The sequence below is a fragment of the Halorubrum sp. Ib24 genome (genome assembly GCF_002252745.1).
Classification (GTDB): Archaea; Halobacteriota; Halobacteria; order Halobacteriales; family Haloferacaceae; genus Halorubrum.
Genome location: NZ_NHOX01000016.1, coordinates 1 through 55,209, shown reverse-complemented (window position 1 = coordinate 55,209; position 55,209 = coordinate 1). Strand labels below are relative to the sequence as shown.

Here is a 55,209-nt window from a genome sequence, read left to right as displayed (position 1 = left end):
GAGGTCGAGCCCGAAGTCGCCGCGGATCGTGCCCGGGGCGGACTCGGCGGGATCGGTCTCGCCGACCATCGCGCGGACCTGTCGGGTCGCGTCGGCTCCCTCCCACACCATCGCGAAGACGGGGCCGGAGGTGATGAACTCGACGAGACCGTCGAAGAACGGCTTGTCCTCGTGCTCGCCGTAGTGCTCGCGGGCGAGCGCCTCGTCGATGCGCATGAACTTGCCGCCGACGAGCTTCAGGCCGCGCTCCTCGAAGCGGGAGACGATCTCGCCGATGAGACCGCGCTGGACGCCGTCGGGCTTCACCATCACGAAGGTGCGCTCGTCGTGGTGGCTCATCTACTCGCCACCGTGGTCGCGCCCTTCCTCGGTCCACTCGAGGTCGCGCGCCTCGCGGCCGAGGAAGTAGTTCTTCTCCGCCTTCGAGTCGACGAAGTGGAGGATCTGTCCGTCCTTCTTGACGTACATCGTGCCCGTGCCGGGCTCGATCTCCTCGCCGGTGTAGTCGCAGGTGCGTGTCTCGACCATTGGTTATCGGCCTCCGATGGAGTCGGCGTCGCGCTGGGTCTCCCGGAGCTGGAGCACGTCGCCCATGCGGACGGGGCCCAGGACGTTCCGGGTGATGATCCGGCCCTGGTTCGATCCCTCCTGGATGCGGCATTTGACCTGCATGGCCTCGCCGTGCATCCCGGTCTTGCCGACGACCTCGATCACCTCGGCGGTGGTCGAGTCGTCGATACCCTCTTCTGCGCTCATGGGTGGTTATCGGAGCTCCGCGACCTTCTCGGCGATGTCCTCGACGTCGTCGTCGGCGTCGCCGGCGTCCACGACGGCGGCGGCGGCCGATCCGACCTCGAGGCCCGCGGCGTGACCGACGTCGTCCTGGGTGTCGACGAAGACGACCGGGATCCCCTTCTCGTCGGCGAGCTCGGGGAGGTGCATGACGATCTCCTCGGGGGAGACGTCCTCCGCGACGATGACGAGGTCGGCGTTGCCGCGCTCGACGGCCTTGGTGGTCTCGTTGGTTCCTTTCTTCACGGTGCCTGTGTCTCGAGCGACCTCGAGCGCCTCGAGCGATCGCTCGGCGAGGTCGGCTGGGGTTTCGTAGTCTACGTAAACGGGCATATGTTGTTCACCTATCCTCCGTGCGGGCTCGCGTGTCCGTCCCGTGGTCGGTCCCTAACGGAACGGCACATCATCAACCCCACAGAGGCTGTGACCCGACGTAGTCCGGACGTCCATAAAAGCGCTTTCAATGTCCCTCGCGTGTGCGAGCGGGAGTCACGGGGCGGGAATCGGCTCCCCGGAGTCAGGAGTCGGCCGTGCCGAACCCGAGGCGCCGCCCGCGCCGGACTCCGCGTTTTTTAAGCGTCGCTCGCCCCTCCCGTCTGACATCGCATGGTCCGTCTCGTTCACTACTCCGACATCGAGAACGTCTTCGACGCCCCCGAGCGGGCGGCTCGCCTCGCCGGCCGGATCCGGGCGCTCTCGGGCCCCGACGCCGCGGTCGTCGCCACCGGCGACACGACCGCGCCGGGCGTCCTGTCGCTGGTCGCGAGCGGGCGGCAAGTCCTCGACTTCTACCGGGCCACGGGCACTCAGCTCGACACGTTCGGCAACCACGAGTTCGACTACGGCCCGGACGCGCTCCGCGGGCTCGTCGCCGACGCGCCGGCGACGTTCGTCTCCGCGAACGTCCGCGACGAGGCGGGCGAGCCGTTCGGCCGCGACGAGGGCGTCGTCCCGTGGGCGGTCCGCGAGGTCGACGGAGCCGCGGTCGGGTTCGTCGGCGTCACCGACCCCGCCACCGACTCGCTGAACCCGATGGCCGCCGAGCTCTCATTCGACGACCCGGTCGCCGCCGCGCGCGACGCCCTCGCCGAGATGCGGGCCGCGGTCGCCGAGGGGGCGAGCGGGACCGACGCCGACGCGCTCGATCACGCCGTGGTCCTCTCCCATCTCGGCGCGGGCGACGACGACCTCGCGCGGGCGCTGGACGTGGACGCGATCCTCGGCGGCCACGTCCACAGCCGCCGGAACGACGTCGTCGCCGGTACCCGGATCGTCCGCCCCGGCGTCAACGGCGAGACGGTGGCCGAGGTGGAGTTCGGCGGACGCGCTCCGAGCGACGCGATGGCCGACGGGTCGGGCGACGCCGCGGCGAACGACGCCGGAACTCCCGTCCCGACCGCGACGGTCCACGAGCCCGACGGCGCCGATCCGGCGCCGGGCCTCGAAGACGCCCTCGCGGAGCGGATGGCCGCGGCCGACCTCTCGGAGGCCTTCGACGTCGTCGACCGGCCGATTGAGCGCACGGGCGAGGTGGTCCACGGCGGCGAGTGCCGCGTCGGCAACATCGTCGCCGACGCGTTCCGCTGGGCCCACGACGCCGACGTGGGGCTCTCGAACGCCGGCGGGCTCCGGCAGGGCGACCCGTGGGCGGGCGAGGTGACGAAGGCCGACCTCATCAGCCTGATCCCGTTCGAGGAGCCCGTGGCGCTCGCCTCGGTCACCGGCGCGGAGCTGCACGACGTGTTCCGCGAGATGGCCGCGCCCGACGTCGATTTCGGCGAGGACGACTGGTGGCACGGACACGTCTCGAACGCCGAGGTCGTCTGGGACGACGACGCCGAGCTCGTCCTGGAGGCGACCGTCGGCGGCGAGCCGATCGACCCGGAGCGTCGCTACACCGTCGCCGTCTCGGAGTACCTGCTCCACTCCGAACACGAGTTCCCGACGCTCGGGCAGCGACACCGGATCGACGAGGCCGACATCCAGTACGAGGTGCTCGCCGCCTACGCCCGCGAGCACGGGATCGACCCCGAGATCGAGGGCCGCATCGAGATTCGGAACCGCGCGGCCGCCGGGGACGAGGACTGAGCGGCCGACGGCGACTGGGCGGTCGGCGGCGCGAGCGCCGAACCCCTGAGAGGGTTTAACATGGTTTGAGACGTGTGTACACACACCACATGAACGCGCTTGACGAGGTGCTCGAGAAGTACGCGACGAGCCAGAGCCTGATGGATCACATCAGGTACACCGCCGAGTCGCTGAGTTTGGAGTTCGAGAAGTGGGGCGAACAGTACGTGAGCGGTCCCAGTCTCTACATCCTCATCGTCGCGGAGGTGAACTTCGCCGACTACACGGACCCCCTCGGCGACAACGAGTGGCCGGTCGACCGCTGCCGCGTCGTCACCGAGTCGCGCGACGTGTTCACGAAGGTCGCCCGGGACGTGGCGTTCAGCCGAGACGGCGCCGTCATCGTGACCGGCGACGGCACCATTCAGCAACAGATGGTGCGCGTCCGGAACCCCTACCGGGGCGAGGTCGAGGACGTCGAGGACCTCGAGTTCCCCGACTGGATGGGGACCAAACACATGAGCGCCCTGGAGACGTCGCTCCGCGACGACGTCCTCTGGGGAGTCACGCTCAGCGAGGAGGACGGGCGCGTCACCACGTTTCTGAACGGCACGTACCAGGACTATCCCCGCGACGAGATCGGGGGGCGATGGCGACCCGAGACGTAGGCGGACGCCCCGACGAGCGACGACCGCGTCGTGCGACGACCGGGACGTTTCGGCGGGACTGAGCGCGTCCGTCGCCGTTCCGCCTAATCGAGGTCGATCGCGACGTCGGACTGGATCCCCGCTGCCTTCACCGTGTTGTGAAGGAGCATCGCCCGCGTCATCGGCCCGACGCCGCCGGGGACCGGCGTGATCGCGCCCGCGACCTCCGTCGCCGACTCGTAGTCCACGTCGCCGACGAGCTCGTACCCCTTCTCCGTCTCCGCCTCGACCCGATTTATCCCGACGTCGATCACGGTCGCACCGGGCTTGAGCATCGAGCCGTCGACGAACTCGGGCATCCCGGCGGCCGCGATCACGATGTCGGCGGCCGCGAGCTTCCCCTCCAGGCCCTCGGTCCGGGAGTGACAGACCGTCGTGGTCGCGTTCCCGACCGGGCTCTTCTGGATCAGGAGGTTCGCCATCGGCTTCCCGACGATGTCCGACCGGCCGACGACGACCGCGTCCGCGCCCTCGGTCTCCACGTCGTACGCCGCGAGGAGCTTCTGGACGCCGTGTGGCGTACAGGGTTTAAACCGGGCGTCGCCGGCGACGAGCCGCCCGACGTTCTCCGGGTGGAAGCCGTCCACGTCCTTCTCGGGGGCGATCCGCCGGAGGACGCTCCGCTTGTCGACGTGGTCCGGGACGGGTAGCTGGACCAGGATGCCGTGGACGTCGTCGCGGTCGTTGAGGTCGTCGATGGTCTCGTACAGCTCGTCGGCGGGCGCGTCGGCGTCGATCTCGACGTGGACGCTCTCGATGCCCACCTCCTCGCAGTCGCGCTGTTTCATCGAGACGTACGTCTCGCTCGCGGGGTCGTCGCTCATCAGAACGGTGGCGAGCCCGGGCGTCACGCCGGCGTCCGCCAGCGTCTCGACGTGCGCGGCCACGTCGGCGCGCACGTCGGCCGCGACGGACTCCCCGTCGATGATCGTCGTCGCGTCCGGGTCGTCGTCGCCGGGTGCGTCGCCGCCCGCGCCGTTCGCGCTCTCGGTCATGTTCAGATCGAGAGCGAGGCGGTACAAAAGTGACGCGGGATCGTGCCGATCTCGGTGTTCTCTCGGGGCATATTATACACAAAGATGGATCGATTGGGCTGACGCTACTCCGGGAACAGCTCTTCCTCGCGCTCGACCGCGTCGATCGCGGCGACCTCATCGGGAGCGAGGTCGAGGTCGGCGGCCGCGAGGTTCGCGCGCAGGTGGGCCTCGCTCGACGCCTTCGGGATCGCGGCGACCGGCTCCTTCGCGGTCGCCCACGCGATCGCGACCGCCTCGGGCGCGGCGTCGTGCGCCGCCGCGACCGAACGGACGGCGTCGACCTCGCGCACCCGACCGCCGGTCAGCGGCGAGTAGGCGACCACGTCGTAGCCGCGTTCGCGGGCGTGCGAGAGGAGTTCCGGCCGGTAGAACAGCGGGTGGAGCTCGGTCTGGTGGGCCGCCAGCGGCGCGTCGAGGACGTCGAGAGCGCGGTCCAACTGGGCCGGCTCGAAGTTCGAGACGCCGACGTTCCGCACGAGCCCCTCGTCGACCAGCCGATCGAGCGCGGGCAGCGTCGCCTCGGGATCGTAGGCTCCTCGGGGTCGGTGGACGTACAGCAGGTCGATCGCCTCGACGCCGAGCCGGTCGGCGCTCTCGCGGGCGGCCGGGCCGACCTCGTCGGGGGCGAGATCGTCGATCCACAGCTTCGTGGCGACGGTCACCTCGTCTCGGGCGACCTCGCTCGCGGCGAGTCCCTCGCCGACGGCCGCCTCGTTGTCGTAGATCCGCGCGGTGTCGAGGTGGCGGTAGCCGACCGAGAGCGCCGTCGCAACCGCGTCCGGGTCGTCGATCCCCATCGTACCGAGACCGACGGGCGGGAGGTCCATGACGCTGCGAGGGCCGACCGAGTCAAAAAGCGTCCGGCTTCTCGCGCTCGACGACCGGAGCCAGTTCGGGCCAGGAGCGACCGGCACCGGTTCGGGTCGGGAGCGATCGGCGCCGATTCGGGTCGGGAGCGACCGACGCCGACCCGGCGCGGCTCCGTGTTATAAGTGCCTCGCCGGCGCAGTGAACGGTATCCCTCCATGCGAACGGTCCCACTGCGTCCCCGCCCAGCGGCGGTGCCTCCGACCTCTCGCCGCGAACGGAGCTCCCGAACCGACGGCGCTCGCCCTCTCGACCGACGGTCGACGCGGTGCGGTCGATGAGCCGCTCGCGCACGTGGTCGTTCGCCACGGCCCGCGGGTCCGTCCGCGTCGCTCCCGGCGAGCTCCGGATCCGCCGCGGCGTGGCTCGAAGCGTCGCTGCGGCCGGAAGCGCCCTCGTCTCCGGGCGCCTCCCGTCGGCCCTCCGCGACGGCGGTTGGAGCGGGATCGCGGCTCTCGCGGCGATCGTTCCCGCGGCGGCCGAGTGGCTCCTCGCGGGCGGCGGGACCGCGCAGACGGCGATCGGCCTGCTCGGTCTGCTCACCGCGGTCGGCGGCGTCGCCGCGTCGGTGGCCCGCGAACGGACGACGACCGTTTCTTACCGAGACGTCGAACACGTCGCCTTCGACGACGGCGAACTCGCTATCGTCCACCGGAGCGAGGACGGCGACGGCGAGCGCGAGACCGAGACGGTCCGACCCCGCGACGACGCGGAGCGGGCCGACGCCGCGGTCGCGCTCCGCCTCCGCGGAGTCGACCTCCGGGGCGTCGAAGACGACGAGGCGGTCTCTCGGACCGTCGTCGACGCGCCGAAGAGCGAGCTCCTCGCGTGACGCCTCCGCCGTCCGGTCGGTCCTACCGAGACACCGCGAACGACACGTCGCGGTCGGCGACCGCGTACCCCTGCGCCGCGACCGCGTCGGCGTAGTACGCGTCCGCGACCAGCGCCTGCGGAACGCTGCGGAGCCCGAACCGCCGCCGGGAGAGCAGCTCGACGTCGACAACCGTCTCGCCCGGGGCCCCGTCGGCCGCGTCCCGGATCGAGACCGCGTACGCGCCCCACGGCGCCCCGTCGAGGGTCCCCTCGATCCGGACGCGCGCGACCGGAGCGACGCCGTCGTCGCTCGCGGGGTCAGCGGGGTCCGCGTCGGTCGCATTCCCGTCCGGGTGCGCCTCCGTCTCCGTCGCTATCTCCAGCGAGTAGGTCCGGAGCCCGACGAGCGACGAGTGCTCTTACGCCCCGCCCGCCCCGTCCGAGGTCGGGCGAACCTCGTCGGCGACGGCCCACTGGAACGCGAGGACCGGCGGCGTCGCCGACGCGAACGCCTCGGTCACCGCTTCCGGGGACGCGTCGGTCAGGAGCCTCGTCGTCCCGCGCCGACGCAGGAACGGAGCCCGAACCGCGACGAGGAGAACCGCGCCCACCGCCAGCGCGGGAAGCAGATCGGCGAGCGCGAACGCGGCGAGGAACGCCCCGGCGACCGACAGGGCGACGAGCCAGCTGACGGCGCGCTCGGCGCGGCGGTACCGCTTCGCGATCGGCCGGACGGCCGAGCGGCGGGCGTCGGCGTCCGGACTCGTGGAGGGCGAGGACACGGGCGGCATCTCGGTCGCGGTCTGAATAGTGGTTGCGGTCCGAGGAACGAACCCCCTCGACCGCGTCACGGGTGGGTACTCTCGACCGCGCCGCGGGCGGCTAAAACCGATCGCTCGCGGCCGCGTCCACCGGCGACCGCCCGCAGATGCTCACCAGGTCGTGGAGGTCGTCGATCTCGTACGTCGGCTGGCAGGAGAGCTCCGCGGAGCGGCGGTGCGGACGCCGGACGAACGCGGAGTCGATGCCGGCGTTGTCGGCGGCGCGCACGTCCGACTCGTTGTCGCCGACGAACAGCGCCGTCTCGGCGCCCAGGTCCTCCAGAGCGCGTTCGAGGTAGTACGGCGAGGGCTTCTTCCGCGAGAGGCTGGCGATCGACGGCTCGCGCCCGTACGCGACCTCGAACCGCCCGGCGAGACCGAAGTGGTCGAGGACGGCGTCGACGGTCGCCTGCCGGTTCGAGGAGACCACGCCGAGCGGGGCGTCGAGGTAGCGGAGCGCGTCGACGTCCTCGTACGGCGTCTTCCGCCCCGCTCGGACCGCGTCGATCTGGGCGTTCGAGGCCGTCTCGTCGCGGACGCGCCAGAACTCCGCCGGCTCCATCCCGTAGCGCTCGCAGATGTCGGTGAGCGTCGCGGGGTCGACGCCGACGGCGACGTCGTCGACGTGGGCCAGGTCGGGATCCTCGACGCCGAGGCTCACGAACGCGTCCCAGGCGGCCTCACGGAGCGTGTTGAACGGGGTCCGTCCGACGAGCACCCCGTCCTTATCGAGGACGACGGCGTCGTACACGGCTCACCCTCGGAGGGTAGCCGTCAAAAAGCTTTCACCGGTTCCGGTCGCCGTGGACCGCCGATATTTTCCCTCGCCGTTCGAGCGGAAATGAATGCGAATTGACACCACCGAGGCGGGAGCGATCTCACCGTCGAACACGCCTCCCGCACTTTCAATACCCGGCGCGACGAATCCCCGACTTGCACATGAATATCGTTGATATCGCGGTGCCGGAATACGTCGAGGTCGACGTCGACACGCGACTCGCCAAGGTCCGGTCCATCTTCGAGCGCGAGAACCCGAAGGGGATCGTCGTCACCGACGACGGCGAGTACGCCGGCGTGGTCGGCGAGAAGCAGCTCATGCGCTCGCGCATGGAGGACGACACGAAGGTGTCGGCCGTCATGAAGCCCGCGCCCTCCGTCGACCGCCACGAGGACGGGCGGGAGACGGCCCGCCTCCTCGTCGAGGGGGACGTGAAGATCGCGCCCGTCTACGAGGGGGAGAAGCTCTACGGGATCGTCACGGTCGACCAGATCCTCGAGGCCGTCCTCGACAGCCTCGACGCGATCACCGTCGCGCAGGTCGCCACCGAGGACGTCATCGGGATCAACGAGAAGGACAGCGTCGGCCGCGCGATCAACCGCCTCCGCGAGAACGGGATCTCCCGGCTCCCCGCCCTCGACGAGGACGGCCAACTGGTCGGCGTCGTCACCACCAACGACATCGTCGAGTTCGTCGTCCGCGACCAGGAGCGACAGGGCAGCGGCGACCGCGCCGGCGACATCGACCGCATGCTCGACATCCCCGTCTACGACATCATGTCGAGCCCCGTCGTCACCGCGACCGCCGACGAGACCGCCCAGGCGGTCGTCGAGCGGATGTTCGACAACAGGGTCTCCGGGCTCGTCGTCACGCCGGACGGCGCCGACACGGTCGCCGGGATGGTGACGAAGACTGACGTGCTCCGGGCGCTCACGTTCACCGAGCAGGACTCGATGGACGTGCAGATCACGAACGTCGACCTGCTGGACACGACCACCCGCGGGCACATCGTCGAGTCGATCGAGCAGGTCGCCGACAAGTACGCCGCGATGCACGTCATCCACGCGCACGTCCGGCTCCACGCCCACAAGGAGAAGCTCCGCGGCACGCCCCTGATCCAGTGTCAGATCCGCCTCCGGACCAACGAGGGCCAGGTCGGCGGCTCCGGCGAGGGGTACGGCGCCGAGCACGCCTTCCACGTGGCGCTCGACAAGCTGGAGCGCAACGTCTTGGAGATCAAAGGGGTCAACGCCGACGAGGAGTACCGCGGCCAGCTGCTTCGCAAGCTCGGCCAGCTGTGAGCCGGTAGGCGGTTCGACGGCGTTCGACTGTTCCGGCCGCTTTCCGCGCCTTTTCGGTATTCCCGGCCGGGAACGGGATTCGCGATGTCGGTCTCAACTTGCGATGGCGGTCTCAGCCGTTCCCGGCCCGCGCCCGCCCGAGGAGCGTCGCCGCGAGGAGCGCGACGATCGCGGCGATCGGCCTGAATCCGGGCGCCTCGTCGTCGGAGGTGTCGTCCGGCGCGCCGGGTTCGTCGGCCCCCGTTCCGTCGTCGCCGTCGGACTCGCCCGGGCCGCCGCCACCGGCTGTCCCGTCTCCCCCGTCGGCGTCGTCCGACGGCTCGTCGTCAACGGGCTCTCCCTCGCCGGTCGATTCGCCCGTCTCGTTCGCGGGAGCGCCGGTCTCGTTGGTCAGATCGTCCGTCTCGTTCGCGGGAGCGCCGGTCTCGTTGGTCAGGTCGCTCGTCTCGTTCGTCGGTTCCGTCGCTTCGTTCCCGGAGTCCGCCGTCTCCCCGTCGTCGTCCGGTGCCGCGGCCCCGCCGCCTCCGCTGCTCTCGCCGCCACCGTCCCCGTCGTCCTCGCCGCTCACCACCTCGAAAGCGGTCGTTCGCGAGTCGTCCGCCGTGGAGGCGGTCACCGTGCACGTTCCCGCCGGCGCGCTCGATCCGATCGAGACGGTGAACGACCCCAAGCCGGTATCGTCGACCCCGATCCCGTCGATCGATATCGAGCTCGGGCTCACGGACCCGCCCGGATCGACGGCGACGCTCACGGCGGCGTCGTCGGTGACGCGCCCCTCGTTCAGCACGGCGACGTCGGGGGCGGCGACGGTCGTGTCCGTCTCCGCGTCGGTGACGGTCACGGTCGCGTTCGCGGGGTCGGTCCGCCGGAGCTCAACGGTGCGGTTCTCGCCGGCGAGTCCGCCAACGTTCGTCACGGTCGCCGTCGCGTCGAGCCTCCCGTTTCGCTGTGAGATCGTTCTGATGTGTGTGGTCTCCAACATCGAGCGGGCCGTGAAACAGTGAAATCAAACGCCTTCTGTCGATTCACCAGATCCATCGGGTGGGGTCGATCACTTCGAGACGCATCTGTAGCTCATTCGGAACCCGATTTTGATACCGTTAATCGGAGAATAAATCCTTGAGGCCGACGCTTTCTCCTGTTTGACGAAGCTACCGATAGACGGACGAAATCATTGAAAGCGACAAGAGAACATTGTATTTCGAACAAATATTGTTTATAATTCACATACTCATTTATAATTTTTGAATATTCACACCATCGTGTTCAGATGAGCTGATTCCATGCGAAGCTGAACGATCTGAGCCAGTCGTCGGTTCAAGCGTTGTATGGAGCAATTCGTTTGTCTCGGGATCGACGGCTGCATACAGCCAATATTGTTCATCGTTCAGCCGGATCACAGTCTCATCAACCGCAACGTGATCCGGACACCGCCCAGCTTCGGGCTGTAGCTCGCCCTTGTGAACCCAATTATGGACGATTGAACGAACACATTCGACACTGAATATCTTAAGGATAGAAACGGTTTCGAAAGTGACAGAACAGCGAGATAGAGCTGAATACCGAGCTATATCAACAATCTCGGTGTCGCTTCTCGTTCCACAAAAGCTAATTCGATCTGGTCGATGCTACCGCTGAGGCGTGTGTTTTCCGGTATCAACCACTCAGAAAACACATCGCCCCACTCTTCATCCTTATCTGAACACGATGGTTCACACAGCAGCGGCTCATATTTTGTTAAAGATTGCTTTGTTGAATCCGATGACGGCGCGGGGATCACTGTTTGAGAGTCTGTTTGAGGTTGTAGACTGCGGCGGTCAACACGAGTTTGCGGAACTCGCGGTACCATACGCGAGGGCGGACAGCGGGGCTGAATCGACACTTGATGGCCGAAAAGGCGTCTCGGCCATCCAGCACTGGCCGTATAATTCTTTTTCCAACCGTGCGTTGTGGACGTGATCGTAGGCAGCGAACAGCTGGTGACGCAGCAAGGGCCGACGCTTTCCGATCGGAGGGCGTCCCGGAGAGACTAGTCGTCATAGCCTTTGTCGCGGGCGAGACTGTCGATTTTCTCGGTGTTGCGAAGGGGGACTCGACGGCCAGTTTGTGTGTTGCGAGGCCAGTGTGCCAACCAGTGGATGTCGAGGATGGCACACGAGGTTGTATCGACCAGCGCCGTCGTTTTTTTAGCGTGCGTACGTGGCGATCCGAGCGGTGTTGGTAATGTCTCGATGCCGTTTCCCGCTCGAAGACTGTGGCATCGATGGCTCCATGCGAGCCCGGAGCGCAGATGTTCGCGGACTCCCGAAGAAGGCCACGCCACACCGACTTGGGCACCCTCTTAAACGACCGGTACAGCGTTGAGGGTGCGGGAAATGCCGTCCGAGCCAACTGTAACAGGCCACGAACGCGATCTGTTGCACTCGCCCAATCGACGATCTCACGCTTCGTCGCATCTATGTGAACCCGCAAAAAGTGGAGCATTACGTGCGACCACCCGGGAAATCCGTTGCCAGTCGGATCGCTTACCGCCGTTGGACTGGCGGCACAGCGCTTTTGAGCCGGCGATACGAGTTGCTTAACGAAGCGGAAGAGTAGTTTGGCCACTTCCGACTCGTCCGATTCGCTTCCATCTTCAGAGCGACGCTATCCCATCGACTTCTGCGGATTCAACAGAGCGTTAAAAATTGCTATAGCGGGTATATGTTATTGTAGTCTAAAATTCTCGACTCAATTAATAACAGAGATTGGTTATAATGTAAGTAATTTCTCAGAATCAAATCAAGCAGGATATAACAATTACCCAATGAATAGTTGTGCCTCCTGCACTTGGTACACAAGTGCGTACGAGTATGATCGAAATACGCACCATACGGATTTTGTTCGTGCTGATGGTGGCCGTCAGCCTCATCGTCGGAGCGAGTGGGGCCGCGGTCGCTCAGCAAGGATGTGCAGTGGACAGCGACCAATCGGACGAGCAGAGTATCGCCTGGATGCAGTCTCAGGATCAGGACGGCGAGAACAGTGACCAAGCGCAGATCATCCAAGGAGCGCAGGTTCAAAGCCAAGACCAATGTGGCGAAGACAACGACCAGTCACAGGAACAGACTGGTTCGCTGTCGCAAGAACAGAGCCAGGACGCTGACGACAGTAGTCAGGCACAGAACCAGAATATAGGACAGGACGCCGGTCAGGATCAGGACGGCGAGGAAAACGCGCAGACGCAGAGTCAGGACGCGGATCTGGAGCAGGATCAAGAACAGGCCGGTGAGGACAACGATCAAGACCAGAGCCAGAACGTTGGCCAGTCCGGTGTCCAGAGCCAAGCGGGTGAGGACAACGAACAGTACCAAGAGCAAACGGCCAGTCTGGTCCAAGAAGGATTCCAGGACGCCGAAGAATCTGTCCAAGAGCTTATCCAAAGTGCCATCCAGACCGCCGAACAGGCCCAAGAGGGGCTGAACAACGTGCAGTCGCAGTCCCTGCCGGGCACCATCGAGCAGTACATCTCCGCGGACCAAGAAGGTGAGAACTCCGACCAGTCCGGCTCCCAGACCGCCGAGCAGGACCGAAACCAGGACCAGGACGGCGAGGACAACCTCCAGCAACAGCAACTGACGTCCGATCAGGACGCTGACCTAGACCAGGACGCGGACGACAGCGAACAGTACAGCGGGCAGGACAGCGACCAGGACGCCACCCAGAGCCAGGACGCCGACGATAGCGGGCAGGAACAGACCCAAAACAACGCCCAGAACGCTGACCTGGAGCAGGACGGCGAGGATAACTACCAGCAGAAAATCCAGCACAGCGATCAGGACGCCGATCAGACCCAGGAAGGGGAAGACAACGATCAGGACCAGACCCAGACCAACGGTCAGGACGCTGACTTAGACCAGGACGGCGAGGACAACGAGCAGGACAACGAGCAGGATAACGAGCAGAACGCCGAGCAGCATCAGGCAGGCGAGGACAACGACCAAGAGCAGACCCAGACCAACGACCAGACGGACGAGCTGGACCAAGACGGCGAGGACAATAACCAGGAAAGCGTTCAGGATAACGGCCAGAACGCCTACCAGAACCAGGACGCCGACGATAGCGAGCAGGATCAGGCCCAGTCCAACGCCCAGAGCGCTGACTTGGATCAGGACGGCGAGGACAACGATCAAGAAAGCGACCAAGCCAACGCCCAGAGCGCCGTCCAGAGCCAAGACGGCGAAGGTAACGACCAGGATCAGGCCCAGTCCAACGAGCAGGACGCCAACCTGAATCAGGACGGCGAGGACAACGAGCAGGACAACGAGCAGGACAGCTCTAACGACGGCGACCAGAGTCAAGAAGGCGAAGATAACACGCAGACGCAGGACCAGAACAGCGACCAAGACGTCGAGCAGTACCAGGACGGCGAAGGCAACGCCCAAGAGGGCGACCAGACGAGCGACCAAGACGGCGAACAGGTTCAGGAGGGTGAAGAGAACGATCAGGAGCAGACGCAATCGAACCAGCAGGGGCAGAGCCAGCAGCAGACCGGCGAGGACAGCTCACAGGACGGCGACCAGGAGAGCAACCAGAACGCTGACCAGACTCAGGACGCCGACGACAGCGAGCAGTCCGAGTCGCAAACCAGCACCCAGAGTCAGGGCCAGCAACAGGACGCCGACGACAGCGAGCAGTCCAGTAGCCAAGACAGCGACCAGACTGCTGAACAGGATCAGACCGCCGACGACAGCGAACAGAGTCAGACCGAGTCCAGTTCGCAGATCCAAACCGAGACGCAGTCCGGCGAGGACAACGAGCAGGACCAGACTCAGGACTCGGAGCAGGACCAAGAGCAGGACCAGGCAGGCGAGGACAACACGCAGACTCAGGACAGTTCGAACGCCCAGGCACAGGATCAGCAGCAGTCCGGCGAGGACAACGACCAAGACCAGGCCCAGACCAACGACCAAGATCAAACCCAAGAGCAGGACGCCGAGGACAGCAGCCAGAGCCAGAGCCAGTCGTCCGCACAGAGTCAGGCTCAGGACCAATCCGGTGAGGACAACGATCAGGACCAGACTCAGGAGGTCGACCAGGACCAAGAGCAGGAGCAGGAGGGCGAAGACAACGACCAGAGCCAGTCTCAAACGATCGTCCAGACCCAGGCCCAGAGCCAGAGCTAACCTCCCCCAAAGAGGTCTACGGAGATATTATTCCACCCTAATTTTATGATCAAAAACATGACCAAGACACAATCATACCTAGTGGTTCTGTCGGTACTCATCGTGACCGCCGGAATAGCGGTCCCAGTCGGTCTGGCCAGTCCGCTGGCGACCCCAAGTGACTCGGGGAGCATCCAGACACCGGTCGCTGACGCAGGCGGTCAGAGTTCGCCTCTCGTCGGAGACACGCCGGACGCGAACGTGCTATCGCCTTCGGACACCGACGACGACCAGTCAAACAACACGTCGAACGTCATTCAAGAGACTAACCGACAGTCGTCCGACGACGAAACCGGCGAACAATCGAACGAGGGCGAGACGGACACTCAACAGTCGTCGGCCGACGAAGGACGGTCGACGAATACCGGTGACGACCAGTCCGAAGAGTCCTCGAACGAGATTCGCGAAACTAACCGACAGTCGTCCGACGACGACGAGAGCGACAGTTCGAACGACGACGGAGGTGAGAGTGATGAATCCGACTCGCGCTTCGAGTACAGCGAGTCAGGAGACTGGACCGGTCAGCAACAGTCTGTCGAGGCGGGTCACCAGCAAAGCCAGTCTCAGACTGGCGAGGACAACGGGCAGGATCAGAGCCAACTGAGCGGCGTTGGCCAGGAGCAGTCTCAAACGGGGACTGACAACTCCCAGTCGCAGTCCAAGTCCGTCTCAAAAGTGCAGACGCAAGATCAGTCCGGACAGGATTCCGATCAGAATCAGGCTCAGACCACCGACCAGACTCAAGATCAGAGCCAGGACGGCGAAAACGACCATCAGGAACAGTTACAGGCGAGCGATCAGAATCAATCGCAGGAGCAACACTCGGAGGACAGCGATCAGGAACAGTCGCAAAACGCCGACCAGAGCGCCACTCAATCCCAATCTGCCACGAGCAGCGACCAGGCGCAACACCAAGACGCTGACCAGGATCAGAGCCAAGGCCAGACGGGTAACGACGCAGACCAGGAGCAAGATCAGGAGGTCAGCCAGACGGAGAGCGGTCGCCAATCCGGCGAGGACAACGAGCAGACGCAAGGGCAGTTGGGAGAGCAAACCCAACAACAGGATCAGGACGCCGAAGATAGCGACCAGAGCCAGTCGCAGAATGCCGACCAGGACGCGACCCAGAGTCAGGAGGGCGAGAGCAACACGCAACACCAGGAAGAAACCAGCGAACAGACCGCATCGAGCGACCAGACCGGAGAAGACAACGAACAGGCCGGTGCCCAGGATGCCGGCCAGAACCAGGGTCAAGTCCAATCCGGTGAAACCAACGCTCAGGAACAGGAACAGTCGAACTCACAGCAAGGCTCACAAGCGCAGTCGGGCGAGAACAACGATCAAGATAGAAGCCAAGACAGCCAGCAAAACCAACACCAGAACCAGAACGGCGAGAATCAAGAACAGGACCAAGCCCAGTCGGTCGACCAAGCGGCCGACCAGAAACAGTCTGGTGAGAACAACGACCAGGATCAGGGACAGTCAGCCGACCAAGATCAGACCCAGTCGCAGGACGGTCAAGACAGCGACCAGTCGCAAAGCCAGAGTTCGGAGCAGAACCAGTCCCAAGTCCAGACCGAATCCGATGCCAGTCAGGACCAACAGCAGAACAGCGACCAAAGCCAGGCCCAGGGTCAGTTCGGCGACGGCAACGAGCAGTCTCAGGAACAGACCAGCCAGCAGACCCAGGAACAGTCGGATAGCGAGGCTGCCGACCAGCAATCCCAGTCGACCGAGCAGAGCCAGGGGCAGACCCAGTCCGGCGGCTCCGGCGGTCAGGGACAGGGCCAGTCACAAGCAAGCAGTAGCAGCAGCGACGGTCAGGTAGACGTCGTCGTGCAGGTACAAGTCGAAGTCGAATCCGGTGATCAGCATCATCAGATTCAGGAACAGACCTCGACCCAGCAGCAGCACGACGTCGACGACGTGAGCGATTCGGATCAGGTGGTCATCCAGAATCAGGTGCAGGTGCAGGTCGGCGACGACAACGAGCAGAGTCAATCCCAGGCGACGGATCAGTCTCAGGAGTCCGCCGCCTCAGATGGAACTCAGTCAGAGACGACCAATCAGAACCAAGTGCAGGTGCAAGTCGGCGACGACAACGAGCAGGACCAGACCCAGACCGGCAACCAGACTCAGGCAGCGGCCTGAGTCACTCTTTTTATAGCCGCTGATCACGCCGCGATAGACGCGACGTTCTTCGACCGTGAAACCGCCGGCAAGCACTACTGCCGCCGGACGAACTATCCCGTTCAAACGCTGAAAACGATCGCGCTCGTCGATACAAAAACGCGAGCTGTGCCTCGGCGTTCACTGTACGACCGGGAAACGCCACGACACGCAGATCGGCTGGCAACTCGTCCGCCGCCACAACACGGGACGTCGACGTCGCGGGCGGAGCGGGCGCCGCCGGCGCTGTCGACGTCGGGGAGCGGGACGTGGCGGTCGCGTCGGCCGCCGGACCCGGGCGGTCGACGGCCGCTTCGCCGAGCCCGCCGGCCGCCGCCGCGGGCGCGAGGGCGGCCGCGAGGACGCAGGCGACGACGAACAGGACGTCGCTCGTCCGGGTCGACTCTCCCCGTTACTAATTACGTATCAGGACGGTAGGAAGGGTTTAATTCCCTCGACTAGGGTCGCGTAAAGTTAGAGGATGAGGCGTTCGACTTCAGAGTGCTTATGACCGAAATCGAACGCCTCAGCGAATGTATCGCATGGATCGACTTGTCGTTTGTGGAGCGAGATCGGACTCCACGCTGGGCGATTGAAGAGGGAATCCGCTGTCATTTGACTGGTATGTCACTTCGAGAGGTGAGTAAATTTCTTGAACAATATGGGATCAAACGGAGTCACGTCGCTATCCATAACTGGGTTCATAAAGCCGATCTACAGCCGATCTCAACCATCTCCGAGGATCAGCTTGCGGTTGACGAAAAGATGCTCCGCCTCCACGGCCAGAAGTTCTGGCTGTACGGTGCGGTTGATCCACAAACGAACGAGATCCTCCATGTGAGCCTCTATCCGACCGCAAATAAACAGACAACGAGATGGTTTCTCACCGAGCTACACCGGCGCTATCAGCTCGATACCGTCGAATTTCTCGTCGATGACGCAGACTATCTCGGCTCAGTCCTCGCTGAAGACGGCTATCGATTTCAAGTCATTCAACATGGAAATCGGAATGCTATCGAACGTGTCTTTTGGGAAATAGAGCGACGAACATCATCGTTTGCAAATAGTTTCAGCAATGTCGCGCTAGAGACAGCTCAAAACTGGCTCGAAGCCTTCGCCGTCTACCACAATTCACGTCAAACTTAACGCGAGGTCGACTAGAGCGCCACTCAGGCGTCCGCGCCCTCGGCAAGCCCGTCGGCGACGATCCGGAAGGTGACGGAGTCGCCGGCGGGCTTCGAGCGGTGTTTCTCCAGCGTGGCCCGGCGGTTCCCGCCGCGGGAACCTGTCGACGCGAAGGATCGCCCCGGTCCAGTGGTTGAGCGTGTTGCCGCCGAGCGCGCGGTCGCGGTCGGAGTCGGGGTCGGTGAACACCTGATTCGTGATCACGACGGAGAGGTCGTGGCGGCGCGCCAGCGAGAGGAGGTGCGTCACCTGCTTGGCGACCTTCCGGAGCGACTGCCCGCCCTCGGTGTCGCCGGCGCGCTCCAGCCGGTAAAACCCCGTCGCGGAGTCCAACACGATCAGCTCGACCTCCTCGGCGAGCTCCTCAGCGTCGCGGACCGCCTCCCGCTGGTCGTCGAAGTCGTACGCCTCGGAGATCACCAGCCGCGACGCGATCTCCTCGACCGCGTCGTCGACGACGGGGTCGTCGGCCCGCCCCGCGGCGAGCTGCTCGAACCGGTCGATCGAGAGCCCCTCGGTGTCGATGTAGAGGGCGCGGTCGCCGCCGGCGGCGACCTCGACCGCCGCGGCCAACGCGAGGTTCGTCTTCCCGGCCGCTGGCGGGCCGTACACCTGCGTGACGACCCCGCGCTCGAAGCCGCCACCCAACAGGTCGTCGACCGGCCGACAGCCGGTCGGGATCGGATCGCTCACTGTGAACCGTCTCGCCCGCACTCGTATTTAAACGGTCGATCCCGGCGTCGTCGAGCGTGGGTAAACGGTCGAGCACCGTCGCTCGTCGGGAAAAATAAGCGTGAAAGAACGGAACGGTCGCCGGTCTCGGTGACCGGCGACGGGCTCCGGTAGTGCGTGCGGACGCGGCGTCCGCGGTAGAATCGTTAGTTGCGCGTCAGGTTCGTCGCGCGGGGTCCCTTGGGGGACGACTCGATGTCGAACTCGACCTCCTGACCCTCCTCGAGGTCCGGGCCGCCGACGTCTTCCATGTGGAAGAACACGTCCTCGTCGTCGTCGAGATCGCCGTCGTCAGTCGAAATGAAACCGTAGCCGCCAGTGTCGTTGAAGAAGTCAACCTTACCGTTTGCCATTGCAACCAAACAGACGGGCGTTTGGGGGATAACGCTTGCGAGGGTCGTGGTACCACGACCGTCTCGGCGCCCGTCGGTCGCGTCGGCGTCGTCTTAGACGCCGAGACCGGGTTCTTCGACGCTTCCGCCGCCGTCGCCGCGCGGTGCGACCAGTCGCGGGGTTCATTTACGCGCGAGGACGTAGGTCGGCGTATACACATGGATCGTCGCACCTATCTGCGGTCGCTCGCGGCCGGGACCGGCGTCGGCGCGACCGTCGGGACCGCCGGCTGTCTCGGCGTCCTCGGCGACTCGGGCGCCGAGGGAACCGTCCTCGGCCCGCCGGAGCGGGACCTGAGCGAGGCCGTCCACCCGAGCTACGGCGACGAGATGCCGAATTTTACCGTTCCTGACCCGCTCACGGGCGACGAGGTGTCAGTCGCCGACTTCGAGGGCGAGCGCGCCGTCCTGTGGACCTCGTTTTACACGAACTGCCCGGACGGCGTCTGCCCGGCGCTCATCCTCCGGCTCCGGCGCGCGCAGGCGGTCGCCGCCGAGGAGGGGTACGGGGACGAGTCCGCCTTCCTCGCGCTCACGTTCGACCCCGAGCGCGACATCGCCGAGGTCCTCCGCGAGTACGCCGGCCAGCAGGGCGTCGACCTCGACGCCGGCAACTGGCACTTCCTGCGACCCGAGAGCTACGAGCGCGCGCAGGAGCTGATGGACGAGAACTTCGGGCTCGTGATCGAGAAGCGGGACGCCGACCAGTACGAGAACCTGGAGTACCAGTTCCCCCACTACGGGCTTATCCTTCTCGCGAACAAGCGGGGGATCGTCGAGCGCGCCTACCCGCGTGGCCCGCAGACGGACATCGAACGGCTCGTGAGCGACTTTGAGCGGGTGGTCACCGCGTGAGGCGCCGCCACCTCCTCGCCGGACTCGCCAGCGCGGGCGCGCTCGGCGGGGCCGGAGTCGTCGCGTCCGGGAGCGCGCCCGCGGTGCTCGGGAGCGGGGACGCGCACGAACCGATCGAGCCGACGACGCTGCCGACGGTCGACGCGCCGGGAAGCCGCGACGGCGCGGCGACGCTTCCGGCGCCCGATCGCCCGACGTTCATCGACTTCTTCGGAACGTGGTGTCCCCCGTGCGCCGAGCAGATGCCGGCCCTCGCCGAGGCCCACGACCGGATCGGCGACGAGGTGCTGTTCGTCTCGGTGACGACGGAGGACGTCGGCGGCGCGGTCAGCGAGGAGACGGTCGCCGACTGGTGGCGCGAGCACGACGGCGACTGGCTGGTCGCGGCCGACACGACCGCTGAGCTCGCGGCTCGGCTCGGCGTCGGCGGCTATCCGAGCGCGCGCGCCGTCGACGCGACGGGGCGCGTGCGCTGGGCGACGTCAGGGACCCACACCACGGAGGAGTTCGTGAACGGGATCGAGCGGGCGCTGGACCGATGAGGGGACGAGCCGACCGATGACCGACGTCTCGCTCGCGACGACCGTCCCCTTCGCCGTGACCGCGGGCGTGGCGACGTTCTTTTCTCCGTGCGCGTACCCGCTGTTGCCGGGGTACGTGGGCTTCTACGTGAACTCCGTCGACGCCGAGGCCGCCTCCGTCTCCGGGGCGGGCTTGCGCGGGGTCGCGGCCGCGCTCGGCGTCCTCGCGACGTTCGCGCTGCTCGCGGGCGCGACGGTGCGGATCGGGTACTCGACGCTGTCGAACATCACCGTCTTCGAGACGCTCGTCGGCGTGCTGCTCGTCATCTTCGGGCTGCTCGTGGTCGCCGGGCGCGCCCCGTCGGTGTCGCTCCCGCTGCCGAAGCGGCGGTCGAGCGTCTTCGGGTTCGGGGTGTTCGGCGCGGGGTACGCGCTGGCCGGCGCGGGCTGCGTCGCGCCCGTGTTCCTCGGCGTGGTCGCGCGGGCCATCGCGCTTCCCGGCGACGCCGCCGTCCTGATCCTCTCCGTGTACGCCGGCACGGTCGCCGTCCTGATGGCCGCGACGACCGTCGCGACGGGGGTGGGACTGATCGGCAACGCCAACCGCGTGATGGCCCACGCGGGCGCCCTGAAGCGGGTCGCCGGGGCCGTGATGGTCGTCGCCGGGATCGGCCAGCTGTACCTCTCGCTGGTCGTCTACTGAGAGGCCGTCGCCGACCGTAGTACCGGCGGCACACGAGCGGGTTGTCAGCGGCGGACGGGCGAGCGGGTTGTCAGCGGCGGACGGGCGACCGATGTCGGGGCGCCGAGACGGTGACCCGGACCCGTCCACGCGTGAGACCACCAACATTCATATTCGATAGCGAGGAAGTGTCATCCAGCCGAACCGGGCGGCGCGCGGCCGTCCACGATGGTTCGGTCCCCGCATCATGAACCTAGATCAGTTCACAGCCGAGAACGCACCGACGGAAAGCGCGGAACCGTTCCAGCGCGAGAACAGCTACACCCTCGACGTCGACGTCGACGGGACCGTGATGGCGAAGGCCGGATCGATGATCGCGTACACCGGCGACGTCTCGTTCACGGGGAAGGCCTCCGCCGAGGGCGGGATCACCGGCTTCCTCAAGGAAGCGGCCACCGGCGAGGGGACGCCGATCATGGCCGTGGAGGGCCGAGGTCACGTCTACTTCGCCGACGCCGGGAAGAAGGTACAAGTCGTCGAGCTCGACGCCGGCGAGGCGATCACGGTCAACGGGGAGGACGTCCTCGCCTTCGAGGAGAGGCTCTCCTACGAGATCAGCACCATCGACAGCCTTGCCGGCTCGCTCGCCGGTGGGTTCAGCAACGTCTACCTCGAGGGACCGGGCTACGTCGCGCTCACCACGCACGGCGATCCGATCGTCTTGGAGACGCCGGTCGCGACGGATCCCAGCGCGACCGTCGCCTGGGGCGGCACCTCCCCGAGCGTCGAGGTCAACCGCAGCCTCTCGGACATGGTCGGCCAGGAGTCCGGCGAGCGGTACCAGATGCGCTTCGACGGCCCCGACGGGTTCGTCGTCGTTCAGCCGTACGAGGAGCACGTCTGACCGGCGGTCCGACGATGAGGGACGCGACCGAAACGAGCGACGACGCGAACGGCGCCCGGCGGGCGGACGACGAGTTCGCCGGCGACCGCGACGGCGACGACGACGCGGAGTCGACCGGCCCGCTCGCGCGGGCTGAGGCGGCCGTCACCGAGGCGGTCGGCCTCGTCGTCGACGCCGTCCTCGACGCGATATGACCGACGCCGCGCGCCCGACGCCGACCCTGATCGCACACCGCGGGTTCGCCGGCGAGAACCCCGAGAACACCGTGGCGGCCGTCGAGCGGGCCGCGGGGGTCGCGAGGTCGGACGGCTCCGCCGAGTCCGGCGTTCCAGCGGGGCGTCAGGCCGACTGGGTCGAAGTCGACGTCATGCCCACCGCCGACGGCGACGTGGTCGTCGTTCACGACGCGGAGCTCTCCGGTCGCGGCGGACGCGGCGATTCCGGTACCGCCGTCGACCGCGGACTCACCGACGCGGCGGGTCTCGTCTGGGAGACGGACACCGCGACCGTCACCGGCGCCGAGGTGCTCGACAGCGGGGAGACCGTCCCGCTGCTCGCCGACGCGCTCGAGGCGCTTCCCCCGGACGTCGGCGTGAACGTCGAACTCAAGAACCCGGGCCGGGGCGACCTCCGGCCCGACGAGAAGCTCGCCGGCGACGCGCTCGCGGACCGGACGGCGGTCTGGCGGCCGTTCGTCGACCGGGTGCTGGGCGTCGCCGAGGAGTCCGGGAACGACCTCCTGTTCTCGTCGTTCTGCGAGGGGGCGCTCGCCGCGGTCCGCGAGCGGTCGTCGCTGCCGGTCGCCCCGCTGGTGGCCGAGTCGATCGCCGACGGACTGGCGATCGCCCGCGAGCACGACGCGGCCGCGGTCCACCCGCCGATCGACGCGATTCGCGGAACGCCGTTCTTCGACGCCGAGCGGTTCGGGGGCGGCGGAGAGTCGGGCGGACCGGACCTCCTCGCGGCCGCGCACGAGGCGGGGCGCGACGTGAACGTCTGGACCGTCGAGACGTGGTATCAGGCCGATCGGCTCGCCGCGGCCGGCGTCGACGGGGTCATCGCCGATTACTCGACGCTGCTGCGCGAGTGACCCCTCTGCCGGGGGCCGATCGACGCGAAAACTCGGTTCCGCGGTGGGGCGTGGAACGCTCAGCGCGCCGCCAGCCAGTCCGCGAAGCCGCCGGTGAGGAACCCGGCGTAGTCGACGATACCGAGGTACAGCGAGACGAGCACGACGATCACGATGGGGACGCGCACGATCCAGAGCCAGGCGGTCCCGAGCCCGCCGATGTCGCCGATGCCCCTCTCCAGCTCGTCGCGGGCGATCTCGGGGATCACCCACCCGACGAACAGCGCGAGCAGCAGCGAGCCGAGCACGAGCAGGATGCCGTCCGCCAGCTTGTCGTACAGGTCGAGGAATATCAGGTCGATCGTCACCGGGACGCCGAGCAGGAAGACGGCGACGCCGATGGCCGCCGCGGCGGGGACGCGAGCGACGCCGAGCTCGTCGATCAGGTACGAGACGAGCACTTCGAGGATGCTGATCGCGGACGAGAGCGCCGCGATCCCGACCATGCCGAAGAAGACGACGCCGATGGCTCGTCCGCCGGGGATCCCGGCGAACGCCGAGGTGAGGCTCACGAAGATCGCCCCGGGACCGCCCGTGCCCGGTTCGATGCCGACGGTGAAGAGAACGGGGAAGACGACGAACCCGACGAGGACGGCGACGAGCGTGTCGAGTGCGGCGATGACGCCGGCGTCCGACGCCAGATTCCGGTCCTCACCGAGGTAGGAGGCGTAGGTGATCATCACGCCCATCCCGAGCGAGAGGGTGAAGAAGGCCTGTCCGGCGGCGGCGGGCAGTATCTCGGTCCAGTTCGCCGCGATCGTTCCGAAGTCCGGCGAGAGGTAGTACCCGTACGCCGCGCTCGCGCCGTCGAGGGTGAACCCGTAGGCGGCCAGCCCCAGCAGCAACACCAGGATGGCGGGCACCATCACCTTCACGCTCAGCTCGATGCCGCGCCTGACGCCGGCGGCGATGATACCGATGACGAGCATCATGAACGCGGCGTGAAACAGGAGCGTGTCGAGGCCGGTCGAGACCGTTCCGAACAGCGCCTCCGCCTCGGCCGGGTCGGTGATCGTAAACCCGTCGGTGAGTCCGATGAGGGTGTACCGGAGGAACCAGCCTGCGACGACGCTGTAGTACGACAGGATGATGAAGCCGGTGGCGACGAACAGCCAGCCGGCGTACGACCACGCGCCGCTGCCGAGTTCCCGCAGCGCGCCGACGGGATTCCGGTCGGTCCGACGGCCGATCACGAACTCGACGAGAATCGCCGGGAACCCGATCAGCGCGACGAACGCCAGATAGGTGATCAGAAACGACGATCCGCCGTACTGGCCGGTGATGAACGGGAACCGCCAGATGTTCCCGAGCCCGACGGCGCTACCCACCGCGGCGAGGATGAACCCCGCCCGCGTCGCCCACGTCTCGCGTGCCATTGGTATCGGAGCAAATCTCGTTGCGGTCTAAAAACGTGTCTTTTCGCCCGCTGACACCCATGTCAACGTCCCTGAACGACCCGCCGCGGCGACCGGTGTCCGCGCAGTCCGGATCGCCGCCGCGGGCGAGGCGTTCGGTTCGCCCCGTCAGGGACCGTGAATTTAATAGCCGGAGGGTGACCTCACGGGATATGGAACGCGTAGACGTCGCTATCGTGGGAGGCGGTCCGGCCGGCGCGGCCGCGGCGCACGCGGCCGCGACCGGCGGCGCTGACGCCCTCGTCCTCGAGAAGGGGGTGCCGCGGGCCGACCGCGACGGGCTCGGCCCCGACTCGACGGACGCCGCGGGGATCTTGGACTACTGGGTCGACATCATGGGGATCCACCCCGACGAGTTCGACGACGGCGTCGTCCAACGGGAGCTGACCCGCGCCGAGTTCCGCGGGCCGGACGAGGCGGCGACGCTCACCTCCACCGGTATCGACTCGTCGTACGACAAGTTCGGCTACACCTTCCAGCGCGCGCGCTTCGACGACTGGCTCCGCGACCGCGCCGAGGACGCCGGGGCCGAGTACCGCGCGGGCGTGTCCGTCCGCGGCGTCGACACCGACCTGTCGGCGGACCCGAGCGACGGGTCGGGCGGGACCGACGGCACCGGCGGGAGCGGCGATCCCCGTCACGTCGTCGAGCTCGCCTCCGGCGAGTCGGTCGGGGCCGACTTCCTCGTGCTCGCCGACGGCCCGCAGCGCACCGTGACGAATCGCGTGCTCGACGAGTACCTCCCCGCGGACGCGGCCGCCTCCGAGCGGCTGGCCTCCCGGACGGCGAACCACATCGCCTACCAGGAGTACCGACGCGTCCCGGAGGCGGTGTACGAGCAGGTCGAAGACGCGCTCGTCTTCTGGTGGGGCGTGATGCCGGGCGAGACGGCGTATCCGTGGATCTTCCCGAACGACGACCGCGTCTGTCGGGTCGGGCTGACGATGCCGATCGGCCTCGACGTCGACGCCTTCGAGCGGGACGCGTACGCCCTGCTGGAGCCCGACGACGAGTCGATCCCGCAGGGCGGCGAGTACGTCCGACGGCTGCTGGAGTGGCAGTACGGCGACGAGTACGATATCGAGGAGGACTTCCCGCTCGTCGAGGAGGCGGGCAAACGGAACGGCACCGAGACGTATCCGATCTCGTCGACCCGTCCGATCGACTCGCCGACGGACGCCGGGGTCGCGGTGGTCGGCGGCGCGATGGGGACGACCTCCGCCTTCCACGAGGGCGGCGACCACGTGGCGGTCCGCACCGGCGCCATCGCCGGCGACCTGGCCGCCGCGGGCGACATGGCGCCGTACAACAGGCGCTGGAAGGAGGCGATCGGCGACGAGGTCGTCCGCAACGTGACGATGGCCGACATGGTCGCCGACTACGACCCGGACGACTGGAACCGGATCATCGGCGCCGCCGACGCCATGTTGGCGGCCGAGGCCGGCGACGGCCTCCTCGCGCAGCCGTACCGCTCGGGCTGGGAGTCGGTGAAGCTCCTGCTCGGCTACAGGTGGAACAAGCGCCGCGTCAAGAAGGACTACGTCGGCATCGACGAGAGCGAGTACGTCTACTAGTCCGCGAGGCCGCCCCGGTTGAGTCCGGCGGTTCCGGCACCGCCCTCACCGGGTCACCGGCGCTAGCCTCACCGGGTCACCGGCGCTAGCCTCACCGAATCACCGGCGCCGACAGCTCTCGCGGCTCGGTCGAGACCCCCTCGACGTCGACCGGCTCGACCTCGTGAGTCGGCCACTGACCCGTCTTCGTCAGCGTCTCGGTGAAGTCGGGCGCGACGAGGTGGGTGTCCTCGCTCTTCGCTCCCTGCACGGTCGGATTCCACGCATAGCCCATCGGCCGTCGGACCGGTTCGTCGCTCCCGGGCGCGGCGAACCACTCGCGGCCCGCGAACCCCGCGGCGCCGCCCTGGTGGTGTTCGCGCCACTCGTCGGCGAAGCCGACGGCGTCGTACGCCTCGCGGATCGCGTCGAAGACGTCCCCGGCGGTGTCGGAGGCGTCCCCGTCCGTGAGACTGCCGTCCGCCGCGGCCTCCGTCGCCGCGAGCGCGGTCGCCTCGACGCGGGCCGCGGCGCGGTGGCGCGCCTCCAGCCAGTCGGGGGCGTCGAAGGCGACTGTCCGGGTCAGCGAGGCGTAGAGCCCCGCACGCTCGGCCGTGACGGAGACGAGCGCGTAGTCGCCGAGCGTCGCGTCGCTCGGCGTGTAGTGGCGGAGGCGCCGCGCGCGCTCCGCGCCGCCGACGAGCACCACGGGGGTGTCGACGTCGCGGGAGGCGAGCGAGATGTCGATCCCGGCGGCGACCTCGTACTCCGGGTCCTCGGGCTCGAGGTTGCGGCAGACGGTCTCGACGGCGGCGGCCGCCTCGCGGCCCAGCTCGCGGTAGCGCTCGACGTCGTCGTCGGTGAGCGGCTGGCGCAGGCGGCTCCCGTCGACGCGCTCGAACCCCGGGACGTCGAAGTCGGCGGCGGCGGGCGCGGGCGAGCGCTCCGCGACGGCCCCGGCCAGCGAGTCGGCGTACCACGGGAACGACTCGACGGCGACCGCGCCGGGGAGCTCCTCGGCGGCGAGCCGCTCCGCCTCGACGTTGTCCGTGATCACGCGAAGCGCGCCGTCGTAGCCGGCGGCCGCGACTCCGACGTCGGCGTCGTCGTCGACGACGTTGTCGCCGCCGGTGAGCCACGCGAACCCGTTCGGCTTGGCGAACCAGACCGCTTCGAGCCCGCGGTCGTCGAGATACGCGTCGAGCCTCTCGGTGCGGGCGTCGAGATCGACCATACCGACCGACTCTCGTCGATCCAGTAAAAGCGGTCGAAAGCCGTCCGCGGCGGCGCCGGCGCGGTCGAGAGAATCCGTTACCGCGGCTCGGATCGCCGCAGGAGAGCGGCGGGCGATCGGGGGACCGCGTCGCGCCGTCGCCGTTCGAAACGAAAGGTTCAATTACGTCCCCCGGATACGACGAAACGCGTCAGTAAGCCCCCTCGGGTTGGTAGTCTAGTCCGGTTATGACACCTCCTTGACATGGAGGAGGCCGGCGGTTCAAATCCGCCCCAACCCATTTCTGTCGACGTCGCAACCGCGAGCGGCAGCGAGCGGTCCGCGTCGACGAAATGGTGCCGCGGATTCGAATCAGGGAGCGAAGTGAGCGACAGCGAGCGGAGCGACCGAGGTTCAAATCCGCCCCAACCCATTTCTGTCGACGCCGCAACCGCGAGCGACGGCGAGGCGTCAGTCGTCCGCGACCCGGCCGGTCGATTTTTCTCGGCGGAGTCCGCTCTCCGAGGTAATGACCGGCACGGCGCTCGCCGTCGACCCCTCGACGTACGCCCTGTTCCTGCTGGCGGCGGCGACGCTCGTCGTGACGCCGGGGCCCGACACGCTGTACGTGCTCTCCCGCGGGATCGAGGATCGAACGGCCGGCCTGCGCGCCGCGCTCGGCGTCACGACGGGGATCCTGTTCCACACCGCGCTCGTCGCGGTCGGCGTCGCGGCGATCTATCGGGCCGTTCCGGGCGCCGAACGGGCCGTCCAACTCGTCGGCGGGCTCTTCCTCCTCTACCTCGGCGTCGACGCCCTGCGGTCGGCCGAGAGCGACCGGCCGTCGCCGGCGGGGGGCGGCGTGCGGGAGGGGTTCCTCGTCAACGCCCTCAACCCGCAGGTCGCGCTGTTCTTCCTCGCGTTCCTTCCCGGGTTCGCGGCGGGCGGCGCCGGGGGGGACGGCGGCACGTCGATCGCGGTCCTCGGCGCCACGTACGCCGCGCTCACGGCTCTCTACCTCGGCGGCGTGGCGGTCGTCGCCGACGGCGCCGCGGACGTGCTCCGGTCCGAGCGGACCGGCCGCTGGCTGGACCGGGTCGCGGGCGGGATCCTGCTCCTGATCGGCGCGTGGGTGCTGACGGGGTGAGCGGTCCCGGGACGGTACGCGACCGTTCCGCGAACCGTAGTTTGATAACGCATACCGTCGGTGTGACAGCCGTCATATGTCTGAAATCGCCGCGGAGACGCTCCGGGAGGAGACGAAGGTGCTCGCGTTCGACCTGTGGGACACGCTGCTCGACCGCGAAGCGACCCTCGTCCCCGCGCTGCAGGCCCTGCTCGACGATCACGGGAGCGACTACGACCCCGAGGTCCTGCTCCGGCGGTATCTCGCCATGCACTTCCGGGACTCGATGATCGACTCGCTGATCCCGGGACCCCACACACCGTTCAAGGAGATCAGCCGACGCGCGCTCGCGTATCGGCTCAGAACAGATCGGCCTCGACGTTCCCGACGAGGCGGTCCGCGCCGTCATCCGGCAGTGGAAGACGCTCGAGCCGTATTCGGACGTCGACGCCGCGTTAGACCGGCTGAGCGAGGAGTACGAACTGGTCGGCCTCTCGAACGGCGACCCCGACATGCTCGAGGCGGTCCGCCCCAACTTCGAGACCGAGCTGGACGGCGTCGTGTCGGTCGCCGAGGCGGGCGCCTACAAGCCCCACCGGGCGTCGTACGACCTGACCTGCGAGGCGCTCGATGTCGCGCCCCACGAGGTCGCCTTCGTGACCGCGCACACGTTCGACCTCGTCGGCGCGAAGGCGGTCGGCATGCGCGGCGCGTTCCTCAACAGGCACGAGAACCCGTACGGGGGGTGGACACACCGGCCGGACATCACCGTCCCCGACACCGAGGCGCTGGCCGACGCGCTCGCGCCCCGCGGGACCGCGACCGAGTAGCGGCGCCGCGGACCCGCGGACGTGGCCGCGCCGCGGAACCGCCGGCCGCTTCCAAAACCGGTAATCCCCCGCGGCGAGAGGTGGTCGTATGGACGCACGCATCCGCGAACACGCCGAGATCATCGCCGACCACTCGACCGGCATCGAGTCGGGCGACGACGTCGTCATTCAGCTACCCGCCGAGGCCGAGGACCTGGCGGTCGCCCTCCACGAGATCTGCGGGGACCGCGGGGCCAACCCGGTGTACCTCAACTACTCGAAGCGCGCTCAGCGCGCGTTCAAGCGCTCCTCGGAGGATTTCACCGAACCGGACCACCGGCTCGCGCTCTATCAGGAGGCGGATGTCTTCGTCATCGCGCGCGGCGGGGCGAACGCGACGGAGGACGCCGACGTCGACCCCGAGGCGAACGCCGCCTACAACCGCGCGATGGAGGACGTCAAGCGCACGCGCCTCTCGAAGACGTGGTGTCTCACGCAGTTCCCGACCGCGAGCCACGCCCAGCTCGCCGGGATGAGCACCGAGGCGTACGAGGACTTCGTCTGGGACGCCGTCTCGCTCGACTGGGAGGAGCAGCGCGCGTTCCAAGAGGAGATGGTCGCTATCCTCGACGACGCCGACGACGTCCGGATCCGCTCGGGCGAGGAGACGGACCTCACGCTCGACGTCTCGGGCAACTCGACGCTCAACGACTACGGCGAGGCGAACCTGCCCGGCGGCGAGGTGTTCACGGCGCCGGTCCGCGACGGCGTCGACGGCGAGGTCCACTTCGACCTCCCGCTGTACCGCTACGGGCGCGAGATCGACGGGGTCAGGCTCCGGTTCGAGGACGGGAAGGTCGTCTCGCACTCGGCCGAGCGCAACGAGGACCTGCTGACGGGGATCCTCGACACCGACGAGGGCTCGCGGCGGCTCGGCGAGCTGGGTATCGGGATGAACCGCCAGATCGACCGGTTCACCTACAACATGCTGTTCGACGAGAAGATGGGCGACACGGTCCACATGGCGGTCGGTTCCGCGTACCCGGAGACGGTGGGCGAGGAGAACGCGATCAACGAGTCCGCCGAGCACGTCGACATGATCGTCGACATGAGCGAGGACTCCGTCATCGAGGTCGACGGCGAGGTCGTCCAGCGGGACGGGACGTTCGTGTTCGAAGACGGGTTCTGAGAGCGGTCGGGGAGCGGAGCGCCCGAGCACGGCCGGGACCGGCTCTCCCGAGCACGGCCGTGACCGGATCGGCGGTCGCGCCGACCGCGACGCTCACTCCGACGCGGCGGCGTCGCGCGCCGTGCTCCGGCTGACGAACGCCGCGTACGCGGCGACGAGGATACCGAACAGGCCGACCGTGCCGACCGCGGCGATCGCCGGGAAGTCCGCGAGCGGCGCGATCTCCCCCTCGGGCGCCGCGACGACGTCGACGACGCCGGTTCCGACCGACAGCACCAGCACGGCGATCCACAGCGTCCCGACGGCGTACCCGAGCTCGACGAGCCGGTCGGCGCGAACCGCGTGCGCGACGACGACGGCGCCGCCGATGACCGGAATCGCGACCAGCGGCCTCGTCGGGTCGGGGAGCAGGACGCTCCCGCCGAGCGCGATCGCCGTCCAGTAGACGGCGACGGCGACGACCGTGCGGAGCCAGTCGAGGACGGACACGAGGGATGATTTCGACGGGGCGCCACAAAACGGTCGGGGAACGCGCCGGAACCGGGCCGCGGCGGTGTTCAACGCGCCGGAACCGGGCCGCGGCGGTATTTATGTCCCGGGAACGCGTACGCTCGCCTATGACTGAAAAAGTACTCTTCGAGTCGGAGAGCCGACGGAGCCGCGAGGAGATCGCCGCGTATCTCCGGACCGTCGTCGAGTCGCTGGAGTCAGGGAGCGGGATCACGTTCACCCGCGGCGACGAGTCGGTGACGATGGACCCCCCGGCCCGGCCGACGTTCGAGGTGAAAGTGGAGCGCGAGGGGCCCGCCGACGGTCCCGGAGAGCTGAGCGTCGAGTTCGAGTTGGAGTGGGACGAGGACGGCGAGAGCGGCGGCGCCGACGGGGAGCTGGAGATCGAGTAACGGCGGTCGTCGCCGGGCTACGTGACGCTGCTCGGAACCTCGACGAACGCGTCGCGCGCGGAGAGGTGGCCGAGCGTGTCTTCGACGCGGTCGCGGATCGACTCCATCCGCTCGATGAGCTCCTCGTACTCGTCGGTCCCCGTCGTGCCGGCCGCCTCCAGCGCGGCCTTCTTCGAGGCCAGCGCGAAGAACTCCTGGCTGTGCTCGTCGAACTCCGCGCGGTAGAGCAGCACCTCTACGAGCGTCAGCAGGTCCTCTTTCGTCACCGGTTTGGTCTTGTAGTCGTCGAACGGCATGTCGACGATGTCGACGTCGGGCTCGACCGCGGTCAGCATCGCGACGCGGGCGTCGTGACCGGCCTCGCGCATGGACGAGAGCACCTCGTGGCCGGTCATGTCGGGCATCCGCCGGTCGAGGAGGACGACGTCGACCGACTCGTCCATCTGCTCCAGCGCCGCCTCGCCGCCGGTCGCGACCCGGACGTCGTACGCCGAGTCGAGGTACACCCGGTACAGCTCGGCGAGGTCGGGCTCGTCGTCGACCGCGAGGACCGTCGCCGGTGTCTCGTCGCTCATGGTCGGTGGACCTCGCCCCGAGTATCGCCTGTCGGAGACGCCGGCGCGGCGCGGTCGACGACCGTTCTTGCGCTCATGATGCCGCCTACGAACGCGGCATGTTAAAACGTTGACCCACAATTATCGATCCTGATATCCGGCTCGACGGCGGCGCGGTCGCCGGTCCGGTGCGGGATGGAGGGTTGCGCCGCGCGGTCGGAACGGGGAACCACCGTGACCCAAAGGCACATTTATGCGCGCTCCGTATCGGGACACAACGAATGTCTCATAGCCCCTCACTGCCCGACCGCCCCCGTCTCGAGCTCGATCCGGAGATGAGCGAGACGGAGCGGCTCGAAGCGATCCGCCAGCACTACCGGCGGATCCTGCAGGTGAACGAAGAACTGGAGCAGCGGCTCGACGACGCGCAGGGCCGCCGCGGCGAACTGAAGACCGACGTCGACGAGCTGAAACGCGAGAACGAGGTGCTGAAAACCTCCTCGCTGTACATCGCGTCGGTCGAAGAGATCACGGACGACGGCGTCGTCATCAAACAGCACGGCAACAACCAAGAGGTGCTGACGCAGGCGGCGACCCGACTCGACGAGGACCTCCGCGCCGGCGACCGCGTCGCGATCAACGACTCCTTCGCGGTCCAGCAGGTGCTCGACGACGAAACCGACTCCCGCGCCCAGGCGATGGAGGTCACCGAGTCGCCGGACGTCGAGTACGCCGACATCGGCGGGATCGACGACCAGATCCGGGAGGTCCGCGAGGCCGTCGAAGACCCGCTGGAGAACCCCGAGCAGTTCGAGGCCGTCGGCGTCGAGCCCCCGAGCGGCGTCCTGCTCCACGGCCCGCCGGGCACGGGGAAGACGATGCTCGCGAAGGCCGTCGCGAACGAGTCCGACGCGACGTTCATCAAGATGGCCGGCTCCGAGCTGGTCCGGAAGTTCATCGGCGAGGGCGCGCGGCTCGTCCGCGACCTGTTCGAGCTGGCGTCCGAGCGCGAGCCCGCCGTCATCTTCATCGACGAGATCGACGCCGTCGCCGCCAAGCGGACGGACTCGAAGACCTCCGGCGACGCCGAGGTCCAGCGGACGATGATGCAGTTGCTCTCCGAGATGGACGGCTTCGACGACCGCGGCGAGGTGCGGATCATGGCCGCGACCAACCGCTTCGACATGCTCGACGAGGCGATCCTGCGTCCGGGCCGGTTCGACCGCCTCATCGAGGTGCCCGAGCCCGACGGCGAGGGCCGCGCGCGCATCCTCGAGATCCACACGCAGCACATGAACGTCGCCGAGGGGACGGACGTCTCCGAGGTCGCCGCGGATCTGGAGGGGTACAGCGGGGCCGACATCGCCTCGCTGGCGACCGAGGCCGGCATGTTCGCGATCCGCGACGGTCGCACCGAAGTCACCCAGGCAGACTTCGAGTCGGCCCGCGAGAAGCTCCAGGACGCGGAGCAGACCGAAGAGCAGGTCATCAACTACCAGTACTAGTTCTGCGGCGAGAACGGTGAGGCCAGCGGCCCGCGTTTTGACATCGGCTGTGGTCGGTTCGTAACTCCTTAGCGCGGTGACCGTCGATCCGATCGTAATGAACATCATCCACGTCGCCGGCGGCGTCGCCGTCGCCGACACGGCGATGGCCTCCTACGACGCGGCGCTCGCGGACGCGAACCTCCACAACTACAACCTCGTGGCGGTCTCCTCCGTGGTCCCCGCGGAGGCGACCGTCGAGGCGGTCGCGGAGGCGCCCGACCTCGGCTCCGCCGGCAACCGGCTCACCGTGGTCGAGGCGCGTCGCACCGTCGGCCCGGACGACGAGGTGGACTTCCGAGAGGGTGGCCGCGCCGGCGCGGAGGACGCCGAGTCGAAGCGCGCCCCTCGACGCCGCCCGGACGTGGTCGCCGGACTCGGCTGGGCGACCGGCCCCGGCCCGGGCCTCTTCTACGAGGTGACCGGCGAGGACGCCGAGGACGTGCGCGAGCGGATCGAGACCGGGTTAGACGCCGGCGCGGAGCTTCGCGACTGGGATCTGCCCGACCGCGAGGTCCGCGTCGAGACGGCGGCCTCGGCGCCGGAGCGGTACACGACCGCGGTCGTGATCGCCGCGTACGGCCGGTCGGAGCCGATCCTGTAGTCCACGTACGCCGGCCGCTCTCCAAAATTTAATCACGCGGTAGCGGCTACCATGTCATCTGATAACATGGTACTGAATAACGTCGACCGATACGGTCCCGACCGGCTGTCGGACCTCGGGGACCGGGCGGTCGTGGTCGGCGGGAGCATGGCCGGACTGTGTGCCGCCCGCGTGCTCGACGACGCCTTCACGGCGGTGCCAGTGCTCGAACGCGACGAGTTCCCCGACGGGCCGGAGACGCGCGACGGCGCACCGCAGACGAGCCATCCGCACGCCATGCTGGAGGCGGGCCGCGCGACCCTCGAAGACCTGTTTCCGGGGTTCGGCGAGCGCCTCTTGGTCGCCGGCGGACTGATGATCGACGCCGCGACCGAGATGCGCTACTACGAGGCCGGCGACTTCTTCGCCGACGGTCCCGACCGACTACCGATGTACTGCGCGAGTCGGGCGCTGTTCGAACACGTCGTTCGCGAGGCGGTCGCCGAGCGACCCGGGATCGCCCTCCGGGGGAACCGCAACTTCGTCGGCTACGACACCGACGGCGAGGGGCGAGTGACCGGCGTCAGCTACCGAGGTGAACGGGGAGCAGAGACGTCGCTGGACGCCGACCTCGTCGTCGACGCCACCGGTCGAACGAGCAGGACTCCGGCGTGGCTCTCGGCGCACGGGTACGAGGCCCCGCCGGAGGAGTCCGTCGAGATCGACGTGACCTATTCCACGGTCCGGGTCGACCGTCCCCGTGACGTCCGTCATTCGATCTTCGTCCCGCCGGACCCACCCCGGACCCGCGGCGGCGCGGCGATTCCGGTCGAGGACGGCGAATGGGAGGTGATCGTCCAGGGCGTCCACGGCGACGACACCCCCGGGGATCGGGAGGGACTGATCGCGTTCGCGGAGAGCCTTCCGGTCGACGAGCTCGGCGAGCTGGTCCGCGAGCGCGAGTGGACCGCCGACGAGATCCACCGCTATCCGTTCCCGTCGAGCGTTCGGCGCCGGTACGAGCGGCTGGACGCGTTCCCCGACGGACTGGTCGTCACGGGCGACGCCGTCGCCAGCTTCAATCCCATCTACGGACAGGGGATGTCCGTCGCGGCGCTAGACGCGCTGTTGCTCCACCACGCGCTCGGTACCGGACTCGACGACCTCGCCCCGCGGTTCTTCGACGAGGCGGCCGACGTCGTCGACGCCGTCTGGAACGTCGCGGTCGGCGGCGACTTCCGGTTTCCCGAGACGACGGGACCGAAGCCGGCGGGGACGGACCTGTTCAACAGGTACGTCGACCGGCTCGTCCGGAAGGCCCACGCGGACGGCCGTCTCACCGATGCGTTCTACCGCGTGTTCCGCTTAGAACGAGAGCCGACGTCGCTGCTGCGACCGAGCGTCGCGTGGCGCGTCCTCCGTCCCTGACGGGGTTCGGGCGCCGACGCCTTTTTTAACCGGCTCCGCGTACCCAGTGTGTCTTCGATGAACGGCAACAACCCGTACGCCGGGGCACCGGGCGTGACGAACGCGGGCGAGCCCGCGGCCGTCAACCTCTCCCCCGACCAGGAACGGCGCCTCCGGCGCGCGGTCGCCGGAATCGTCTCTCGAACCGAATCGTATCTCCCGAACAGCTACGCCGTCGGCTCGGAGCTGTCGGTCGGCGCCAACGGGCCGCAGGCGACCGTCGCGGTCAACCCGCCGGCCGGACATCCCGTCTCGGCCGGGTTCACGCCGGATCCGGACGAGCTGGAGGCCGGGATCGCCGACGCCGACATCGACGAGGTCGCCCGCGGGCTGGCCGCCAGCGCCGCGATGCAGGTGATGGACGCCGTCGGCGACGTCACGCCGACCGCGAAGTGAGTTCGGGCTACTCCGCCGTTCCTTCCGTCGACCCCTCGCGCCCCGACTCCTCCTCCACGAACTCCTCCGCCGACGTCCCCTGCGCCGTCGTCCCGTCGGCGGGCTCGTCCGGCGGCTGCATGACGCCCTGCACGCGGCCGTAGATCCCGAATATATCCTCGTACCCGCGTTCGCTCGCGAGGATCGGGACGACTCCCTCCTCGTCGACGCGGTGGGTGTACACGTCGTCCTCGGCGAACACCGCGCCGCGCGGAATCTCCTCGAAGTTCCCGAAGTGGACGTGCGGCTCGCCGCCGCCCTTCGGCACCTCCTCGTCGCCCGCGACGACCGTCGTCTCGGTGAACGTGGGCGGCTCGTCGTCGAGCACGCCGTGCGCCCGGAGGAAGGCGAGACAGGCCTCGTAGCCGAACTCGACCGCCTCCTCGCTCCCCTGTCTGCCGACCTCGATCGAGACGGTGTGGGGGACGACGGAGTCGAGCGTCGTCGACCGCAGCTCGCCGGAGTCGACGACGTACTCCACGGGCATCCCGGTCACGCTCCGGCGCACCGACTCGGTCGGGTCGCTGTAGATCGCGAACGGGGGCGGCGCGCTGTGCGAGGTGTGGAGCGCGAGCACCGCGTCCATCCCCTCCAGCTCGGCCGCGAGCCGCGGCGCGAGCGCCCGCTCGTACTCGTCGCTGTCGGGGTCGCCCGGGAAGACCCGGTTGAGGTCGGCCTCCGTGTACCGCGTTCCGGCCGCCAGCGCCCGCTCGTTTGCGATTATCAGTCGGACGCGTCCGCTCCCCGCGCCCGTCTCGTCGAGCTCGTCGGCGAGCCGTCTGACGATCCGCTCGCCGGCGGGCTCGTCGCCGTGGATCCCGCCGACGATCGCGACGCGAGCCGAGCCGGCCGACCCGCGCTCGATCGTTTCCATGGAACACGGTACGCGCCGGTCGAATAATAAAGGGTGGCCGTTCGCTCGCGCGGCGCGGCCGCGACCCGTCGACGACGGCTTAGCGACGGAACCGGCGGCGGAGCGCCGTCCGGTACCGCTCCGCCAAGCGACGGGCGACGAGCCGGTCCCGGGGGTCGACGCCGAGGGTGCGTAGCGTCGCCGCGTACGCCGCGAGACCGATCGCGGCGCCGACGACGACCGCGGCTCGACCGGGGACGGCCGCGCGGACCGCCCGCATCGCGAGGATGGCCACGCCCCCGGCCGCCAGCGGGGTGAGGAACGTCCGGTCGAACGGCCACAGCCCCTCGAACCGGCGGAGCAGTAGCACTTGGATCCCGTTCTGGGCGGCGATCGCGAGCGACGTGCCGAGCGCGGCGCCGACGAGCCCGAAGCGCACGACGAACGCGTAGGTCAACGCGACGTTGAGGACCGCGAGCAGCCAGTCGAGCGCCATCCGGGCGTACTGGTGGTCGGTCATCATGAGGAGCCAGCCGGTCGCGCCGACGGCGCTGCCGACGAACACCCCGCCGAGGTAGACGACGAGGGGGACGTATCCGGCGACGTACGGGTCGCCGAACAGCCCGAGCAGCTCCCGGCCGTACACCGCGAGGACGGCGAGTATCGGGACGACCGCCGTGACGATCTGCCGAGTCACCGAGGCGTACACCGCGTTCAGCGTCGCCGTCCGGCCGTTCCCGTACAGCTCCGAGGCGACGGGCGGGAGGAGCTGGTTGAAGGACATGAGCGGGATCCACGCGATCGCGATCAGCACGAGCACGACGTTGTACACCCCCGCGGCCGTTGCGGTCAGGAGCGCCCCCACGAGCAGCACGTCGACGCGGTTCTGGAACACCTTCCCGAGGCTGCTCATCGCGACCGGCGCCGCGTGGTCGTAGAAGCGCCGCGCCTCCAGCCGGGCGCCCCGCAGCGACGGGACGACCCCGGTCACCCGCGCGGCGAGCGGAACGGAGACCGCCGCGAGCAGCGCGGTCGCGGCGACGATGCCGACGGCGACGCCCCCGATCGAGTAGCCCAGCGCCAGCGCCGCGACCGCGGCGACGAGGCGGACTCCCGGGCGGAGCAGCTTGTTGAAGGCGATCTCGCCGCGCGCCGAGCCGACGGCGCGGAAGATCCCCGACGCGACCATGACGACGGCGAGGAACCCGACGAGGAAGCCGAACGCCCGCATCGCGCCCGGGAAGGCCGCTTCTCCGACAGTGAGGTCGTTGATCCGCGGCGCGGCCAGCCAGACGCCCGCGGCGATGGCGGCGCCGAAGCCGAGCGTCGTCGCGTACGCGAGCCCTGCGACGACGCCCCGGCGTCGCGGGTCGTCCGCGTACTCTGGGAGGTACCGCTGTAGCGCCGGCACGCTCCCGAAGGTGACGAGCCGAGACAGGAGCTGGGCGATCCGCCACGCCAGCGCGTAGACGCCGTACGCCGTCGGGCCGAGCCCCCGCGCGAGGACGAACTCGGTCGCCGCCGTCAGCGCTCGCTGCCCGGAGACGCCGCCGGACGTGACCACGGCGCCGTGAGCGATGGTCACGAGCGCCTCGCGCTCGTCGTCGGGGATCGAATCGGTATCGCCGTCGCTCGGGGCGTCGTCGCCCGGGGCGTCGCTACCGCCCGGGGCGTCGCTACCGCTCGCGGACTCGTCTGGGGGGCTGCCGTCGGTTTCGGCGCTGGCTCCGTCGACCACGGATCGGTTCCATCGGTCCTGTCTCGTCTCGGGAGAAAAGCGACTCGTTCCGTCGCCGACCCCCTTCGCTACCAGCGGTGGTGGACGTGCTCGCGGACGCGCTCGTCGTACGCCTCGCGGACCGTCTCATGGGTGGCCTCGCCGAGGGGCGGAGCGTCGCTGACGGCCGCGTTCGCGCGGACGTGCTCGGGCGTCGTCGACCCCGGGATCACGGTCGAGACGGCGTCGTGATCGAGGATCCACCGGAGCGAGAACTGCGCGAGCGAGAGGCCGTCGCCGGTCGCGTCGGTCGGGTCGGCGGCGACCGCGTCGGCGCGGGCCGCGAGCGCGTCGGCCGCGTCCAGTCCGGCCTCGTAGGGGACGCCGGCGAACGTCTCGCCGACGTCGAAGGCGTCGCCGTCGCGGTTGTAGTTGCGGTGGTCGTTCTCCGGGAACACGTCGTCCCGCGAGAGCGCGCCGGTCAGCAGGCCGGAGGCGAGCGGGACCCGACAGATCACGGCCACGTCGCGCTCGGCGGCCCGGTCGAGGAACAGGTCGGCCGGGCGCTGGCGGAAGGGGTTGAAGATGATCTGGACCGACTCGACGCCGGGGTACTCGACCGCCTTGAGCCCCTCCTCGACGCGCTCGACGCTGACGCCGTAGTTCGCGATCCGCCCCTCGTCCGCGAGGGTCGCGAGCGCGTCGAACGTCTCCGGTCGGTAGTAGACGTCGGTCGGCGGGCAGTGGAGCTGGACCAGGTCCAGCGTCTCGATCCCGAGGTTCTCGCGCGAGCGATTCACGAACCGGCGGAGGTTCGCCTCGGTGTACCCGTCGGCGACGTGGGGGTCGAGCCGTCGGCCGGCCTTCGTCGCGACCGTCACGTCGCCGCGCGCGATGTCGTCTTCGAGCACGTCCCCCAATATCTGCTCCGAGCGCCCGTCGCCGTACACGTCGGCGGTGTCGAAGAAGTCGATCCCGGCGTCGCGGGCGGTCTCGACGGCCGCCACGGCCTCGGACTCGCTCACGTCGCCCCAGTCGCTCCCGATCTGCCACGAGCCGTAGCCGACCTCGCTGACCGCGCCGACGTCGCCGAGTTCCCGGTGGTTCATGTTCGCTTCCACCTGATCGGGGCTCGGGCAAGGGCGTTCCGGAGGCGGAACCGCGGGCAACGACCGGACGACCGGCAACGGAGACGACGATCTGGCTCTGTAGAACTCAGCTGTAGTCGATAGAAGCTCCGTGTTGGATACAGAGGGTGTGTACACCGCCGGTTGGGATCAAGTCCGCGGAATAGAAGTGGCCGTTCACGTACCTTCGAGAGGGAACTGACTCTCCTCGATCTGTGCGAGAGCCGCGTCGAACGCGTCGTCAGCCGTCTCGAAAGTACCGTTGTGCTCCCACTCGCCGTCGGGAGATGCAGTGTATACGTCAAAATCGCCGCCTCGGTACTCGTGAGACTCGACGTACAGTTCTTTCTCGACGGTTCCGTCGTCGAGGAGCAACCAGACCCCCAATTCCTTCCCGCCTTCCAAGTCGCGCCGTCTGCGCCAGTGCATACGTAGTATTCGGACGCTGGGCATCTAAACGCTAGCCCTACCAGAACGAAACCGACTGTACAACTGACTCCGCCGACCGTGAATATGCGCGCTGTATTCAGCACGGCCACTGTGACCGATCACGGAGTGAGGATTTCAACGGAGCCGGTGAGTTATAAATGGCAGATCTGAGGCTCCCGAGACGGTGCTCACCGCCGCCTCGTCGTCGATACTCGCGGACTGCTCGCCGGCTCTGCCGAACTCCCGTTCGCCGGGCGGGCTCCCGTCTGAGACGGCCGGTCTCTGCGGCCCGCAAGCGGAGTCTCACACGACCGTTTGTGCCATCGACAATATTATTCGCAACTGGACGCCAGTCGGAGCCATGAAGCGGAGACGTGCCCTCTCCGTCGTCGGACTGTCGGCGCTTCCCCTTTCGGGGTGTTTGGATAGCGTCGGTCGGGACGGCACGCCCGGGGATCCGGGGTCGGGCGACGGGCGTTCGGTCACGGCGTCGCTCTCGCGCGTGGCCGGCGACGGAGCCATCGGTTTCAGTTGCGACGTTCGCCGCTCCGAGATCGGCGAGGGGTCCCCGGCGGTCGTCGAACTGACGGCGAGAAACGAAACGGAGCGCGAGATCGAGTACGTGACGGGCGCTCCGGAGCCGTTCGGAGTGCTCTACGACCCGGACGCGCCCGCCGCGATCCTGTGGACTGAAAAGTACGTCGAGAGTCAGCACGTGGAGACGGAGGGGCGTCGGGTAACCGGCGGGGACGACATCGGAATCAGCGTCGCGCTCGCCCCCGGAGGCTCCCGGTCCGAGACGTACGAGTTCGCCGCCCCTCCGGGGAGCTATTCGATACGGCAGACCGGGAACCCGATCACGCTCGGCGAGGAGACGTACGAACTGCGCATCGACGTCGCGGAGGCCTGACCGCGCCGTCGGCGCCTCGTGGAGACCCGAGCCGGTCGGAGCGGTTCGCCTCCGGCGGGTCCCACGAGAGCCGGCTCACCGGCACCTCGACGACGTCGGTCCGGGGTTACAACACGTCCGCCAGCGCGTCCATCGTCTCGTCCACGCGGTCGACTCGAGCGCTGTGACCCATGTGGCCGACGCGCAGGATGTCCCCGGCTAACTCCCCGAGTCCCGTCGCGACGAGCACGCCGTGCTCCTCGCGAAGGCGCTCCTGCAGTTCCGCTGCTCGTCCGGGGACCGCGAACGCGGTCACCGTGGGCGAACTGCGCTCGGGGCCCGGATACGGCTCTACCCCCGACTCGGCCCCGCGCTCACGACACCGCGCCGCCGCGGTGCGGTGTCGCTCCCGGACCGCGTCGAGGCCCTCCTCCAGCCACAGCCCGAGCGCCGCGTCGAGCGCGACGACCTCGGTCGTCAGGTGGGTGTACGGGAACCCCCCGGAGGTGTCGCGCCACGGCAGGAAGTTCGTGTACAGCGAGTGCGGGTCGCGCTCGTCCATCGCGGCCCACGCGCGCTCGCTGATCGCGGCCGTGGTGAGCCCCGGCGGCGCGCTGAAGCACTTCTGGGAGGCCCCCAGACAGACGTCGATCCGCTCGGTCGGCACCCGCACCCCGCCGAGCGAGGAGACCGCGTCGACGACGGCGAGGACCTCCCCGTCGGCCCCCTCCAACAGGTCGAACGCGGGACCGAGGTCGTTGAGCGCCCCCGTGGGCGTCTCGCAGTGGACCATCGTCGCGACGTCGAAGTCGGTGCCCTCGTCGGCGAGGGTCGACTCCAGTTCCGCGAGCGGGAGCGGGTCGTCGTAGTCGGCCGAGACCAGCGTCGCCTCGCCGCCGTACGACTCGACGAAGTCGGCGAAGCCGTCGCCGTAGAGCCCGTTCGACAGGCAGAGGACCTCGGTGCCGGGCTCGACGAGCGAGGCGATCGCGGCCTCCAGACCGAGGATCCCCTCCCCGCCGGGGACGACGACGTCGCGGGCCGGCCCGTCGCCCGTCCCCGCGGGTCGGTCGGCCTCCCTCGGCTCGAGCCCGTACGCCGCCGCCAACCGGTCGGTGAGCCGGTCGTAGATCCGCTGAAACTCCGGGTCCACGTCGGGGTTGATCAGCTCGCGGCTCATCGCGTCGCGGACGGGGGCGGGGACCGCGGTCGGTCCCGGCGTCATGAGCATACCGAGACACTCGGTTCCAGCGAGATAAGCGCCCCGTACCGGCCGCGGTCGGCGCGGTCCGTCGACACGCGTAAACATATATGACCGGCGGGAGGAGTTGGGCGTATGACACGCCGCCCGCGCTCCCGTTCGGGCGCGCTTCGATCGGCGGACGGACGCCCCGCGGCCGTCGGGCCGGTGAGGTGAATGACCCGACGGATCGCCCCGGCCCTCGCGCTCGTCGCCGTCCTCGCGCTCCTCGTCGGGTCGTTCGCCGGACTCGCCGTCGCCCAGGAGGAGCCGCCGTTCGTCCGCGGCGAACCCGAGTTGGACGTGTACGTCCCGGACTCGACGGTGACACCGGGAACGGCGACGGAGCTCGCGGTGCAGGTCGCGAACGACGGCGAGGTCGACGCCGGGTCGGACGCCCGACGGGCCGCGGTCACGACCGCGCGCGGCGTCGTGGTCGAGGTCCGGAACGACGGCTCGCCGCTCGTCGTCGAGACGGGACGATTCGCCGTCGGGTCGATCGCCGAGGGCGCGGTCCGGGAGGTGCCCGTCTCCGTGAGGGTCCCGGCCGACGCGGAGCCGGGACGGTACTCGCTCGACGTGCGGCTCCGGTACTCGCACACGTTCCTCTCGGCCCCGCGGAGCGGGATCGTGCAGGACCGGACGCGGACGCGGACCGAGTCCGTATCGGTGACCGTCGACGACGCGCCCCGCTTCGCGATGCGGACGGTCGGCACGGACGTCCAAGTCGGCGGCGCCGGGACGATCGCGGTGAACGTGACCAACGTCGGGGGCGAGCCCGCCCGCGACCTCTCGGTCGAACTCGCCGCGAACGGTCCGGACGTCGCGCTCGGCGAGACGGACCGGAACACCGCGCGGATCGACCGGCTCGCCCCCGGAGCGAACGCCACGGTCAGGTTCCCGGCGAGCGTCCGCGCGGACGCCGCCGCCGAGTCGTTCGACCTCACCGGCACCGTTCGATACACCGACGTCGACGGCATCCGCGACGCGCACGAGGGGATCCCGGTCGGGCTCCGACCGCGGCCTGAGCAGTCCTTCTCTGTCGCGGTCGACGACTCCACGCTCCGCGTCGGCGAGAACGGAAGCGTCAGCGGGACGATCCGCAACGACGGGCCGAGCGACGTTCGGAGCGTCGTCCTCGCGGTCGGCGACGGGGCGTTCGTCCCCCGCAGTCCGCGGTACGCCGTCGGCGACCTCGCGGCCGGCGAGAGCGCCGCCTTCCGGTTCCGCGGCGAGATCCCGGCGGACGCCGACTCGGTGCCGCTGCAGTTGGTCCTCTCGACGAGCTACCGGAGCGCCGCCGACGCGGAACGGACGACGCGGGAGGCGGTACGCGTTCCCGTCGCCGAGCGCCGGGACGCGGTGACGGTGTCCGCGGTCGACCCGCGATTCGCGGCCGGCGAAGACGGCGTGTTGCGCCTCGACGTGACGAACCGTCGGGACGTCGAACTGCGCGACGTCGAACTGCGCCTCGCCGTCGACCAGCCGTTAGAGAGCGAGTTCCGAACGACCGTGATCCCGTCGCTGGCGCCCGGAGAGACGGGCCGGGTCGCGTTCGACCTCTCGATCGACGGCGACGCGCCGCCGAGTCGGTATCCGGCGAGCGTCGAGATCGGCTACACCGACCCCGGCGGGGTTCGCGTCACCGGCGACACCGCGTGGGTCGCCGCCTCGGTCGTCGAGTCGTCCGGCGGGGGGGTCCCCGTCGAGGCCGCCGTGTTGACCGTCCTCCTGCTCCTCGTCGCCACCGGCGCGTGGTGGTTCTATGTCCGGTGAGACCGACCGCCCGCTCGTCGTCGAGGGACTCACGAAGGACTTCGGGAGCGTGGTCGCGAACGACGACGTGTCGTTCACTGTGAACCGGGGAGAGGTGTTCGGGTTCCTCGGGCCCACCGGGGCGGGGAAGTCGACGACGATACGACTGCTGCTGGGGCTGTTAAAACCCACCTCGGGGACGGCGAGGGTGCTCGGCGCCGACATCCGCGACGAGGCAGCGCTGACCGAGGCCAAGCGCCGGATCGGGTACCTCCCCGCTCACCTCGGCTTCGACGGGGAGGTGACCGGCGAGGCGGTGCTCGACTACCACGGCGAGATGAAGGGCGACGGCCGCCGCGAGGAGTTGCTGGAGCTGTTCACCCCGCCGGTCGACCGACCGGTACGCGAGTACTCGACCGGGAACAAGCGGATGCTCGGACTGGTGCAGGCGTTCATGCACGACCCGGACCTCGTGATCATGGACGAGCCCACCGGCGGGCTCGACCCGCTCAAACAGGAGGCGTTCAACGAGTTCGTCCGGGACGAGCGCGACCGCGGCACGACCGTGTTCTTCTCCTCGCACGTGTTGAGCGAGGTGCGACGGGTCTGCGACCGCGTCGGCATCCTCCGCGCCGGGAGGCTCGTCGAGCTCGAGAACGTCGAAGCGCTGCTCCACCGGAGCGGCAAACACGTGCGGGTGCACGCGAGCGACGCGGCGGTCGCGGCGATAGCCGGCCTCGACGGCGTCGTCGACCCCAAGCGGTTCGCCGAAGGCGTCCAGTTCGTCTACGCCGGCGACGTCAGCGCGCTCCTCGGCGAACTCGCGACCCACGACGTCAGCGACGTGGAGATCGGCGAGCCCCCGATCGAGGACGTGTTCGCCCACTACTACGGGAGCGAGGAGTCGGCGGACGGAGGGGACGACGCCGGAGAGGCGTCGGACGGGGGAGGCGAAGGCGACGGGGTGGAGACGCCGAACGGAGGCGACGGGGCGGAGACGCCGAACGGAGGCGACGGGGTGGAGACGCCGAACGGAGGCGACGGGGTGGAGACGCCGGACGAAAGCGACGGGGCGGGAGCGACGAATGTTTGAGACGGCTCGGTACGAGGGGCGACGGCGGCTCCGCGGCGCCGCGATCCTCACGGCCGGCGTCGGGGCGTACGCCGGGTTCATCGTCTGGTACTTCACCGTTCTGGAGGGCGTCAACTACGAGGACGTCTTCAGGGACCTGCCCCCGGCGATGCTGGAGGCGTTCGGCATCGAGAGCCTGTCGACCATCGAGGGGTTCCTCGGCGCGCCGGTGTTCAACTTCGTCTGGCTGCTCGGCCTGGGGCTGTACTTCGCGTACGCCGCCGGCGGCACCGTCGCGGGCGACATCGAGACGGAGCGGATGGAGCTCCTCCTGTCGTTTCCCGTCACGCGGTCGCGGCTGCTCGTCGAGAAGTTCGCGGGACTGCTCGTCCCGATGATAGCCGTCAACGCCGGCGGCGGCGCGATCATCTACCTATTCGTCGTCGCCGTCGGCGAGACGGTCCCGCTCGACCGCCTGCTGTTAGCCCACCTGCTGTCGATCCCGTTTCTCCTCGTCTGTGCGGGGGTCGGCCTCGTCTTCTCGGTCGCCGTCGACCGCGCGGCGGTCGCCGAGCGGGCCGCCGTCGGCACCGTCTTCGTCCTGTACCTCGTCGAGTCCGTCGTCGGCGGCGCCGACGCGTACGACTGGATACAGTACCTGAGCCCGACGCACTACTACGAACCGACGCCGATCCTGATCGACGGGTCGTTCGAGCCCATCGACTCGGCCATCCTCCTCGTCGCGTTCGTCGGACTGCTCATCCTCTCGCAGGTGCTGTTCGAGCGGAGAGACATCTGAAACGCTCGAGATACGGCAGTTAAGCGCTTTCTTCCGGATCGATCGACTCGACCCGGTGGCCACTTCCGGTCCGCCGACACGTTAATACCGTTCTGTCGCTTTCGTTCCGCCACGATGATGCTGCCGACACACGTGCTGGCCGGGATGCTGCTCGCCGCGCCCCTCGTGCGCGTGGCGCCGGAACTGGCGCCCGTGGGGCTGGTCGCGGGGTTCCTGGGCGGCCTGTTCCCCGACCTCGACATGTACGTCGGCCACCGGAAGACCCTCCACTACCCGGTCTACTACTCGGCGGCCGCCGTCGTCGCCCTCGTCGTCGCCTTAGCGGACGGCTCGGCGGCCGCGGTCGGGGCGGCCCTGTTCTTCCTCGGGGCGGCGCTCCACAGCGTCTCGGACATGTACGGCGGCGGCCTGGAGCTGCGGCCGTGGGAGGGGAACTCCGACCGCGCGGTGTACGACCACTACCGGAAGCGCTGGGTCGCGCCGCGCTCCGGCGTCAGGTACGACGGCGCCGCTGAGGACCTCGCGCTCTCCGTCGGGCTGTCGCTCCCGCTCCTCTACCTGCTCGACGGCCCGCTCCGGCTGATCGTGGCCGGGACCCTGCTCGTCGCCGCCGTCTACACCGTCCTCCGCCGGCATCTCGCGGAGCTCGCCGCGCTCGTGATCCCGCTGGTGCCGGCGGCGCTGACCCCGTACCTGCCGGACCGGTACGCGGAGACGGAGTCGGGCGAGTAGCCCGCCCCGCCTCGACACCGTCCGTCTCGTCGCGGCTGCCGAGCCGTTCAATGCGCACTGCTAACTGAGCGCGCAGCCGTCACGAGAGACTCGACCCGCTCCGCTCGTGCGGGGACCGCCGTTCCAACGGGCGTCCCCGTCCGCGGACGGTTCGCTGCCGAAACACCGGGATCACTGGCCGATTCCACCGCCGAGGGCGCCGGCTCGTCGAGTGCGTAACTTACCAATAAGTTACAGAAGGTGTCCCGTTCGTCATGCGGATATAGTATTGTACGTTAATCCCAAAACCATTATCAACTCACGCGGTCTACGGACGGATGTATGACAGAGTCCTATCCGAGGCCATCGCCGGGCGCGAACGCCGGAGGCGGAGGGGAGTGCCGATGACGGGCACGGAGCTGCTCCCCGGCGCGCCCCCGACCGTGGCGGCGCTCGTCGTGATCGGGCTCGTCCTCGTCGAGGCGGCGCTTTTGTACGCCGCCTACGGGATCCTCGAGGACAAACTGGCGCCGACCGTATTTAACCGGATACAGCGGATTTAGATGCTCGGACTGCTGGGCCTGAGCGCGGAGCTCTTCGCGCTGTTCGTCGTCTTCGGGTTCATGGTCGGGGTGTTCTTCGGGTTCTTCGGGATGGGCGGATCGTTCCTCGTGACGCCCGCGCTGCTCATCTTGGGATACTCCGCTCCGGTCGCCATCGGGAGCTCGATGGCGTTCGTGTTCGGGACGGCGGTGATCGCGACGTTGAAACACCACGACGCCGGGCAGGTGGACTACCGGCTCGGCGCGCTGATGTTCGTCGGGATCACGATCGGCATCGAGCTCGGCAGCCGGCTGGTGTTCGGGCTGGAGGTGCTCGGCATCGCGAGCGTCGTCGTCGGCGTCGCGTACGTCATCTTGCTCGCGGCCATCGGGATCCTCTTCACGCGGAACGCGCTGAACGACGAGGCGGACGCGGGGGGAGACGGGCCGGAGGCGGAGAGCGAGGGCGGGGCCGACGTCACGCCGGAGGACGACGTCCCCGAGATCGCCCGGAAGATCAAGTCGTACAACGTTCCGCCGATGATGACGCTCGCGGACGGGAGCGAGGCGTCGCTGTGGACCATCACCGGAGTCGGCGGCGGCGTCGGCCTGATCTCCGGGTTCCTCGGCGTCGGCGGCGGCTTCGTCCGGATGCCGGCCATCTACTACCTGATCGGCACCTCGCTGGCGGCGGCGGTCGGGACCAGCCTGTTCGGCGGACTGATGTCGGGGGGCGTCGGCGCGTTCACCTACGGCGGCGGGGGCATCGACTCGGCATCGTCACCGCGCTGCTGCTCGGGAGGCGCTCAGGCGCCGGGACTGGCTCCGGGGCGACCGCGGTAGTGACGAGGACGTACGTGACGGTCTACCTTTCGGGCTCCATGCTCCTGGTCGCGAGTCTCGCCGTCGCGCTCGGCGAAGTCTCGGCGTGGCTGGCGATGCCGGTCCTCGACCGAGTCAGCTTCGTCCTGCTGATCGGCTCGGCGCTGTTGGTCTGCGCCGTCATCCTCTACCACGGCGCGCTCGCGGTCCGCGGGGGTCACGACGCCGCACCGTCAGCGTAACGGGACCGACCCGCGAGCGCCCCGGCCCGGCGCCTCACGGCGTTCGCCGGGCCGACCGCCAGCTCTCGAAGAACGCGCCGGCGGGGTGGTAGTCGGGCTCGACGCCCGGCGGCTCCGGCGCGACGAGGTCCCCGTCGGCGTCCGACGGGAGCCGCTTCTCGTACCAGACGCCGGCCGGCCCGCGGTACAGGTCCGTCCGAACCGCGAGTCGGCGGTGCCAGCGGCGAAACCCGTCGGCCGCGTCAGCGTCGCCGCGCGCCGCCGCCCGCTCCGCGAGCGCCGCGGCCGCCCCGATCGCCTCCGCGAGCGCCCAGCCGTACCGGTCCTCGACGAGCGGAGCCCCGTCGGCGGCGTGGGTGTAGACGAACCCGTTCTCCGTCCAGCCGTGATCGACGGCGGCGTCGAACAGCTCGGCGGCGCGCTCGTCCCAGCCGTCGCCGGAAGGGCCGTCGGTGCCGCCGTCGGCGTCGCCGGAAGGGCCGTCGGCATCGACGGCGCCTCCCGCGCCCCCCGGCCCGTCGGCGTCGTACCGGTCGAGGAGCGCGAGGAGCTTCGCCCACTCCGCGTGGTGACCCGGCTGGTACCCCGGTGGGCGGAACTGATGGCGGGGCTCGTCCGCGTTGTAGCCGAAGTCGTGCTCCCACTCGGGGGTGTAGTGCTCCCAGAGGAGCCCGCCCGTCTCGGCGGCCAGATCGACCGTCATCGCCTCGGCGATTCGGCGCGCCCGGTCGAGGTACCGGTCCTCGCCCGTCGCCTCGTAGGCGGCGAGGTACGCCTCGCAGGCGTGCATGTTCGCGTTCTGGCCGCGATACGGCTCTACCTCGGTCCACTCGGCGTCGCAGTCGCTCCGGAGCAGCCCGGCGTCGTCGCGGAACCGCTCCTCGATCAGCGCGTGCGTCGCCGCGACCCCTTCGCGGGCGCCGTCGATCCCGGCCTCCGCGGCGCGGGCGTACGCCAACAGGACGAACGCGTGGCCGTACGCCGATCGGGTGCGGTCGACGGGGTCGCCGTCGGCCGTGACGACGAGCCGGTAGCCGCCGTCGTCGCTCCGGTGGGCCTCGCGCAGGAACGTCAGGCCGTGTTCGGCCGCCGGGACGCACCAGTCCGGGCCGTCCGCGAGGGCGCCGAGCGCGAAGTTGGCGGCCGACCGGCAGGTCGCGACCAAGTGTCGCCGGTCGCCGGTGTAGGGATCCCCCGTTTCCGGGTGGAGAAGCCGGTAGCCGCGGTCGGCGAGCGCGTCCGGGTACTGGACGCGCAGCGTCGCGAGCAGCCGCGCACGGTGCGACCGCGCCCGGCGCTCGGCGTCGGTTGACGTCGCGTCGGTCGGGCTCGCGTCGGTCATCGAGTGCAACGAGGACGCGTCAGCGCAAAATGGCTGTCGGCGGTCGCGTCTCCCGACCGGTCCGCTCGGTGACACTCTTCCACACGATATTGTACGAAACACCCAAAACTATTATCACCGCTGGAGGCGTACCTGTGGGTATGAGTTCAACCGAATCCGTTCCCGCGGAGCCGATCCAGCTGTCCGACCCCGACGAGTTCGACGACCTCGTCGCCGAGCACGGCGTGGTCCTCGTCGACTTCTACGCCGACTGGTGCGGCCCGTGCCGGATGATGGAGCCCGCCGTGGAGGCGGTCGCCGCGGACACCGACGCCGCCGTCCTGAAGGTCGACGTCGACGTCCACCAGTCGCTCGCGGGCGAGTACGGCGTGCAGGGTATCCCGACGCTGCTCGTCTTCGCCGACGGCGAGCTCGCCGACCGCATGGTCGGCGCCCAGACCGAGGACGTGCTGACCGACGCGGTCGCGGAGCACGCAGCCTGAATGGCCGACCTCGACGGCGAGGTGCTGACCCGAGACGACGCGATGACGCACCGAGAGCTGCGCGCCGACGTGCCGGCGCTGGGTGAGGCGGCGTACTTCAACTTCGGCGCGCACGGCCCGAGCCCGGAGTACGTCGTCGAGGCCGCCGCCGGGTTCATCGCCGACCACGAGTACGGCTCGGCGACGACCGATCCGTACGGCCACGCCTTCGAGACGTACGAGTCGGTTCGCGAGCGGATCGCCGCGTTCGTGGGCGCCGAGCCCGAGGAGATCGCCCTCACCGAGAGCACGACCGACGGGATCAACCGGATCGCCGGCGCGATCGACTGGGAGCCCGGCGACGTCGTCGTCCGGACCGACCTCGAACACCCGGCCGGGGTCCTCCCGTGGAAGCGGCTCGAACGCGAGGGCGTCGAGGTCCGCGTCCTCGAGACCGAAGACGGCCGAGTCGACCGCGAGGAGTACGCCGAGGCGGTCGCCGACGCGCGCCTCGTCTGCTTCAGCGCGATCACGTGGACCCACGGGACGCGGCTCCCCGTGACCGAGCTCGTCGAAGTCGCGAACGAGGCCGGCGCGTTCACCCTCGTCGACGCCGTCCAGTCGCCCGGACAGGGCCCGTTGGACGTCTCGGCGTGGGGGGCCGACGCGGTCGCGGCCGCGGGCCACAAGTGGGTCCTCGGGCCGTGGGGCGCCGGCTTCCTCTACGTCGACCGCGAGACCGCCGTCGGGCTCGCGCCGCGGACCGTGGGGTACCGCAGCGTCGACGACCCGAACGCCGACGAGATCGAGTACAAGAAGGGCGCGAAGCGGTTCGAGGTCGGCTCGACGACCGCGGCCGCCCACGTCGGCCTCAGCGAGGCGCTCGACGCGATCGACGCGGTCGGGCTCGACGCGATCGAGTCGCGGATCGAGACGCTCACCGACCGGTTCAAGGAGGGCGTCCCCGAGGACCGACTCCTGAGCCCCCGAGAGTTCGAGAGCGGGCTCGTCACGGTCGACGTCGACGACCCGGACGCGACGGTCGAGCGGCTCGCGGAGCGGGACATCGTCGTGCGCTCGTTGCCGCACCCGGACGCGGTCCGCGCCTCGATCCACGCCGTCTCGACCGAGTCCGAGGTCGACCGGCAGGTCGACGCGCTCGCCGCGGAGTGGTGACGGCGGCGGGCCGTCGCGCGGTCCGCAGACGATCGCGGTCCGGCGGACCGGACTCGTTTTCACACTCGACGCTCAAGGCCTCGCATGGGTTTTCACACGTTCGACGTCGACCGAGCGTCGGAGCTGGAGCGTCCGGAAGTCCGGTACCGCTGGGTGTCCGCCGAGGAGCTCGTCGGTCCGCTCGCGGCCGCCGACGTCGAGGTCGTCGCCGACCTCGGCAGCGGCACCGGGTTCTACACCGACGACGTCGCGCCGCACGCCGAGACGGTTTACGGCGTCGACGTGCAGCCCGAGATGCACGACCGGTACCGCGAGAAGGGCGTGCCGGAGAACGTCGAACTCGTCGTGAGCGACGTGGCGGACCTCCCGTTCGCGGACGGCGAGCTCGACGCCGCCTTCTCGACGATGACGTACCACGAGTTCGCGAGCGACGCGGCGCTCGCGGAGCTCGCGCGGACGATCCGGTCCGGCGGGTCCCTCGTCACCTTCGACTGGAGCGCCGACGGCGACGGCGACGGCGGCCCCCCGACCGACGAGCGCTTCGCCGCCGTCGACGCGGTGGCGGCGCTGGAGGCGGCCGGGTTCGAAGTCGTCTCCGAATCGACGCGCACGGAGACGTTCGGCGTCGTGGCCCGGGCGCCGTAGGCGTCGGCCGTCGCGGCCGCGAAATCGCCGTCTCGCGGTCGCTCGCGAACGTCCGTGAAGAAATACCGTTAGGTGCGTCCGGCCCTTAGACGAGGTATGTCCGTTCGCTCCCGCTCGGTCGCGATCGTCGCACTCGCACTGGTCGCGACCCTCGCCGCGCGGCCGGCGGCCGCCCACGTCGACTACGTCACCGAGGGGTCGGGCGATCCCATCGACGCGGTGGCGTTCACCGCCGAGGTGCTCTCGGACCCGTTCAACGCGGCGCTGTTCGCTGGGTCCGGCCTCCTCGTGACCGCCGGGATCGCGGCGTACCTGTGGGTGCGTCCGACGATCGTCGACGTCGTGGTCCTCCGCGAGAAGCTCGCCAGCTACGGCGACCTCGTCGCGTGGATGCTGCGACTCGCCGTCGGCCTCCCGCTCGTCGGCGCCGGCTTCCAAGGGTACCTGTTCGCGCCGACGCTCTCGTTCGACACCGGGGCGAGCCCGCTCCTCCGGGTGCTGTTCATCGGGCTCGGCTTCTGTCTCCTCTTCGGGCTCGCGACCCGGATCGTCTCGACGGTTGGGCTGTTGACCTACGCGTGGGTGTTCCTCGCCGTCGACCCGATCGTCGTCCTCGCGGTGGAGTACGTCCCGGTGTTCGTCGCGCTTGCGATCCTCGGCGGCGGCCGGCCGAGCGCCGACGACATGCTGTTGGAGGTCGCGAGCACGCCGGGGTCGTACTACGGTCGGATCGATCCCGTCCATCACCTGAAGGGGTTCCTGGACGAGTCGACCGCCCCGCTACGGCGGTACGTTCCGACCGTGCTCCGGGTCGGAATGGGGATCTCGTTCGTCTACCTCGGGCTGATTCAGAAGCTCGCCGACCCCGGGAGCGCGCTGCTCGTCGTCGAGAAGTACGGCCTCACGTCGGTCGTCCCCGTCGACGCCGGACTGTGGGTCGTCGGCGCCGGGGTGACGGAGATCGCTGTCGGCGTCGCGCTGATCGCGGGCTTCTTCACCCGCGGCGCGGCCGCGCTCTCGTTCGTGCTGTTCACGACGACGCTGTTCGGGCTCCCCGACGACCCCGTCCTCGCCCACGTCGCGCTGTTCGGCATGGCCTCGGCCGTCTTCACGCTCGGCTCCGGGCCGCTCGCGTTCGACCACTGGTTCGGCCGTCCGGCGCTCGACGACGACGAGGCGGTCATCCCGGCCGACTGAGGGGAGAGGGCGGTCGGCGAGCAGAGGACCGGTTTTAAGACTCGGTCGCCCGCGTAGGGAGGTATGAACGTCGACCTCGGCAACGCACTGGAGACGACGCCCGGACTCACCGACGAGACGCTGGAGCGCCTCGACGAGCGCGTGGCGGACGCGCACGACCGGATCGACGCCGGGATGGACGGAGACGAGTTCGGCTACGCCGCGTTGACCCTGCCGGAGACGACCGACGCGGAGGCGATCCGGGCGGCGACCGACCGGTTCGACCGCCCGGAAGCCGTGCTGACGGTCGGGATCGGCGGGAGCGCGCTCGGCGCGGCGACGATCGCGAACGCCCTCGAGAGCGACGTGGACGCCTACTTCCTCGACAACGTCGACCCCGACGCGGTCGACGCGCTGCTCGCCGACCTCCCGCTCGCCGACACCGTCGTCAACGTCGTCTCGAAGTCCGGGACGACCGCGGAGACGCTCGCGAACTTCCTCGTCGTCCGCGAGGCGATGACGGAGGCGGGCGTCGACTGGACCGAGCGCACCCTCGTGACGACGGGCGAAGAGGGGAACCTCCGGGCGCTCGCCGACGACCACGACCTCCCCGCGCTCGACGTGCCCGACGGGGTGCCGGGGCGCTTCTCCGCGCTCTCGACGGTCGGGCTCGCGGTGCCGGCGCTGCAGGGCCACGACGTCGAGGCCGTGCTCGCGGGCGGGCGCGACGGCATGGCGGCCCTGTCGGGCTCGCTGTTCGAGACGCCCGCGTACGCCTACGGCGCGGCGACGTACGCCCTCGCGGAGCGCGGCGCGCTCACGAACGCCGTGATGCCGTACGCGGAGTCGCTGGAGACGTTCGCGGAGTGGTTCGCGCAGCTGTGGGCCGAGAGCCTCGGCAAGGACGGGCTCGGCCAGACCCCCGCGCGGGCGCTCGGCGCGACCGACCAGCACTCTCAGCTCCAGTTATACCGCGCCGGCCCGCCGGACAAGCTCGTGTCGCTGATCCGCCCGACTGAACGCGCGGAGACGCCGATCCCCGAGACGGACCTCGACGGGCTCGCGTACCTCGGCGGCTCGTCGCTCGGGGAGCTGTTGGACGCCGAGTTCGAGGCGACCGAGGCGAGCCTCGCGGCCGCCGACGTGCCGAACGTCCGCGTCGAGATCGACGGCGTCGACGAGCGGAGCCTCGGCGAGCTCCTCTACGGGATGGAGGCCGCCTGCGTGCTGTACGGCGAGCTGGCGAGCGTCTCGACGTTCACCCAGCCCGCGGTCGAGTGGGGGAAGAAGGCGGCTCGCGGGCTGCTCGGCGGCGGGGACTTCCCCGAGGCCGACGCCGTGGCCGACAAGCGGGAACTGCGCGTCGAGCGGTGAGGCGGCGGGGACTCGCGCGCCGGCGCGTCGCGGGCCGCCACGTCGCTCACCGACGCCGACGCGACGCAGTTCGCCTTCCGGTGCCGATAAACCCCCCCGACCCGTACGACCGCCGATGAGCGAGACGCCGCCCGAACCGATGAACAGCGTCCTCCGTCTCGCGAGCGCGGCGTTCGCGGTCCTCCTCGCGCTCCTCGTCGCCGGCGCGGTGACGACGCCCGTCTCCGAGTTCGCCGTCTCGCTCGGGCTGGTGGGTGAGGGGACGACCGGCCTCCAGGTGTTCCGGACCCTGCTGCAGTTCGTCGGGTTCCTCGTCGCGGTCGTCGGCTACCTCGCGATCACCGACCAGTGGGGGCTCGTCGGCGTCTCCCGGCCGACGCTCCGGGACGCCGGGCTCGTCCTCGGCGGCGGGCTCGCCCTGTTCGCGTTCCAGTACGGCGCGCTGTTCGTGCTCGGGGAGATCGGGCTCACGACCGGACAGAACCAGGCGGTCGTGCCAGACGGCGACCCGGTGACGTACTACCTCGTCATGGTCGCCGTCTCGCTGTTCGTCGTCGGACCGGTCGAGGAGGCCCTGTTCCGGGGCGTCGTCCAGGGCGGGCTCCGGCGCGCGTTCGACGCGGCCCCGGCGATCCTGCTCGCCAGCCTCGCGTTCGGGCTGGTTCACCTGCCCTCGGTCTCGGGGAGCCCCGGCCAGCGGTGGGCGTACGTCGCCGTCGTCGTCGTGCTCGGCGCGGTGCTCGGGGTCCTCTACGAGCGCACGGAGAACGTGGTGGTGCCCGGCCTCGCGCACGGCGTCTACAACGCCGTCATCTACGTCGTGCTCCTCGCGCAGTCGCTGTGATATGTCCCCGTCGCTGATGGGAACGCTCCCAAATCCCCAGCCGCTCGGTCGTATGTGGTTGACAGCAGATCATCGACGAACATCTCCAAAGCCCCAGCCTCGAGGGCGGCGTACGCTCGCTGCGCTCCTCAGTCGGTCGCTGTCGCTCCCTCCTTGCGGTGCTTTCGTCGCCTACGCCGCCCTCGCGGCTGCCCCTTTGAGCCCCCACCCGGCCGCACGGCACCGCAGCCTCACGCCTCCCCAGCCT

54 protein-coding genes, 1 tRNA gene and 4 pseudogenes (1 of these 59 only partly in view) are annotated in these 55,209 nt (G+C 69.0%); 37 read left to right on the top strand and 22 right to left on the bottom strand.

What is annotated here, in order from left to right:
* The 4 genes in view from ndk to rpl7ae are tightly spaced (at most 6 nt apart) and all read right to left on the bottom strand, a layout consistent with a single transcriptional unit that may run on beyond the window.
* A protein-coding gene (ndk, locus tag DJ82_RS03570) for a nucleoside-diphosphate kinase (RefSeq protein WP_094524829.1) crosses the window boundary here: on the bottom strand, positions 1–339 show its 5' portion. Its footprint begins 141 nt before the window's first position; the window shows 339 of its 480 coding nt (coding positions 1–339); it begins with the start codon at positions 337–339; the stop codon falls past the left edge of the window.
* Positions 340–528, bottom strand: a complete 189-nt coding sequence (locus tag DJ82_RS03565; protein ID WP_092565766.1) for a 50S ribosomal protein L24e — start codon at positions 526–528, stop codon at positions 340–342.
* A 3-nt stretch (positions 529–531) separates the two neighbouring features.
* A complete protein-coding gene (locus tag DJ82_RS03560) occupies positions 532–756 on the bottom strand; it encodes a 30S ribosomal protein S28e (protein WP_094524828.1) in 225 nt (74 codons plus the stop codon).
* A gap of 6 nt (positions 757–762) precedes the next feature.
* Positions 763–1,125, bottom strand: coding sequence for a 50S ribosomal protein L7Ae (gene rpl7ae, locus DJ82_RS03555; RefSeq protein WP_094524827.1), 363 nt, complete (start codon positions 1,123–1,125; stop codon positions 763–765).
* A 273-nt stretch (positions 1,126–1,398) separates the two neighbouring features.
* On the opposite strand from rpl7ae, the gene DJ82_RS03550 reads away from it, so the two are divergent.
* A complete protein-coding gene (locus tag DJ82_RS03550; RefSeq protein WP_094581077.1) occupies positions 1,399–2,880 on the top strand; it encodes a bifunctional UDP-sugar hydrolase/5'-nucleotidase in 1,482 nt (493 codons plus the stop codon).
* An 89-nt stretch (positions 2,881–2,969) separates the two neighbouring features.
* Positions 2,970–3,527, top strand: coding sequence for a diadenylate cyclase (locus tag DJ82_RS03545; RefSeq protein ID WP_094524825.1), 558 nt, complete (start codon positions 2,970–2,972; stop codon positions 3,525–3,527).
* Positions 3,528–3,610: 83 nt separating this feature from the next.
* On the opposite strand, the gene DJ82_RS03540 is transcribed toward DJ82_RS03545, so the two are convergent.
* On the bottom strand, positions 3,611–4,561 hold the full coding sequence (locus DJ82_RS03540) for a tetrahydrofolate dehydrogenase/cyclohydrolase catalytic domain-containing protein (protein WP_094527932.1): 951 nt from the start codon (positions 4,559–4,561) through the stop codon (positions 3,611–3,613).
* 104 nt (positions 4,562–4,665) lie between these two features.
* Positions 4,666–5,430: an aldo/keto reductase gene (locus DJ82_RS03535; RefSeq protein WP_094581076.1), complete on the bottom strand. Its 765-nt coding sequence runs from the start codon at positions 5,428–5,430 to the stop codon at positions 4,666–4,668.
* Positions 5,431–5,747: 317 nt separating this feature from the next.
* Between DJ82_RS03535 and DJ82_RS03530 the strand changes: the two genes are divergently transcribed.
* Positions 5,748–6,302 (top strand): hypothetical protein, encoded by a 555-nt coding sequence (locus DJ82_RS03530; RefSeq protein ID WP_094524822.1) that lies wholly within the window; start codon positions 5,748–5,750, stop codon positions 6,300–6,302.
* A 400-nt stretch (positions 6,303–6,702) separates the two neighbouring features.
* Here the strand turns inward: DJ82_RS03530 and DJ82_RS15180 are convergent, their stop codons facing one another.
* Positions 6,703–7,065, bottom strand: a complete 363-nt coding sequence (locus tag DJ82_RS15180) for a hypothetical protein (protein WP_241881398.1) — start codon at positions 7,063–7,065, stop codon at positions 6,703–6,705.
* Between the two features lie 100 nt (positions 7,066–7,165).
* On the bottom strand, positions 7,166–7,855 hold the full coding sequence (locus tag DJ82_RS03520) for an HAD family hydrolase (RefSeq protein WP_094581075.1): 690 nt from the start codon (positions 7,853–7,855) through the stop codon (positions 7,166–7,168).
* A gap of 188 nt (positions 7,856–8,043) precedes the next feature.
* Here DJ82_RS03520 and DJ82_RS03515 point away from each other — a divergent pair, with 188 nt between their 5' ends.
* Complete coding sequence (locus tag DJ82_RS03515; RefSeq protein WP_094581074.1) at positions 8,044–9,183, top strand: CBS domain-containing protein; 1,140 nt, start codon at positions 8,044–8,046, stop codon at positions 9,181–9,183.
* Positions 9,184–9,295: 112 nt separating this feature from the next.
* Here the strand turns inward: DJ82_RS03515 and DJ82_RS03510 are convergent, their stop codons facing one another.
* A complete protein-coding gene (locus DJ82_RS03510) occupies positions 9,296–10,165 on the bottom strand; it encodes a hypothetical protein (RefSeq protein WP_094581073.1) in 870 nt (289 codons plus the stop codon).
* Positions 10,166–10,490: 325 nt separating this feature from the next.
* Positions 10,491–10,840: pseudogene (locus DJ82_RS03505) on the bottom strand (IS6 family transposase); the annotation flags it as partial.
* A 1,195-nt stretch (positions 10,841–12,035) separates the two neighbouring features.
* On the opposite strand from DJ82_RS03505, the gene DJ82_RS03495 reads away from it, so the two are divergent.
* The 4 genes and pseudogenes from DJ82_RS03495 (at position 12,036) to DJ82_RS03480 (ending at position 17,702) form a co-directional block, all read left to right on the top strand.
* The gene (locus DJ82_RS03495) at positions 12,036–14,348 is read left to right on the top strand and encodes a hypothetical protein (protein ID WP_094581072.1); all 2,313 of its coding nucleotides are present in this window, start codon (positions 12,036–12,038) and stop codon (positions 14,346–14,348) included.
* A 57-nt stretch (positions 14,349–14,405) separates the two neighbouring features.
* Positions 14,406–16,538, top strand: a complete 2,133-nt coding sequence (locus DJ82_RS03490; RefSeq protein ID WP_094581071.1) for a hypothetical protein — start codon at positions 14,406–14,408, stop codon at positions 16,536–16,538.
* Between the two features lie 24 nt (positions 16,539–16,562).
* Positions 16,563–16,758, top strand: a pseudogene (locus DJ82_RS03485) (transposase); the annotation flags it as partial.
* Positions 16,759–17,063: 305 nt separating this feature from the next.
* Positions 17,064–17,702: an IS6 family transposase gene (locus tag DJ82_RS03480; RefSeq protein WP_094581070.1), complete on the top strand. Its 639-nt coding sequence runs from the start codon at positions 17,064–17,066 to the stop codon at positions 17,700–17,702.
* Between the two features lie 23 nt (positions 17,703–17,725).
* On the opposite strand, the pseudogene radB reads toward DJ82_RS03480, so the two are convergent.
* A pseudogene (radB, locus tag DJ82_RS03475) lies at positions 17,726–18,434 on the bottom strand (DNA repair and recombination protein RadB).
* 185 nt (positions 18,435–18,619) lie between these two features.
* Positions 18,620–18,826 (bottom strand): cold-shock protein, encoded by a 207-nt coding sequence (locus DJ82_RS03470; RefSeq protein ID WP_004046191.1) that lies wholly within the window; start codon positions 18,824–18,826, stop codon positions 18,620–18,622.
* A 198-nt stretch (positions 18,827–19,024) separates the two neighbouring features.
* Here DJ82_RS03470 and DJ82_RS03465 point away from each other — a divergent pair, with 198 nt between their 5' ends.
* The 6 genes from DJ82_RS03465 (at position 19,025) to DJ82_RS03440 (ending at position 22,917) form a co-directional block, all read left to right on the top strand.
* On the top strand, positions 19,025–19,720 hold the full coding sequence (locus tag DJ82_RS03465) for an SCO family protein (RefSeq protein ID WP_094581069.1): 696 nt from the start codon (positions 19,025–19,027) through the stop codon (positions 19,718–19,720).
* Positions 19,717–20,262, top strand: coding sequence for a TlpA disulfide reductase family protein (locus DJ82_RS03460; protein ID WP_094581068.1), 546 nt, complete (start codon positions 19,717–19,719; stop codon positions 20,260–20,262). The genes DJ82_RS03465 and DJ82_RS03460 overlap by 4 nt, the downstream gene beginning before the upstream one ends.
* Positions 20,263–20,278: 16 nt before the next feature.
* Positions 20,279–20,944, top strand: coding sequence for a cytochrome c biogenesis protein CcdA (locus DJ82_RS03455; RefSeq protein ID WP_094581067.1), 666 nt, complete (start codon positions 20,279–20,281; stop codon positions 20,942–20,944).
* A 226-nt stretch (positions 20,945–21,170) separates the two neighbouring features.
* Positions 21,171–21,827 (top strand): AIM24 family protein, encoded by a 657-nt coding sequence (locus DJ82_RS03450; protein WP_094527448.1) that lies wholly within the window; start codon positions 21,171–21,173, stop codon positions 21,825–21,827.
* A gap of 14 nt (positions 21,828–21,841) precedes the next feature.
* On the top strand, positions 21,842–22,021 hold the full coding sequence (locus DJ82_RS03445; protein WP_094527449.1) for a hypothetical protein: 180 nt from the start codon (positions 21,842–21,844) through the stop codon (positions 22,019–22,021).
* Positions 22,018–22,917, top strand: coding sequence for a glycerophosphodiester phosphodiesterase (locus tag DJ82_RS03440; protein ID WP_094524159.1), 900 nt, complete (start codon positions 22,018–22,020; stop codon positions 22,915–22,917). The genes DJ82_RS03445 and DJ82_RS03440 overlap by 4 nt, the downstream gene beginning before the upstream one ends.
* Before the next feature lie 59 nt (positions 22,918–22,976).
* Here the strand turns inward: DJ82_RS03440 and DJ82_RS03435 are convergent, their stop codons facing one another.
* Positions 22,977–24,332 carry a sodium-dependent transporter gene (locus DJ82_RS03435; RefSeq protein ID WP_094527451.1) on the bottom strand — a complete coding sequence of 452 codons (1,356 nt, stop codon included), beginning with the start codon at positions 24,330–24,332 and terminating at the stop codon, positions 22,977–22,979.
* Between the two features lie 191 nt (positions 24,333–24,523).
* On the opposite strand from DJ82_RS03435, the gene DJ82_RS03430 reads away from it, so the two are divergent.
* Positions 24,524–25,945, top strand: a complete 1,422-nt coding sequence (locus tag DJ82_RS03430; RefSeq protein ID WP_094581066.1) for an NAD(P)/FAD-dependent oxidoreductase — start codon at positions 24,524–24,526, stop codon at positions 25,943–25,945.
* A 91-nt stretch (positions 25,946–26,036) separates the two neighbouring features.
* Here the strand turns inward: DJ82_RS03430 and DJ82_RS03425 are convergent, their stop codons facing one another.
* Positions 26,037–27,158, bottom strand: coding sequence for a Xaa-Pro peptidase family protein (locus tag DJ82_RS03425; RefSeq protein ID WP_094581065.1), 1,122 nt, complete (start codon positions 27,156–27,158; stop codon positions 26,037–26,039).
* Positions 27,159–27,363: 205 nt separating this feature from the next.
* On the opposite strand from DJ82_RS03425, the gene DJ82_RS03420 reads away from it, so the two are divergent.
* The 4 genes from DJ82_RS03420 to DJ82_RS03405 all read left to right on the top strand — a co-directional run bounded on the left by DJ82_RS03420 (position 27,364) and on the right by DJ82_RS03405 (position 30,261).
* A tRNA-Val gene (locus tag DJ82_RS03420) sits at positions 27,364–27,438 on the top strand.
* Between the two features lie 228 nt (positions 27,439–27,666).
* Positions 27,667–28,284 carry a LysE family translocator gene (locus DJ82_RS03415; RefSeq protein WP_094558259.1) on the top strand — a complete coding sequence of 206 codons (618 nt, stop codon included), beginning with the start codon at positions 27,667–27,669 and terminating at the stop codon, positions 28,282–28,284.
* 332 nt (positions 28,285–28,616) lie between these two features.
* Positions 28,617–29,093, top strand: a complete 477-nt coding sequence (locus DJ82_RS03410; protein WP_198948004.1) for an HAD-IA family hydrolase — start codon at positions 28,617–28,619, stop codon at positions 29,091–29,093.
* 88 nt (positions 29,094–29,181) lie between these two features.
* Complete coding sequence (locus DJ82_RS03405) at positions 29,182–30,261, top strand: aminopeptidase (protein ID WP_094581064.1); 1,080 nt, start codon at positions 29,182–29,184, stop codon at positions 30,259–30,261.
* Positions 30,262–30,354: 93 nt separating this feature from the next.
* On the opposite strand, the gene DJ82_RS03400 is transcribed toward DJ82_RS03405, so the two are convergent.
* Positions 30,355–30,750 carry a hypothetical protein gene (locus DJ82_RS03400; RefSeq protein WP_094522686.1) on the bottom strand — a complete coding sequence of 132 codons (396 nt, stop codon included), beginning with the start codon at positions 30,748–30,750 and terminating at the stop codon, positions 30,355–30,357.
* A gap of 128 nt (positions 30,751–30,878) precedes the next feature.
* Here DJ82_RS03400 and DJ82_RS03395 point away from each other — a divergent pair, with 128 nt between their 5' ends.
* On the top strand, positions 30,879–31,163 hold the full coding sequence (locus DJ82_RS03395) for an amphi-Trp domain-containing protein (RefSeq protein WP_094522688.1): 285 nt from the start codon (positions 30,879–30,881) through the stop codon (positions 31,161–31,163).
* Positions 31,164–31,180: 17 nt separating this feature from the next.
* On the opposite strand, the gene DJ82_RS03390 is transcribed toward DJ82_RS03395, so the two are convergent.
* A complete protein-coding gene (locus DJ82_RS03390; protein ID WP_094522690.1) occupies positions 31,181–31,738 on the bottom strand; it encodes a response regulator in 558 nt (185 codons plus the stop codon).
* Positions 31,739–31,998: 260 nt separating this feature from the next.
* Here DJ82_RS03390 and DJ82_RS03385 point away from each other — a divergent pair, with 260 nt between their 5' ends.
* From DJ82_RS03385 to DJ82_RS03370, 4 genes are all read left to right on the top strand, one after another.
* A complete protein-coding gene (locus DJ82_RS03385) occupies positions 31,999–33,222 on the top strand; it encodes a proteasome-activating nucleotidase (protein WP_094581063.1) in 1,224 nt (407 codons plus the stop codon).
* Between the two features lie 97 nt (positions 33,223–33,319).
* Positions 33,320–33,865 carry a pyruvoyl-dependent arginine decarboxylase gene (locus DJ82_RS03380; protein WP_094581091.1) on the top strand — a complete coding sequence of 182 codons (546 nt, stop codon included), beginning with the start codon at positions 33,320–33,322 and terminating at the stop codon, positions 33,863–33,865.
* Positions 33,866–33,931: 66 nt separating this feature from the next.
* On the top strand, positions 33,932–35,272 hold the full coding sequence (locus tag DJ82_RS03375; RefSeq protein ID WP_094581062.1) for an NAD(P)/FAD-dependent oxidoreductase: 1,341 nt from the start codon (positions 33,932–33,934) through the stop codon (positions 35,270–35,272).
* Between the two features lie 57 nt (positions 35,273–35,329).
* Positions 35,330–35,707, top strand: a complete 378-nt coding sequence (locus DJ82_RS03370) for a DUF5811 family protein (RefSeq protein WP_094581061.1) — start codon at positions 35,330–35,332, stop codon at positions 35,705–35,707.
* 7 nt (positions 35,708–35,714) lie between these two features.
* On the opposite strand, the gene DJ82_RS03365 is transcribed toward DJ82_RS03370, so the two are convergent.
* The 4 genes from DJ82_RS03365 to DJ82_RS03350 all read right to left on the bottom strand — a co-directional run bounded on the left by DJ82_RS03365 (position 35,715) and on the right by DJ82_RS03350 (position 39,872).
* A complete protein-coding gene (locus tag DJ82_RS03365; RefSeq protein ID WP_094522698.1) occupies positions 35,715–36,620 on the bottom strand; it encodes a M14 family metallopeptidase in 906 nt (301 codons plus the stop codon).
* A gap of 79 nt (positions 36,621–36,699) precedes the next feature.
* Positions 36,700–38,337 carry a lipopolysaccharide biosynthesis protein gene (locus DJ82_RS03360; RefSeq protein ID WP_094581060.1) on the bottom strand — a complete coding sequence of 546 codons (1,638 nt, stop codon included), beginning with the start codon at positions 38,335–38,337 and terminating at the stop codon, positions 36,700–36,702.
* Positions 38,338–38,405: 68 nt separating this feature from the next.
* Positions 38,406–39,425, bottom strand: coding sequence for an aldo/keto reductase (locus DJ82_RS03355; RefSeq protein WP_094581059.1), 1,020 nt, complete (start codon positions 39,423–39,425; stop codon positions 38,406–38,408).
* Between the two features lie 195 nt (positions 39,426–39,620).
* On the bottom strand, positions 39,621–39,872 hold the full coding sequence (locus DJ82_RS03350) for a hypothetical protein (RefSeq protein WP_094558264.1): 252 nt from the start codon (positions 39,870–39,872) through the stop codon (positions 39,621–39,623).
* A gap of 361 nt (positions 39,873–40,233) precedes the next feature.
* On the opposite strand from DJ82_RS03350, the gene DJ82_RS03345 reads away from it, so the two are divergent.
* Positions 40,234–40,782, top strand: a complete 549-nt coding sequence (locus tag DJ82_RS03345) for a hypothetical protein (RefSeq protein ID WP_094522706.1) — start codon at positions 40,234–40,236, stop codon at positions 40,780–40,782.
* Between the two features lie 106 nt (positions 40,783–40,888).
* On the opposite strand, the gene DJ82_RS03340 is transcribed toward DJ82_RS03345, so the two are convergent.
* On the bottom strand, positions 40,889–41,992 hold the full coding sequence (locus DJ82_RS03340; protein WP_094581058.1) for an alanine--glyoxylate aminotransferase family protein: 1,104 nt from the start codon (positions 41,990–41,992) through the stop codon (positions 40,889–40,891).
* A gap of 186 nt (positions 41,993–42,178) precedes the next feature.
* Between DJ82_RS03340 and DJ82_RS03335 the strand changes: the two genes are divergently transcribed.
* From DJ82_RS03335 to DJ82_RS03310, 6 genes and pseudogenes are all read left to right on the top strand, one after another.
* The gene (locus DJ82_RS03335; RefSeq protein ID WP_094581057.1) at positions 42,179–43,777 is read left to right on the top strand and encodes a COG1361 S-layer family protein; all 1,599 of its coding nucleotides are present in this window, start codon (positions 42,179–42,181) and stop codon (positions 43,775–43,777) included.
* Positions 43,767–44,849 carry an ABC transporter ATP-binding protein gene (locus DJ82_RS03330; RefSeq protein ID WP_094581056.1) on the top strand — a complete coding sequence of 361 codons (1,083 nt, stop codon included), beginning with the start codon at positions 43,767–43,769 and terminating at the stop codon, positions 44,847–44,849. Before DJ82_RS03335 ends, DJ82_RS03330 begins: the two co-directional genes overlap by 11 nt.
* Positions 44,842–45,627 (top strand): ABC transporter permease subunit, encoded by a 786-nt coding sequence (locus DJ82_RS03325; RefSeq protein WP_094581055.1) that lies wholly within the window; start codon positions 44,842–44,844, stop codon positions 45,625–45,627. The genes DJ82_RS03330 and DJ82_RS03325 overlap by 8 nt, the downstream gene beginning before the upstream one ends.
* A gap of 114 nt (positions 45,628–45,741) precedes the next feature.
* Entirely contained in the window at positions 45,742–46,359 is a 618-nt protein-coding gene (locus DJ82_RS03320) for a hypothetical protein (RefSeq protein ID WP_094581054.1), read from the top strand.
* 383 nt (positions 46,360–46,742) lie between these two features.
* Positions 46,743–46,901, top strand: coding sequence for a hypothetical protein (locus DJ82_RS14900; RefSeq protein WP_176451144.1), 159 nt, complete (start codon positions 46,743–46,745; stop codon positions 46,899–46,901).
* A pseudogene (locus DJ82_RS03310) lies at positions 46,902–47,944 on the top strand (TSUP family transporter). It begins immediately after the preceding gene.
* Positions 47,945–47,978: 34 nt separating this feature from the next.
* On the opposite strand, the gene DJ82_RS03305 reads toward DJ82_RS03310, so the two are convergent.
* Positions 47,979–49,286, bottom strand: coding sequence for an AGE family epimerase/isomerase (locus tag DJ82_RS03305; RefSeq protein ID WP_094581053.1), 1,308 nt, complete (start codon positions 49,284–49,286; stop codon positions 47,979–47,981).
* A 140-nt stretch (positions 49,287–49,426) separates the two neighbouring features.
* On the opposite strand from DJ82_RS03305, the gene trxA reads away from it, so the two are divergent.
* The 6 genes from trxA (at position 49,427) to DJ82_RS03275 (ending at position 54,962) form a co-directional block, all read left to right on the top strand.
* Entirely contained in the window at positions 49,427–49,768 is a 342-nt protein-coding gene (gene trxA / locus DJ82_RS03300) for a thioredoxin (RefSeq protein ID WP_094525228.1), read from the top strand.
* Entirely contained in the window at positions 49,769–50,923 is a 1,155-nt protein-coding gene (locus DJ82_RS03295) for an aminotransferase class V-fold PLP-dependent enzyme (RefSeq protein WP_241881396.1), read from the top strand.
* 84 nt (positions 50,924–51,007) lie between these two features.
* The gene (locus tag DJ82_RS03290; RefSeq protein ID WP_094558424.1) at positions 51,008–51,568 is read left to right on the top strand and encodes a class I SAM-dependent methyltransferase; all 561 of its coding nucleotides are present in this window, start codon (positions 51,008–51,010) and stop codon (positions 51,566–51,568) included.
* 96 nt (positions 51,569–51,664) lie between these two features.
* Complete coding sequence (locus tag DJ82_RS03285; RefSeq protein ID WP_094525230.1) at positions 51,665–52,765, top strand: DoxX family protein; 1,101 nt, start codon at positions 51,665–51,667, stop codon at positions 52,763–52,765.
* Positions 52,766–52,828: 63 nt separating this feature from the next.
* Positions 52,829–54,118 (top strand): glucose-6-phosphate isomerase, encoded by a 1,290-nt coding sequence (locus DJ82_RS03280; RefSeq protein WP_094581052.1) that lies wholly within the window; start codon positions 52,829–52,831, stop codon positions 54,116–54,118.
* Between the two features lie 115 nt (positions 54,119–54,233).
* Positions 54,234–54,962 (top strand): CPBP family intramembrane glutamic endopeptidase, encoded by a 729-nt coding sequence (locus DJ82_RS03275; protein ID WP_094525232.1) that lies wholly within the window; start codon positions 54,234–54,236, stop codon positions 54,960–54,962.
* Positions 54,963–55,209 lie beyond the last annotated feature (247 nt).

Excerpts from the sequence above, each read along its gene's own strand:
- DJ82_RS03565 (WP_092565766.1), bottom strand. The coding sequence starts at position 528 with ATGGTCGAGACACGCACCTGCGACTACACCGGCGAGGAGATCGAGCCC.
- DJ82_RS03560 (WP_094524828.1), bottom strand. The coding sequence starts at position 756 with ATGAGCGCAGAAGAGGGTATCGACGACTCGACCACCGCCGAGGTGATC.
- rpl7ae (WP_094524827.1), bottom strand. The coding sequence starts at position 1,125 with ATGCCCGTTTACGTAGACTACGAAACCCCAGCCGACCTCGCCGAGCGA.
- DJ82_RS03550 (WP_094581077.1), top strand. The coding sequence starts at position 1,399 with ATGGTCCGTCTCGTTCACTACTCCGACATCGAGAACGTCTTCGACGCC.
- DJ82_RS03545 (WP_094524825.1), top strand. The coding sequence starts at position 2,970 with ATGAACGCGCTTGACGAGGTGCTCGAGAAGTACGCGACGAGCCAGAGC.
- DJ82_RS03540 (WP_094527932.1), bottom strand. The coding sequence starts at position 4,561 with ATGACCGAGAGCGCGAACGGCGCGGGCGGCGACGCACCCGGCGACGAC.
- DJ82_RS03535 (WP_094581076.1), bottom strand. The coding sequence starts at position 5,430 with ATGGACCTCCCGCCCGTCGGTCTCGGTACGATGGGGATCGACGACCCG.
- DJ82_RS03530 (WP_094524822.1), top strand. The coding sequence starts at position 5,748 with ATGAGCCGCTCGCGCACGTGGTCGTTCGCCACGGCCCGCGGGTCCGTC.
- DJ82_RS03515 (WP_094581074.1), top strand. The coding sequence starts at position 8,044 with ATGAATATCGTTGATATCGCGGTGCCGGAATACGTCGAGGTCGACGTC.
- DJ82_RS03510 (WP_094581073.1), bottom strand. The coding sequence starts at position 10,165 with ATGTTGGAGACCACACACATCAGAACGATCTCACAGCGAAACGGGAGG.
- DJ82_RS03495 (WP_094581072.1), top strand. The coding sequence starts at position 12,036 with ATGATCGAAATACGCACCATACGGATTTTGTTCGTGCTGATGGTGGCC.
- DJ82_RS03490 (WP_094581071.1), top strand. The coding sequence starts at position 14,406 with ATGACCAAGACACAATCATACCTAGTGGTTCTGTCGGTACTCATCGTG.
- DJ82_RS03480 (WP_094581070.1), top strand. The coding sequence starts at position 17,064 with ATGACCGAAATCGAACGCCTCAGCGAATGTATCGCATGGATCGACTTG.
- DJ82_RS03470 (WP_004046191.1), bottom strand. The coding sequence starts at position 18,826 with ATGGCAAACGGTAAGGTTGACTTCTTCAACGACACTGGCGGCTACGGT.
- DJ82_RS03465 (WP_094581069.1), top strand. The coding sequence starts at position 19,025 with ATGGATCGTCGCACCTATCTGCGGTCGCTCGCGGCCGGGACCGGCGTC.
- DJ82_RS03455 (WP_094581067.1), top strand. The coding sequence starts at position 20,279 with ATGACCGACGTCTCGCTCGCGACGACCGTCCCCTTCGCCGTGACCGCG.
- DJ82_RS03450 (WP_094527448.1), top strand. The coding sequence starts at position 21,171 with ATGAACCTAGATCAGTTCACAGCCGAGAACGCACCGACGGAAAGCGCG.
- DJ82_RS03445 (WP_094527449.1), top strand. The coding sequence starts at position 21,842 with ATGAGGGACGCGACCGAAACGAGCGACGACGCGAACGGCGCCCGGCGG.
- DJ82_RS03440 (WP_094524159.1), top strand. The coding sequence starts at position 22,018 with ATGACCGACGCCGCGCGCCCGACGCCGACCCTGATCGCACACCGCGGG.
- DJ82_RS03435 (WP_094527451.1), bottom strand. The coding sequence starts at position 24,332 with ATGGCACGCGAGACGTGGGCGACGCGGGCGGGGTTCATCCTCGCCGCG.
- DJ82_RS03430 (WP_094581066.1), top strand. The coding sequence starts at position 24,524 with ATGGAACGCGTAGACGTCGCTATCGTGGGAGGCGGTCCGGCCGGCGCG.
- DJ82_RS03425 (WP_094581065.1), bottom strand. The coding sequence starts at position 27,158 with ATGGTCGATCTCGACGCCCGCACCGAGAGGCTCGACGCGTATCTCGAC.
- DJ82_RS03415 (WP_094558259.1), top strand. The coding sequence starts at position 27,667 with ATGACCGGCACGGCGCTCGCCGTCGACCCCTCGACGTACGCCCTGTTC.
- DJ82_RS03405 (WP_094581064.1), top strand. The coding sequence starts at position 29,182 with ATGGACGCACGCATCCGCGAACACGCCGAGATCATCGCCGACCACTCG.
- DJ82_RS03395 (WP_094522688.1), top strand. The coding sequence starts at position 30,879 with ATGACTGAAAAAGTACTCTTCGAGTCGGAGAGCCGACGGAGCCGCGAG.
- DJ82_RS03390 (WP_094522690.1), bottom strand. The coding sequence starts at position 31,738 with ATGAGCGACGAGACACCGGCGACGGTCCTCGCGGTCGACGACGAGCCC.
- DJ82_RS03385 (WP_094581063.1), top strand. The coding sequence starts at position 31,999 with ATGTCTCATAGCCCCTCACTGCCCGACCGCCCCCGTCTCGAGCTCGAT.
- DJ82_RS03380 (WP_094581091.1), top strand. The coding sequence starts at position 33,320 with ATGAACATCATCCACGTCGCCGGCGGCGTCGCCGTCGCCGACACGGCG.
- DJ82_RS03375 (WP_094581062.1), top strand. The coding sequence starts at position 33,932 with ATGGTACTGAATAACGTCGACCGATACGGTCCCGACCGGCTGTCGGAC.
- DJ82_RS03370 (WP_094581061.1), top strand. The coding sequence starts at position 35,330 with ATGAACGGCAACAACCCGTACGCCGGGGCACCGGGCGTGACGAACGCG.
- DJ82_RS03365 (WP_094522698.1), bottom strand. The coding sequence starts at position 36,620 with ATGGAAACGATCGAGCGCGGGTCGGCCGGCTCGGCTCGCGTCGCGATC.
- DJ82_RS03355 (WP_094581059.1), bottom strand. The coding sequence starts at position 39,425 with ATGAACCACCGGGAACTCGGCGACGTCGGCGCGGTCAGCGAGGTCGGC.
- DJ82_RS03350 (WP_094558264.1), bottom strand. The coding sequence starts at position 39,872 with ATGCACTGGCGCAGACGGCGCGACTTGGAAGGCGGGAAGGAATTGGGG.
- DJ82_RS03345 (WP_094522706.1), top strand. The coding sequence starts at position 40,234 with ATGAAGCGGAGACGTGCCCTCTCCGTCGTCGGACTGTCGGCGCTTCCC.
- DJ82_RS03340 (WP_094581058.1), bottom strand. The coding sequence starts at position 41,992 with ATGCTCATGACGCCGGGACCGACCGCGGTCCCCGCCCCCGTCCGCGAC.
- DJ82_RS03335 (WP_094581057.1), top strand. The coding sequence starts at position 42,179 with ATGACCCGACGGATCGCCCCGGCCCTCGCGCTCGTCGCCGTCCTCGCG.
- DJ82_RS03330 (WP_094581056.1), top strand. The coding sequence starts at position 43,767 with ATGTCCGGTGAGACCGACCGCCCGCTCGTCGTCGAGGGACTCACGAAG.
- DJ82_RS03325 (WP_094581055.1), top strand. The coding sequence starts at position 44,842 with ATGTTTGAGACGGCTCGGTACGAGGGGCGACGGCGGCTCCGCGGCGCC.
- DJ82_RS03320 (WP_094581054.1), top strand. The coding sequence starts at position 45,742 with ATGATGCTGCCGACACACGTGCTGGCCGGGATGCTGCTCGCCGCGCCC.
- DJ82_RS14900 (WP_176451144.1), top strand. The coding sequence starts at position 46,743 with ATGACGGGCACGGAGCTGCTCCCCGGCGCGCCCCCGACCGTGGCGGCG.
- DJ82_RS03305 (WP_094581053.1), bottom strand. The coding sequence starts at position 49,286 with ATGACCGACGCGAGCCCGACCGACGCGACGTCAACCGACGCCGAGCGC.
- trxA (WP_094525228.1), top strand. The coding sequence starts at position 49,427 with ATGAGTTCAACCGAATCCGTTCCCGCGGAGCCGATCCAGCTGTCCGAC.
- DJ82_RS03295 (WP_241881396.1), top strand. The coding sequence starts at position 49,769 with ATGGCCGACCTCGACGGCGAGGTGCTGACCCGAGACGACGCGATGACG.
- DJ82_RS03290 (WP_094558424.1), top strand. The coding sequence starts at position 51,008 with ATGGGTTTTCACACGTTCGACGTCGACCGAGCGTCGGAGCTGGAGCGT.
- DJ82_RS03285 (WP_094525230.1), top strand. The coding sequence starts at position 51,665 with ATGTCCGTTCGCTCCCGCTCGGTCGCGATCGTCGCACTCGCACTGGTC.
- DJ82_RS03280 (WP_094581052.1), top strand. The coding sequence starts at position 52,829 with ATGAACGTCGACCTCGGCAACGCACTGGAGACGACGCCCGGACTCACC.
- DJ82_RS03275 (WP_094525232.1), top strand. The coding sequence starts at position 54,234 with ATGAGCGAGACGCCGCCCGAACCGATGAACAGCGTCCTCCGTCTCGCG.